The 57098-nt window shown below is 69.9% G+C and carries 49 protein-coding genes and 2 pseudogenes (2 of these 51 running past the window's edge); 37 read left to right on the top strand and 14 right to left on the bottom strand.

The annotated features are described in order from the left end of the window. From eccCa to AC5Y6X_RS20625, 9 genes are all read left to right on the top strand, one after another. Positions 1-2865, top strand: the 3' portion of a protein-coding gene (gene eccCa, locus AC5Y6X_RS20585; RefSeq protein ID WP_499988738.1) for a type VII secretion protein EccCa. The gene continues 822 nt to the left of window position 1, outside the view; only the last 2865 of its 3687 coding nucleotides appear in the window; its start codon lies beyond the left edge, outside the window; it ends in the stop codon at positions 2863-2865. Further along, positions 2862-4115 (top strand): type VII secretion-associated protein, encoded by a 1254-nt coding sequence (locus AC5Y6X_RS20590; RefSeq protein WP_499988739.1) that lies wholly within the window; start codon positions 2862-2864, stop codon positions 4113-4115. Before eccCa ends, AC5Y6X_RS20590 begins: the two co-directional genes overlap by 4 nt. A 41-nt stretch (positions 4116-4156) precedes the next feature. Further along, positions 4157-4474, top strand: a complete 318-nt coding sequence (locus tag AC5Y6X_RS20595; RefSeq protein WP_499988740.1) for a WXG100 family type VII secretion target — start codon at positions 4157-4159, stop codon at positions 4472-4474. Positions 4475-4481: 7 nt separating this feature from the next. After that, positions 4482-4784 (top strand): WXG100 family type VII secretion target, encoded by a 303-nt coding sequence (locus AC5Y6X_RS20600; protein WP_324680007.1) that lies wholly within the window; start codon positions 4482-4484, stop codon positions 4782-4784. A 221-nt stretch (positions 4785-5005) separates the two neighbouring features. Continuing rightward, positions 5006-5449 (top strand): 50S ribosomal protein L13, encoded by a 444-nt coding sequence (gene rplM / locus AC5Y6X_RS20605; RefSeq protein ID WP_324680009.1) that lies wholly within the window; start codon positions 5006-5008, stop codon positions 5447-5449. Next, positions 5446-5934 (top strand): 30S ribosomal protein S9, encoded by a 489-nt coding sequence (rpsI, locus tag AC5Y6X_RS20610; protein WP_499988741.1) that lies wholly within the window; start codon positions 5446-5448, stop codon positions 5932-5934. The genes rplM and rpsI overlap by 4 nt, the downstream gene beginning before the upstream one ends. Positions 5935-6082: 148 nt before the next feature. Continuing rightward, entirely contained in the window at positions 6083-7420 is a 1338-nt protein-coding gene (gene glmM / locus AC5Y6X_RS20615; RefSeq protein ID WP_499988743.1) for a phosphoglucosamine mutase, read from the top strand. Positions 7421-7466: 46 nt separating this feature from the next. Then, positions 7467-7772: a DUF7162 family protein gene (locus AC5Y6X_RS20620; protein WP_324680015.1), complete on the top strand. Its 306-nt coding sequence runs from the start codon at positions 7467-7469 to the stop codon at positions 7770-7772. 2 nt (positions 7773-7774) lie between these two features. Beyond that, positions 7775-9184, top strand: a complete 1410-nt coding sequence (locus AC5Y6X_RS20625) for a hypothetical protein (RefSeq protein WP_499988745.1) — start codon at positions 7775-7777, stop codon at positions 9182-9184. Positions 9185-9187: 3 nt separating this feature from the next. Here the strand turns inward: AC5Y6X_RS20625 and AC5Y6X_RS20630 are convergent, their stop codons facing one another. Continuing rightward, positions 9188-10231 carry an LLM class F420-dependent oxidoreductase gene (locus AC5Y6X_RS20630; RefSeq protein WP_499988747.1) on the bottom strand — a complete coding sequence of 348 codons (1044 nt, stop codon included), beginning with the start codon at positions 10229-10231 and terminating at the stop codon, positions 9188-9190. 42 nt (positions 10232-10273) lie between these two features. Continuing rightward, positions 10274-11113, bottom strand: a complete 840-nt coding sequence (locus AC5Y6X_RS20635; RefSeq protein ID WP_499988748.1) for a dienelactone hydrolase family protein — start codon at positions 11111-11113, stop codon at positions 10274-10276. Between the two features lie 140 nt (positions 11114-11253). On the opposite strand from AC5Y6X_RS20635, the gene AC5Y6X_RS20640 reads away from it, so the two are divergent. Beyond that, positions 11254-11838, top strand: a complete 585-nt coding sequence (locus AC5Y6X_RS20640; protein WP_499988750.1) for a type IV toxin-antitoxin system AbiEi family antitoxin domain-containing protein — start codon at positions 11254-11256, stop codon at positions 11836-11838. After that, positions 11835-12713, top strand: a pseudogene (locus tag AC5Y6X_RS20645) (nucleotidyl transferase AbiEii/AbiGii toxin family protein); the annotation flags it as partial. The gene AC5Y6X_RS20640 and the pseudogene AC5Y6X_RS20645, both read left to right, overlap by 4 nt. A 33-nt stretch (positions 12714-12746) precedes the next feature. Here AC5Y6X_RS20645 and AC5Y6X_RS20650 read toward each other — a convergent pair. Next, positions 12747-13040: an Rv1535 family protein gene (locus AC5Y6X_RS20650; RefSeq protein WP_499988751.1), complete on the bottom strand. Its 294-nt coding sequence runs from the start codon at positions 13038-13040 to the stop codon at positions 12747-12749. 268 nt (positions 13041-13308) lie between these two features. On the opposite strand from AC5Y6X_RS20650, the gene glmS reads away from it, so the two are divergent. The 13 genes from glmS (at position 13309) to groL (ending at position 27356) form a co-directional block, all read left to right on the top strand. Beyond that, positions 13309-15183, top strand: coding sequence for a glutamine--fructose-6-phosphate transaminase (isomerizing) (gene glmS / locus AC5Y6X_RS20655; RefSeq protein ID WP_499988752.1), 1875 nt, complete (start codon positions 13309-13311; stop codon positions 15181-15183). Positions 15184-15317: 134 nt separating this feature from the next. Further along, the gene (locus tag AC5Y6X_RS20660) at positions 15318-16163 is read left to right on the top strand and encodes a DUF4436 domain-containing protein (protein WP_499988753.1); all 846 of its coding nucleotides are present in this window, start codon (positions 15318-15320) and stop codon (positions 16161-16163) included. A gap of 24 nt (positions 16164-16187) precedes the next feature. After that, complete coding sequence (locus AC5Y6X_RS20665) at positions 16188-16895, top strand: rhomboid-like protein (protein ID WP_499988755.1); 708 nt, start codon at positions 16188-16190, stop codon at positions 16893-16895. Positions 16896-17368: 473 nt separating this feature from the next. After that, positions 17369-18790 carry an NAD(P)H-hydrate dehydratase gene (locus AC5Y6X_RS20670; RefSeq protein WP_499988757.1) on the top strand — a complete coding sequence of 474 codons (1422 nt, stop codon included), beginning with the start codon at positions 17369-17371 and terminating at the stop codon, positions 18788-18790. A gap of 34 nt (positions 18791-18824) precedes the next feature. Continuing rightward, entirely contained in the window at positions 18825-20207 is a 1383-nt protein-coding gene (gene gad / locus AC5Y6X_RS20675) for a glutamate decarboxylase (protein ID WP_499988759.1), read from the top strand. Positions 20208-20277: 70 nt separating this feature from the next. Further along, positions 20278-21444 carry an alanine racemase gene (gene alr, locus AC5Y6X_RS20680; RefSeq protein ID WP_499988760.1) on the top strand — a complete coding sequence of 389 codons (1167 nt, stop codon included), beginning with the start codon at positions 20278-20280 and terminating at the stop codon, positions 21442-21444. Between the two features lie 52 nt (positions 21445-21496). After that, positions 21497-22561: an alpha/beta fold hydrolase gene (locus tag AC5Y6X_RS20685; protein WP_499988895.1), complete on the top strand. Its 1065-nt coding sequence runs from the start codon at positions 21497-21499 to the stop codon at positions 22559-22561. Continuing rightward, complete coding sequence (gene tsaE, locus AC5Y6X_RS20690; protein ID WP_499988762.1) at positions 22554-23015, top strand: tRNA (adenosine(37)-N6)-threonylcarbamoyltransferase complex ATPase subunit type 1 TsaE; 462 nt, start codon at positions 22554-22556, stop codon at positions 23013-23015. Before AC5Y6X_RS20685 ends, tsaE begins: the two co-directional genes overlap by 8 nt. After that, complete coding sequence (gene tsaB, locus AC5Y6X_RS20695; protein ID WP_499988763.1) at positions 23012-23632, top strand: tRNA (adenosine(37)-N6)-threonylcarbamoyltransferase complex dimerization subunit type 1 TsaB; 621 nt, start codon at positions 23012-23014, stop codon at positions 23630-23632. Before tsaE ends, tsaB begins: the two co-directional genes overlap by 4 nt. Beyond that, the gene (gene rimI / locus AC5Y6X_RS20700; protein ID WP_499988764.1) at positions 23629-24096 is read left to right on the top strand and encodes a ribosomal protein S18-alanine N-acetyltransferase; all 468 of its coding nucleotides are present in this window, start codon (positions 23629-23631) and stop codon (positions 24094-24096) included. The genes tsaB and rimI overlap by 4 nt, the downstream gene beginning before the upstream one ends. Further along, entirely contained in the window at positions 24093-25118 is a 1026-nt protein-coding gene (gene tsaD, locus AC5Y6X_RS20705) for a tRNA (adenosine(37)-N6)-threonylcarbamoyltransferase complex transferase subunit TsaD (protein WP_499988765.1), read from the top strand. Before rimI ends, tsaD begins: the two co-directional genes overlap by 4 nt. Before the next feature lie 241 nt (positions 25119-25359). After that, positions 25360-25662 carry a co-chaperone GroES gene (gene groES, locus AC5Y6X_RS20710; RefSeq protein ID WP_007167930.1) on the top strand — a complete coding sequence of 101 codons (303 nt, stop codon included), beginning with the start codon at positions 25360-25362 and terminating at the stop codon, positions 25660-25662. Positions 25663-25742: 80 nt separating this feature from the next. Beyond that, entirely contained in the window at positions 25743-27356 is a 1614-nt protein-coding gene (groL, locus tag AC5Y6X_RS20715) for a chaperonin GroEL (protein WP_499988767.1), read from the top strand. Positions 27357-27429: 73 nt separating this feature from the next. Here groL and AC5Y6X_RS20720 read toward each other — a convergent pair whose 3' ends face one another. The 3 genes from AC5Y6X_RS20720 to sodC all read right to left on the bottom strand — a co-directional run bounded on the left by AC5Y6X_RS20720 (position 27430) and on the right by sodC (position 29337). After that, positions 27430-27831, bottom strand: a complete 402-nt coding sequence (locus AC5Y6X_RS20720; protein WP_499988768.1) for a styrene oxide isomerase — start codon at positions 27829-27831, stop codon at positions 27430-27432. A gap of 47 nt (positions 27832-27878) precedes the next feature. Continuing rightward, on the bottom strand, positions 27879-28187 hold the full coding sequence (locus tag AC5Y6X_RS20725) for a helix-turn-helix domain-containing protein (protein WP_499988897.1): 309 nt from the start codon (positions 28185-28187) through the stop codon (positions 27879-27881). 310 nt (positions 28188-28497) lie between these two features. Then, positions 28498-29337 carry a superoxide dismutase[Cu-Zn] gene (sodC, locus tag AC5Y6X_RS20730; RefSeq protein WP_499988898.1) on the bottom strand — a complete coding sequence of 280 codons (840 nt, stop codon included), beginning with the start codon at positions 29335-29337 and terminating at the stop codon, positions 28498-28500. A 141-nt stretch (positions 29338-29478) separates the two neighbouring features. Between sodC and AC5Y6X_RS20735 the strand changes: the two genes are divergently transcribed. Together AC5Y6X_RS20735 and AC5Y6X_RS20740 are read left to right on the top strand one after the other, a co-directional pair. Next, positions 29479-30540 (top strand): protein kinase family protein, encoded by a 1062-nt coding sequence (locus AC5Y6X_RS20735; RefSeq protein WP_499988769.1) that lies wholly within the window; start codon positions 29479-29481, stop codon positions 30538-30540. A 2-nt stretch (positions 30541-30542) separates the two neighbouring features. Next, positions 30543-37874, top strand: coding sequence for an AAA family ATPase (locus AC5Y6X_RS20740; RefSeq protein WP_499988771.1), 7332 nt, complete (start codon positions 30543-30545; stop codon positions 37872-37874). Between the two features lie 102 nt (positions 37875-37976). On the opposite strand, the gene AC5Y6X_RS20745 is transcribed toward AC5Y6X_RS20740, so the two are convergent. After that, positions 37977-38273: a WhiB family transcriptional regulator gene (locus AC5Y6X_RS20745; protein ID WP_324680059.1), complete on the bottom strand. Its 297-nt coding sequence runs from the start codon at positions 38271-38273 to the stop codon at positions 37977-37979. A 342-nt stretch (positions 38274-38615) separates the two neighbouring features. On the opposite strand from AC5Y6X_RS20745, the gene AC5Y6X_RS20750 reads away from it, so the two are divergent. The 3 genes from AC5Y6X_RS20750 (at position 38616) to AC5Y6X_RS20760 (ending at position 40888) form a co-directional block, all read left to right on the top strand. Then, positions 38616-39422, top strand: coding sequence for a hypothetical protein (locus AC5Y6X_RS20750; RefSeq protein ID WP_499988773.1), 807 nt, complete (start codon positions 38616-38618; stop codon positions 39420-39422). 91 nt (positions 39423-39513) lie between these two features. Further along, positions 39514-40089 (top strand): sigma-70 family RNA polymerase sigma factor, encoded by a 576-nt coding sequence (locus AC5Y6X_RS20755; RefSeq protein ID WP_324680063.1) that lies wholly within the window; start codon positions 39514-39516, stop codon positions 40087-40089. Beyond that, positions 40082-40888 (top strand): anti-sigma-D factor RsdA, encoded by an 807-nt coding sequence (locus AC5Y6X_RS20760; RefSeq protein WP_499988774.1) that lies wholly within the window; start codon positions 40082-40084, stop codon positions 40886-40888. The genes AC5Y6X_RS20755 and AC5Y6X_RS20760 overlap by 8 nt, the downstream gene beginning before the upstream one ends. A 14-nt stretch (positions 40889-40902) precedes the next feature. Here AC5Y6X_RS20760 and AC5Y6X_RS20765 read toward each other — a convergent pair whose 3' ends face one another. Beyond that, positions 40903-41316 (bottom strand): DUF5319 domain-containing protein, encoded by a 414-nt coding sequence (locus tag AC5Y6X_RS20765; protein WP_324680068.1) that lies wholly within the window; start codon positions 41314-41316, stop codon positions 40903-40905. A 127-nt stretch (positions 41317-41443) separates the two neighbouring features. Between AC5Y6X_RS20765 and guaB the strand changes: the two genes are divergently transcribed. The 3 genes from guaB to AC5Y6X_RS20780 all read left to right on the top strand — a co-directional run bounded on the left by guaB (position 41444) and on the right by AC5Y6X_RS20780 (position 46170). After that, a complete protein-coding gene (gene guaB, locus AC5Y6X_RS20770) occupies positions 41444-43042 on the top strand; it encodes an IMP dehydrogenase (protein WP_499988776.1) in 1599 nt (532 codons plus the stop codon). Positions 43043-43056: 14 nt separating this feature from the next. Then, positions 43057-44184, top strand: a complete 1128-nt coding sequence (locus tag AC5Y6X_RS20775; protein ID WP_499988900.1) for a GuaB3 family IMP dehydrogenase-related protein — start codon at positions 43057-43059, stop codon at positions 44182-44184. Positions 44185-44424: 240 nt separating this feature from the next. Then, a complete protein-coding gene (locus AC5Y6X_RS20780) occupies positions 44425-46170 on the top strand; it encodes a GMC oxidoreductase (RefSeq protein WP_499988778.1) in 1746 nt (581 codons plus the stop codon). A gap of 4 nt (positions 46171-46174) precedes the next feature. On the opposite strand, the gene AC5Y6X_RS20785 is transcribed toward AC5Y6X_RS20780, so the two are convergent. Beyond that, the gene (locus AC5Y6X_RS20785) at positions 46175-47077 is read right to left on the bottom strand and encodes a TauD/TfdA dioxygenase family protein (protein ID WP_499988780.1); all 903 of its coding nucleotides are present in this window, start codon (positions 47075-47077) and stop codon (positions 46175-46177) included. A 61-nt stretch (positions 47078-47138) separates the two neighbouring features. Between AC5Y6X_RS20785 and AC5Y6X_RS20790 the strand changes: the two genes are divergently transcribed. Continuing rightward, positions 47139-47705, top strand: a complete 567-nt coding sequence (locus AC5Y6X_RS20790; RefSeq protein ID WP_499988782.1) for a TetR/AcrR family transcriptional regulator — start codon at positions 47139-47141, stop codon at positions 47703-47705. A 5-nt stretch (positions 47706-47710) separates the two neighbouring features. Here the strand turns inward: AC5Y6X_RS20790 and AC5Y6X_RS20795 are convergent, their stop codons facing one another. From AC5Y6X_RS20795 to AC5Y6X_RS20810, 4 genes and pseudogenes are all read right to left on the bottom strand, one after another. Further along, positions 47711-50086 (bottom strand): glycoside hydrolase family 65 protein, encoded by a 2376-nt coding sequence (locus AC5Y6X_RS20795; protein WP_499988783.1) that lies wholly within the window; start codon positions 50084-50086, stop codon positions 47711-47713. Continuing rightward, positions 50083-50836 (bottom strand): annotated as a pseudogene (locus AC5Y6X_RS20800) (beta-phosphoglucomutase family hydrolase). The gene AC5Y6X_RS20795 and the pseudogene AC5Y6X_RS20800 overlap by 4 nt, the downstream one beginning before the upstream one ends. Before the next feature lie 103 nt (positions 50837-50939). After that, entirely contained in the window at positions 50940-51503 is a 564-nt protein-coding gene (locus tag AC5Y6X_RS20805) for a peroxiredoxin-like family protein (protein WP_499988784.1), read from the bottom strand. A 49-nt stretch (positions 51504-51552) separates the two neighbouring features. Then, the gene (locus tag AC5Y6X_RS20810; RefSeq protein WP_499988786.1) at positions 51553-52659 is read right to left on the bottom strand and encodes a cytochrome P450; all 1107 of its coding nucleotides are present in this window, start codon (positions 52657-52659) and stop codon (positions 51553-51555) included. A 90-nt stretch (positions 52660-52749) separates the two neighbouring features. On the opposite strand from AC5Y6X_RS20810, the gene AC5Y6X_RS20815 reads away from it, so the two are divergent. Beyond that, positions 52750-53325: a TetR/AcrR family transcriptional regulator gene (locus AC5Y6X_RS20815; RefSeq protein WP_324680093.1), complete on the top strand. Its 576-nt coding sequence runs from the start codon at positions 52750-52752 to the stop codon at positions 53323-53325. Positions 53326-53370: 45 nt separating this feature from the next. Further along, positions 53371-54939: a glutamine-hydrolyzing GMP synthase gene (guaA, locus tag AC5Y6X_RS20820; protein ID WP_499988788.1), complete on the top strand. Its 1569-nt coding sequence runs from the start codon at positions 53371-53373 to the stop codon at positions 54937-54939. Positions 54940-55030: 91 nt separating this feature from the next. Here guaA and AC5Y6X_RS20825 read toward each other — a convergent pair whose 3' ends face one another. Next, positions 55031-55729 carry a hypothetical protein gene (locus AC5Y6X_RS20825; RefSeq protein WP_499988790.1) on the bottom strand — a complete coding sequence of 233 codons (699 nt, stop codon included), beginning with the start codon at positions 55727-55729 and terminating at the stop codon, positions 55031-55033. On the opposite strand from AC5Y6X_RS20825, the gene imuA' reads away from it, so the two are divergent. After that, on the top strand, positions 55728-56396 hold the full coding sequence (gene imuA', locus AC5Y6X_RS20830) for a DnaE2-dependent mutagenesis accessory factor ImuA' (RefSeq protein WP_499988791.1): 669 nt from the start codon (positions 55728-55730) through the stop codon (positions 56394-56396). The two genes, AC5Y6X_RS20825 and imuA', sit on opposite strands and share 2 nt — an antisense overlap. Then, positions 56397-57098 carry the beginning of a DNA polymerase Y family protein gene (locus AC5Y6X_RS20835; protein ID WP_499988793.1) on the top strand. 864 nt of this gene lie beyond the right edge of the window, so the window shows 702 of its 1566 coding nt (coding positions 1-702); it begins with the start codon at positions 56397-56399; its stop codon lies beyond the right edge, outside the window.

The raw sequence follows: 57098 nt of genomic DNA on the forward strand, positions 1-57098 counted from the left end.
GGCGCCACCGATGCGCTGGGGTCCGCGCGCATGGTGTGTGAAAGCTCGGCCGAGGCGCGGCGCGCGCTGGCCGGCATGGAAACGGCGCGTGTGGTGGTGATCGGCGACGTCGACGATGGCGCCGCGGCCGGTGCGATCCCCGGCGCGACCGTCGTCGAGGTCGGGGACGTCGGTGACGGCGCGCCGTTGGTGGTCAGGCAGGGCGACGAAACCCAAACGGTGCAGCACCCCGACCGAATGGAGACCATCGACGCGCTGACCTGTGCGCGGCGGCTTGCCGCGTACAGGGCCGGCGCGGCGGCGTCTCACCCCGACGACGGTTCGGGCTGGCCGGCCCTGATGGGGCTTCGCGAGCTCTCCCGCTTCGACCCGGTCACGCTGTGGCGCGGCCAGGAGCACCGACTTCGCGTTCCGATCGGAACCACCGTCGACGGCACGCCGCTCGAGCTCGACATCAGAGAGCCCGCCGAAAACGGCATGGGACCGCACGGTCTCTGCGTGGGCGCCACCGGTTCGGGCAAGTCGGAGCTGCTGCGCACCGTCGCGTTGGGCATGATGGCTTGGAACTCGCCCGAACTGCTCAACCTGTTGCTCGTCGACTTCAAGGGCGGCGCAACGTTTCTCAACTTCGCGGGCGCACCGCACGTGGCCGCCGTCATCACCAACCTGTCGGACGAGGCACCGATGGTGGCCCGGATGCGAGACGCGCTGGCCGGTGAGATGAACCGGCGGCAACGGGTTCTGCGGGCGGCGGGCTGCGTCAGCGTCGCGGCATACCAGGACGCACGCCGCACCGACGCGCAATTGGCCGCGCTGCCGACACTGTTCATCGTCGTCGACGAGTTCTCCGAACTGCTGAGCCAGCACCCCGATTTCGCCGACATGTTCGTTGCGATCGGCCGGCTCGGCCGGTCCCTGGGCATGCACCTGTTGCTGGCCAGTCAGCGCCTCGACGAGGGCCGGCTGCGCGGCCTGGAAGCCCACCTGTCCTACCGCGTGTGCCTGAAGACGCTGTCCGCCAGCGAATCACGGATCGTTCTGGGAACGCTCGACGCGTACCAATTGCCGAACACTCCCGGCGCCGGGTTCCTGCGCTGCGGCGGCGGGGAGCCGATCCGCTTCCAGACCGCGTTCGTCTCGGGCCCGCTGCGGCCCGGTTCGGCGGGCGTGACCGCCGCGACGGCATCGCCGTCGGTGCGACCGTTCAGCACCCGCGCCGAGGGACCGATCACCCGTGGCGCCGAGACCGTTGGGCGGCCCACCCGAACCGTCCTGGGCGTGGTGCTGGAAGGGCTCTCCGGGCACGGGCCGCCCGCGCATCAAGTCTGGCTGCCCCCGCTCGGTGCGCCACCACGATTGGACGACCTGTTGCGCGACGTCGGGCCCCGGGGCGGTGACCTGACCGTACCCATCGGCGTGGTCGACCGCCCGTTTGAGCAGTCCCGGACGCCGCTGATCGTCGACTTGTCCGGAGCCGCGGGCAATGTCGCGATCGTCGGGGCGCCCCGATCGGGAAAGTCGACGGCGCTGCGCACCCTGATCACCGCGCTGGCGGCCACCCACGGTCCGCGCCGGGTGCAGTTCTACTGCCTGGATTTCGGCGGCGGAACCCTGGCGTCGGTACGGACGTTGCCGCACGTGGGCGTCGTCGCCGGCAGGGCCGAGCCGCGGCTGGCCGCGCGCATCGTCGCCGAGATGGAATCGATCGTCCGCTCCCGGGAGTTGCAGCGAACCGACGCGGCGGCCGGCTCGGACCCGTTCGGCGACGTCTTCCTCGTCGTCGACGGCTGGGCGGCCCTGCGCCATGAGTTCGAGGCGCTCGAGGAGGCGATCACTTCCCTGGCGACGCAGGGGCTTTCGTTCGGGGTGCACGTCGTGCTGTCGGCGTCGCGCTGGGCGGAGATCAGGCCGTCGCTGAAAGATCAGATCGGGACCCGCATCGAGTTGCGGCTGGGCGACCCCGCCGACTCCGAAATCGACCGCCGGCGGGCGCAGCAGGTGCCGCACGGCAAGCCCGGCCGCGGCCTTTCCCGCGAGGGCCTACACATGGCGATCGCGCTGCCCATCGATGAGCTGCAGCCTCAAGACGGCGAGCCGGCCGCGCCGCCGATCCGGCTACTGCCCGCGCACGTGGACCGGGACGCTCTCGTGCGTCACGGCGGCGCGGAATCCGCAGCAGGAATCCTGCTCGGGCTCGAGGAGCGCCGGCTGCGGCCGATCACAGTCGACTTCGGGCAGCAGTCGCATCTGCTGATCCTGGGAGACAACGAGTGCGGAAAGACCGCGACGTTGCGCACCCTGTGCCGCGAGATCGTTCGCACGAAGACCGCCGCGGAAGCGCGACTGCTGATCGTCGACTTTCGGCGCTCCCTGCTCGGCGTCGTCGAATCGGAACACCTTGGCGGCTACGCGATGTCGCCGGCCGCCCTGGGTGCGCTGCTGCCCGGTCTCCTCGATCTGCTGCACCGGCGGATGCCCCCACCGGACGCGAGCCAGGCACAGCTGCGTGCCAGGTCCTGGTGGTCCGGGCCGGAGATCTTCGTCGTGGTCGACGACTACGATCTGGTCGCCGCATCGGCAGGCAACCCGCTGGCCGCCATCGTCGAATACCTGCCGCACGCAAGGGATCTCGGGCTGCACCTCGTCGTGGCGCGCCGCGCCGGCGGCGCGGCGCGGGCCCTGTTCGAGCCGCTGCTGGCCGGCCTGCGTGAGCTGGGTTGCCTGGGACTGGTGATGAGCGCGCGTCCCGACGAGGGCGCGCTGTTGGGCTGCCGCCCGGCGCGGTTGCCGCCGGGCCGTGCTGTCCTGGTCAGCCGCGCCGGTGACGAGCAGGTTGTGCAGGTGGCGTGGAGCCCGCCGCCGTGAGCGGTCATTGCGCGATCATCGAGGCGGGTCCGGGCACGGTCCGCCGATTATGTTGCGGCACAAGCGTGGTCGCCGATGCCGAGATGGCCGAGGCGGCGCTGGAGTCGATAGACGATCCGGTGGCGATGGTGGACGGGCGGCCGGTCGCCGCCGACTCGCTGTGGCGGGCCGTGCTGCGGTCGGTGGACTGCCGGGAGCGGGCTCCGAAGGGGGCCATGGTCGTTGTGCACCCGTCGTGGTGGTCGTCGCCGCGTGTCGGTGTCGTGACCACCGCCGCGAGGAGCCTGGCCGAGGAGGTGCCGGCACGCCCGCGGTCGTGGCTGCTGCGGCGGGGTTCGAAGGGTGAACCGGAAGCGACGGTGGTGGTGGAGATCGCGGAGCGATTGGTCGCGATCGCCGGTGCCGACGTGGTCGCCGTGCCCCGCCGGTCGGAACACCGCGCCGTCGCCGAGCGGGTGGCGAGTGTCGTCGACGGGATCATGTGCGACGCGACGGGGACCGTGCTGGTCGACGCCCCGGCGACGGTGGCGGGTGCGCCGGCGCTCGCGAGGGTGATCGCCGCCGCGATGCGCGGGCGCGGCCGGCGGGTGGTGGAGGTCGGTGATGCGGCGTTGCCGCGGCTGGCCGGGCTGGCTCAGTCGTCCCTGGGCGCCCGGGACGAACCTTCCCCGCCGCGGTCGGCCGCGGCCGTCGGTGGCAATCGCCCGCACGCCTGGATGCTGCGGGGGCTGGTGGCCGCCGGCGTGGTCCTGGCCGCGGCGGTTCCGGCGGTGGCGGCCATGGGTCGGCACGGTGTGACGCGGGCGGACGCGGTGGCGACGACGTTCCTGGTGGAAGGCCGGGTCGCGGTCGAGGTGCCCGCCAACTGGCCCACGCAGCGCGTGGTTGCCGGCCCCGGTTCGGCGCGGGTGCAGGTCACGTCGCCGTCGGATCCGGAGGTGGCGTTGCACGTCACGCAGTCGCCCGTTCCCGAGGAGACGCTGAGCGACACCGCGGAGCGGCTGAAACGCGCGATCGACGCCGAGCCCGCCGGCGTCTTCGTCGACTTCAACCCGTCCGGTAACAGCGCGGGCCGGCCCGCGGTGACCTACCGCGAGGTGCGCGCCGGCCACCAGGTGCGGTGGAGCGTGGTGCTGGACGGGACGGTCCGGATCAGCATCGGATGCCAGAGCCGGCCCGGCGGAGAGGACGCCGTCACCGCCGCGTGCGAGCGCGCGGTGCGGTCTGCCCACGCGATCGGCGGAACCTAAATCGATGGAACCCGATCGGCGTCGCCGGGGTCGAACTTGGTATGGGAACAGCGAACACGCTGAGCGCCGACTTCGACCTGATGCGCTCGGTCGCGGGCACCACGGACGCTCGCAACGAAGAGATCCGGGCAATGCTGCATGCATTCATCGGCCGCATGAGCAGTGTCCCGCAGTCGGTGTGGGGCGGGCTCGCGGCCGCGCGGTTCAAGGATGTGGTGGACCGCTGGAACGCCGAGTCGATGCGGCTGTACCACGTCCTGCACGCGATCGCCGAAACGATCCGGCACAACGAGGCCATGCTGGCCGAGGCGGGTCAGAACCATGCGGACCGCATCGCCGCCGCCGGCGGAGAGCTGTGATCGGGGGATGCCTGTGGACCCTGTGCTGTCGTACAGCTTTGGCGAAATCGAATACTCCGTCCGCCAGGAGATTCACACCACGTCGGCGCGTTTCAACGCCGCGCTCGATGAGCTGAGGTCCCAAATCGCTCCGCTGCAGCAGTTGTGGACCCGCGAAGCCGCGGCCGCCTATCAGGCCGAGCAGCTCAAGTGGCACCAGGCGGCGACCGCGCTCAACGAGATATTGGTCGACCTGGGCAACGCGGTACGCGACGGCGCGGACGAGGTGGCGAGCGCCGACCGCCGGGCCGCGGGGGTCTGGGCAAGGTAGCCCAACGCATAAGGCTCTGTGCGGTCCCGACGGGGGAGAGCCGTTGGGACCGCACAGTCATTTTGACCTGCTGGGATGCGGGTCGGTAAGCTGCTCGGTTGGCGTGCGGTACGCCGGGGCCTCGGGTCAACGTCGGTCGCCGAGATCAAGCCCCACCGCGAACGCCTGACCGATACCCGGGTCACACCGGGATCCACCTCGAGAAGAAGAAGGTAAGCGCTGTGCCCACATACGCGCCCAAGGCGGGTGACACCACGAGGTCGTGGTACGTCATCGACGCCACGGACGTGGTGCTTGGCCGCCTTGCCGTCGCGGCGGCCAACCTGCTGCGCGGCAAGCACAAGCCGACGTTCGCCCCCAACGTCGACGGCGGTGACTTCGTCATCGTCATCAACGCCGACAAGGTCGCCTTCAGCGGCGACAAACTGCAGAAGAAGCTGGCCTTCAGCCACTCGGGGTATCCCGGCGGCCTGCACAAGCGCACGATCGGCGAGCTGATGGAAAAGCACCCGACCCGCGTGGTGGAAAAGGCGATCGTCGGCATGCTGCCCAAGAACAAGCTCAGCCGTCAGATCCAGCGCAAGCTTCGCGTCTACGCGGGCCCGGAGCACCCCCACACCGCGCAGCAGCCGGTTCCATACGAGATCAAGCAGGTGTCCCAGTGACCGAAACAACCGAGGCCGTAGAGACCCCGGCGACCCCCGAAACCCCGGAAACCCCGGCCGAGGCGCCGGCGGCCCGGCCCGCCGAGGCCTTCGTGTTCGACCGGCCCATCCAGACCGTCGGCCGCCGCAAGGAGGCCGTGGTGCGGGTGCGCCTGGTGCCCGGCACCGGCAAGTTCGACCTCAACGGCCGCAGCCTGGAGGATTATTTCCCCAACAAGGTGCACCAGCAGCTCATCAAGGCCCCGCTGGTGACCGTCGACCGGGTGGAGAGCTTCGACATCTTCGCCCACCTCCACGGCGGTGGCCCGTCGGGCCAGGCCGGTGCGCTGCGCCTGGGTATCGCCCGGGCGTTGATCCTGGCCTCGCCGGAGGACCGGCCGGCCTTGAAGAAGGCCGGGTTCCTCACCCGCGATCCGCGCGCCACCGAGCGCAAGAAGTACGGCCTGAAGAAGGCGCGCAAGGCGCCGCAGTACAGCAAGCGCTGATCCGATCACTTTCCGGCCGCAACCGGGCATCTTGTGCGCAGTCGTGCGGCGTGTCTGCGCACGAACCCGCCCGGTTTCGGTCAGAAAAGAACGGGCACGTTAGGTGCACAGTAGGTACACGGCCGTCAACTGTGAGAGGTTTGTCCGCATGGGTCGACTATTCGGCACCGACGGTGTTCGCGGGGTCGCCAATCGCGAGTTGACCGCCGAGCTGGCGCTGGCGCTGGGGTCGGCGGCGGCGCGGCGCCTGGCCAGTTCCGGGGGACCGGGCCGACGGGTCGCCGTGATCGGTCGCGACCCGCGGGCCAGCGGCGAAATGCTGGAGGCGGCCGTGATCGCCGGTCTGACCAGTGAGGGTGTCGACGCGCTGCGGGTCGGGGTGCTGCCGACTCCGGCGGTGGCCTACCTGACCGGCGCCTACGACGCCGACTTCGGGGTGATGATCTCGGCGTCGCACAACCCGATGCCCGACAACGGCATCAAGATCTTCGGCCCGGGCGGCCACAAGCTGGACGACGACACCGAGGATCAGATCGAGGAGCTGGTCGCGGCCGGGCCGGGGTTGCGCCAGGTCGGCGCCGGGATCGGGCGCGTCGTCGACGCGCAGGACGCGGCCGACCGCTACCTGCGCCACGTGGGCAAGGTCAACACCCTGCCGCTCGACGGCCTGACCGTGGTCGTCGACTGCGCCCACGGCGCGGCGTCGGCGGCCGCCCCGCGCGCCTACCGCGCCGCCGGCGCCCGCGTCATCCCGATCAACGCCGACCCCAACGGGCTCAACATCAACGACGGCTGCGGCTCGACGCACCTGGATTCGCTGCGGGCAGCGGTCATCGCCCACCGGGCCGACCTGGGCCTGGCGCACGACGGCGACGCCGACCGCTGCTTGGCCATCGACGCCAACGGCGAACTCGTCGACGGCGACGCGATCATGGTCGTGCTCGCGCTGGCGATGCAGGAGGCCGGCGAACTGGCCGCCAACACCTTGGTGACCACGGTGATGAGCAACCTCGGCCTGCACCTCGCCATGCGCTCGGCCGGCATCACCGTGCGCACCACCGCCGTCGGCGACCGCTACGTCCTGGAGGAGTTGCGGGCCGGCGAATACAGCCTCGGCGGCGAGCAATCCGGTCACATCGTGATGCCCGCGCTGGGTTCCACCGGCGACGGCATCGTCACCGGCCTGCGGTTGATGACGCGCATGGTGCAGACCGGTTCGACGCTGGCCGACCTCGCTTCCCGGATGCGGACGTTGCCGCAGGTGCTGATCAACGTCCAGGTCGCGGACAAGGCCACCGCCGCCGCGGCGCCCGCGGTGCAGGCCGCGGTCGAGCAGGCCACGGCCGAACTCGGCGACACCGGACGAATCCTGTTGCGCCCCTCGGGAACTGAACCGATGATCCGGGTGATGGTGGAAGCGCCCGAGGCGGCCGTCGCCCAGCGCGTCGCCGCCCGCGTCGCCGAAGCGGTGAGCGCCCAGCGCTGATCCGAAACCCTGGAACCCCGGCGGGGGATCCGGCGTCGGATTAGGCATGAGATTCGATAGTCGTATTGGGGTCGACGTCGCCGCGGTGCACAGGGTCGCCGACCAATTGCGCGGGGCGGCCGAGCTCGTCGATGCCGCGCTGAATGACCACCTGGCCGGGCCGGCTTTCAGCGGCGCCACCGCGGGGCGGGCGCACACCGCGCGCGGCGACGCGCTGCGCGCCCAGCTGGACCAACTGGTTGCGCAGTTGTCGCAGTGGTCGCGGGCGTCCGTCGCGATCGCGGTTGCGCTGCGGTCCGGCGCCGAACGCTATGCCGACGCCGAAATGTATGCCGCCGCGCGGATCGCCTGACCGTGGGCGACCGGTTGGACGTCGCCGAGCGCCTCGCCGAGGGCCGGCCCGCCGTCGAGCACACGCAAACGTACGTGCGCGCCTGCCAGGCGCTGGGCTACGAGCAGTCCGACCTGACGTCGCAGCCGTCGCAGGTCCGCGACTGGTACGACAGCGAGGACGGCCTCGACCTGCACGCGCTCGACCGCGATTGCGGGCAGCTGCGAGCGGCGGGCGCCGCGCTGATGGAAGGCCTGCGCACACAGCGCGCCCAGCTCGGCGAGCTGTCGGCGGCGTGGATGGGTCCGGGAGCGGACGCCGCGCTCGCGTTCTTGCAACGTCACTGCGACGAGGCGGGCGTGCTTGCCACCGAGGTGCGCGCGGCGGCCCAGCGATGCGAGTCGCTGCGCGACAACCTGTGGTTCCTGCTCGACTCCAAGGTCGCGACGGCCATCGCCATCGACGATCGCACGCAGGCGCAGCGGCCGGCGTGGCTGGCCGCTTCGGCCGCGGTCAGCACGGGGGCGGGGGGTAGCTCTACGGCGGCCGAGGTTGTCGAGGAACAGGTAAAGCCCTACGTGAACAACGACATTCGCAACGACTGGGTGACTGCGATGCGCTCGTCGCTGACCGGCTTCGCCACGTCCTACGACATGGTTATCGACAGGATGGCCGCGGCGCCGGTGGTGTACTTCGAGTTGCCCGGCGATCTCGGCCCGGGCTGGCCACCGGCCGAGCCCGTACCGCCGGTCACCCCGGCCACGCCCCCGCCGGTCACTCCCGCGGCCGTTGCGCCCGCGGCCGTTGCGCCCGCGGCCGTTGCGCCCGCGGCCGTCGCGCCCGCAGCCGTTGCGCCGCCCGCCTTCGGACCCCCCGTGGATCCCGCGCCGGCCGCTGCCGCGCCGGCCGCGGCCCCGGATTTGGGGACGGCGCTCGGTGATGCTTCCGGCATGCCGACCGGGGCGGGGGATCTCGGTGGGGGATCGAGTGGTCTTGGCGGGCTGGGCGGGCTCGGCGGGCTCGCCAACCGAATCGTCGATGCGATGGGCGGGCTGCTGGGTTCCGCGGGTGACCTGGCAGGCGAGGACCCATTCGACGCCGACACGCTCGACGAGGATCCCCTCGATCCGGACGACGAGCACGACGAGGAACACGACCAAGCCGACGCCGACGACAAGCACGACGAACCCGAGGAGGCCGAAGAGGCCGACATGGTGGTAGAGGCCGACAAGGTACCCGCGCCGGCCGCGGCGCCGGTGGGTGCGCCTGCGCCGACCGACGTGCCGCCGCCGGCCGACGCGCCCGCCCTCGCCGACGCGCCCGCGCCGGTTGACGCGCCGCCGGCCGCGCCCGCACCGGCAGCCGGACCGCCGACCGACGGATCTACACCATGCGAGATCGCCGCGGATCAGCTCCCGCAGGCGGGGCAGTGAGGGTCAGGAGGGCCGCAGCTGGAGCACTTCCTCGACGTAGCGCACGGATTCTTTCGGACTGGTGGCCATCGGGCTCACCAGCAGCGTCGTGACGCCCGACTCGGCGAAGGCGGCCAGACGCTCGGCGATGTAGCCGCGCGGGCCGACGAGCGACATCCCGCGGACCAATTCGTCGGGAACCAGGTCGGTCGCCTCACGCTTGCGGCCGGACAGGTACAGCTCCTGGATCTTGTCCGCGACCTTTCCGAACCCGTAGCGCGTCGCCAGGTTGTGGTAGAAGTTGCGGCCCTTGGCGCCCATCCCTCCGATGTAGAGGGCCAGCTGCGGCTTGGCCCAGGCCAGCCGCTCGTCGACGTCGTCGCCAATGGCCACCGACGCATGCACCATGATGTCCAGCGGCCCCAAGGCCGGATCCCGTTTGGCGGCACCGGCCGCCAGCGCCTCGCCCCACACCGAGCCGGCCTTCTCCGGAAGGTAGAACACCGGCTGCCAGCCCTCGGCGATCTCGGCGGTGAGCTCGACGTTCTTCGGCCCCAGCGCCGCGATGGTTATCGGAATGCGTTCGCGCACAGGGTGATTGATGAGCTGCAGGGGCTTGCCCAGCCCCGTTCCGCGATCCGCGGGCAACGGCAGCTGATAGTACTTGCCGTCGTATTGCACCCGTTCGCGGCGCCACACCTTGCGGCAGATCTCCACGATCTCACGGGTGCGGCCTATCGGCGCGTCGAACGCGACGCCGTGAAAGCCCTCCATCACCTGCGGTCCGGACGTGCCGATCCCGAGGCGGAAGCGGCCGTCGGAGACGAAGTCCAGGCCGGCGGCGGTCATCGCCAGCAGCGAGGGCGTCCGGATGTAGATGGGAAACACCCCGGAGGCCAATTCGACGGTGCTGGTCTTGGCGGCCAGGTATCCGAGCTGGCTGACGGCGTCGAAGGAGTACGCCTCGGCCACCACCGCGATGTCGATGCCGGCCCTCTCGAGTTCGACGACGCGGTCGACGGCCTCGTGAAAGCCGCCCGAATAATCCAGAGCGATCCCGATTCGCATCAACGACAGATATCACGACGACGGCCGCGGTCGTCCAGGGGCTCACTTCAGCAGCGCGACGATCTTTTCCTCGGGCGTGACCGGCGGGGCCTCCGGATCGACCGGGACCGTCTTGGGCAGGTGCGCGTCCGGATCGGCGAAGGCGCGATAGGTCTTGTCGCCGCCGAGCGTCGCGAGCAGGTACCCGGTCAGCAGCGCCCGCACCGATCGCTGCGTGCCGCGGTGCGGTCCGGGCAGCCCGACCGCTTTGGTCAGCCGCCGGCCCTCGATCAGGCCGCCCGGTTTGGCCTTGCTGACGATGCGCAGCGTGGCGGTGTTCCACGCGCGGGAAAGCGCCAAGGCGTTGGAGTTCAACGTCTTGGGGTCCTCCGGGGCGGCCAGGATCAGACCGGGGACCCGAAGCGTCGCCGCCGGCTGCTCGGCCGGGGGACTGGTGACGGTCGGGAACAGCGCCGCGACGGCGGCGGGTTTGGCCGGCATGCCGGCCGCGGCAAACACCGCCGCCGAGCCTCCGAAACCGTGGCCCACCACGCCGAGCTTGGCGGGGTGCACGCTGATCTTGCCGGGCCCGAGGCGCACGCCGGCCACGATGTCGAGGGCGGTGCCCAGGTCGAAGGCCAGGTTGAGCACCGAGGGCGCCAGGCCCCGTTCGGTGTCGGGTGCGCCGGCCACGATGCCCCACGACGCCAGATGCTCGAGCAGACCCGAATAGCGGGCCGCACCGGCGAGCCAGTCGTGTCCGAAAGCGACGCCGGGAAGATTGAATCCGGCCTCCGGCGTGTACACCACCCCCGGCAAGCCGGCGAAGGCCAGGTCACCGCGCAACACCCGATGTGGGCCGGGCCGACTGAGAGCGCTGACGAGCTTGCGGATGCGGGCCACGCGTCGACGTTAGCCGTGAGTGAGCGGAAGGGTCCAGTTCGCCCAGCCGAGTTGTTCGGTCACGGTCGCACGGTGGATATTCGCAGAGGTCGCGCTGTCCGGTCTGTGCGTAACCGTATCAATCTGATACGGTTGAGCACATGGCGGTCTGGGACCGAGTGGTCGAGCGCGCAGCTGAACAACACGGCTACGTGACGACCCGTGATGCCCGGGAAATTGGCATCGACCCCACCCAGCTACGTCTTCTCGCTGCCCGAGGCCGCCTTGAGCGCGTCGGGAGAGGTGTCTATCGCGTACCGGTGCTACCGCGTGACCAGCACGATGAGCTTGCCGCCGCCGTCGCGTGGTCCCTAGGCCGCGGCGTCGTCTCGCACGAGTCAGCCCTGGTGCTCCACGAGCTAGCGGACGTCAACCCACCCCGTATCCATCTGACGGTGCCGCGCGACAACCACCCGCGCGCCGCAGGCGGTGACCTGTATCGCGTTCACCGCCGCGAACTACCGGATAGCGACATCTCTTCCGCCGATGGCATTCCGGTGACCACAGTGGCCCGGACAATTCGTGATTGTTTGGCGGCGGGGACCGATCCGTACCAGCTGCGCCTGGCGATCGATCGCGCAGAACGTGATGGCCGACTTCGACGCGCAAGGGCGGGGGAGCTACGCGCAGCGCTCGATGACACTCACAATCGACGGCGGGCGCCGTCAACCCAGACATCGGTATGACGAAGCCCTACGCGACGCCGCCGAGCAACCTGCGCTCGCTGCAGGATCGCCTCGTCCGCGTCGCCGAGCAACAGGGCGTTCTGTTCGGCCGGTTGCAGCGGCACGTCGCCGTACTGGTCGTTACCCAATTCGCAACCGGCTTGGCCGACGAGAACGGCGCCCCATTGCTGTTAGTCAAAGGCGGGTCGTCGTTGGAGCTGCGTCGCGGGATCCTTGGCTCGCGCACGTCCAAGGACCTCGACACGGTCGCACGTCGGGACATCGATTCTGTCCATGAACAGCTCGCCGATACGGGTGAAGTGGGATGGCAGGGGTTCACGGCGATTTTCACGCCGCCACAAGAAATCGAGGTGCCGGGCCTCCCTGTTAAGCCGCGTCGATTCGTGGCGAAGTTGAGCTATCGCGGCAGACCGTTCGCGTCGGTCCCGATCGAGGTCTCGACCGTCGAAGCGGGCAACGCTGACCAGTTCGACCTGCTCACTTCGGACGCGTTGGGTCTCGTCGCCTTGTCGGCTGACGTCACGGTGCCGTGCATGACACTTCCCTGGCAGATCGCACAGAAGCTCCACGCTGTCACAGCTATGCTCGTCAAACCCAAGAGCAACGACCGGGCTCATGACCTGATCGACTTACAGCTGCTCGAAGCACTTCTGCCCGAAACGGACCTCGTGGTGACACGAAATGCGTGCGTGGCTGTGTTCGCCGCACGGGCCCAGCATCCTTGGCCGCCTATGGTCGCCCCATTGCCGCATTGGCCCGCCATCTACTCGGGTGCGCTGGAGGGACTCGTCCACCTTGAGTTGGCGGAGACGGTCGAGGCGGCTATCGAGCGAGTTCAGCGATTCGTTGACCGGATCGATGGGGCTGAAAATCGCTTACGACGCGTGGAGGCCGAGGCCACGGCACCCTCACAGCGGAGAAGTGCACGGCGCTGCTTGGGTCGTCACCTCGATCAGCCCGAGCCGCCACAGCGCCGCGTACACCTGGCGCAGCGGGATGCTCAGCAAACCGGCGGCCGCACCCACCACTGGATCGCCCCCACCGATCGGCGGCCGGGCGGGCCGCCGCGCGTCGTATTGGACAGCAGTCACGATTCCCTCCTGGAAGGCGGCGCGCGGAAGGCAGGATAAAGGGCCGTCCTTTTCCCGTCGCGTCTCGAATTGAGGTCGTTGATGTCGGCTGAAGGGCTGCGGCAAAACCATTGTGCGGCGGCGTTATTCGCTGGTGGACTTTCCTTTCCGGTGGCCGATGTCCCGAAGTTTAGGTGCGCGCCACGCGCGAGCGATGAAGCGGCAGGAAACGTCGGAATTACATAAAGTGACGAATTCACGCCGTTCAGGTCCGGGACCGACGGCGTTTCGTCGACGGCCGCGCCCCGCGCCCCGGCGCTCGGCGCACGTCTACGCAGGTCAGCAGCCCGTCGTCCCGTCCTGCTGGGACCGCCCCGGCGGCTCCACTACCCTGTGCAGGATGTGCGGAATCGTCGGCTACGTGGGGCAGCGCCCTGCCCTCGACGTCGTCATGGACGCACTGCGCCGCATGGAGTATCGCGGCTACGACTCCTCGGGAATCGCGCTGCTCGACGGCAAGGGCAAACTCACCGTGCGCCGCCGGGCCGGCCGGCTGGCCAACCTCGACGAGGCGCTGGCCGAGACGCCCCCGGAGTCGCTGGCCGGCACCACCGGGCTGGGCCACACGCGCTGGGCGACCCACGGCCGGCCCACCGACCGCAACGCGCACCCGCACCGCGACGCCGCCGGCAAGATCGCCGTCGTCCACAACGGCATCATCGAGAACTACGCCACCCTGCGCCACGAGCTGGAGGCCGCCGGCGTGGAGTTCTCCAGCGACACCGACACCGAGGTCGCGGTGCACCTGGTTTCGCAGGCCTACCGCCACGGCGACACGGCCGGTGATTTCGTGGCTTCCGTGCTGGCGGTGCTGCGCCGGTTGGAGGGCCACTTCACCCTGGTCTTCGCCAACGCCGACGAGCCCGGCACCATCGTCGCCGCCCGCCGGTCGACACCGCTGGTGATCGGGGTGGGGGACGGTGAGATGTTCGTCGGATCCGACGTGGCCGCCTTCATCACCCACACCCGCAACGCCGTCGAACTCGGCCAGGACCAGGCCGTCGTCCTCACCGCCGACGGCTACCGCATCACCGACTTCCACGGCAACGAAGACCTGGAGCCCGGGGCGTACCGCGAGTTCTACATCGACTGGGACCTGTCCGCCGCCGAAAAGGGCGGCTACGAGTTCTTCATGCTCAAGGAGATCGCCGAGCAGCCCAGCGCGGTCGCCGACACCCTGCTCGGCCATTTCGTCGACGGCCGGATCGTGCTCGACGAGCAGCGACTGTCCGATCAGGAACTGCGCGAGATCGACAAGGTGTTCGTCGTCGCCTGCGGCACCGCGTACCACTCCGGGCTGCTGGCGAAGTACGCGATCGAGCACTGGACGCGGCTGCCGGTGGAGGTGGAGCTCGCCAGCGAATTCCGTTACCGGGACCCGGTTTTGGACCGCAGCACGCTGGTGGTGGCCATCTCGCAGTCCGGCGAGACCGCCGACACCCTGGAAGCCGTCCGGCACGCCAAGGATCAGAAGGCCAAGGTGCTGGCGATCTGCAACACCAACGGGTCGCAGATCCCCCGCGAATGCGACGCGGTGCTCTACACCCGCGCCGGCCCGGAGATCGGCGTGGCGTCGACCAAGACGTTCCTGGCGCAGATCGCCGCCAACTATCTCGTCGGCCTGGCGCTGGCGCAGGCCCGCGGCACCAAGTATCCCGACGAGGTCGAGCGGGAGTACCGGGAGCTGGAGGCGATGCCCGACCTGGTGGCGCGGGTGCTCGCGACGGCCGAACCGGTGGCCGCCCTGGGCTACCGGTTCGCCCAGTGCCCGACCGTGCTCTTCCTGGGTCGCCACGTCGGCTACCCGGTGGCGCTGGAAGGTGCGCTGAAGCTCAAGGAGCTGGCCTATATGCACGCCGAGGGGTTCGCGGCCGGCGAGCTCAAGCACGGCCCGATCGCGTTGATCGAGGACGACCTGCCCGTCATCGTGGTCATGCCCTCGCCCAAGGGGTCGGCGACGCTGCACGCCAAGCTGCTGTCCAACATCCGGGAGATCCAGTCTCGCGGCGCGGTGACGATCGTGATCGCCGAGGAGGGTGACGACACCGTGCGGCCCTACGCCGACCACCTGATCGAAATCCCTTCGGTGTCAACGCTGTTGCAGCCGTTGCTGTCGACCATCCCGCTGCAGGTGTTCGCCGCGGCGGTGGCCCAGGCCCGCGGTTACGACGTGGACAAGCCGCGAAACCTGGCCAAGTCCGTCACTGTCGAATAGTCCGTTTCGGCCGTATCGCCCCGGGTCCTGTTCTCCCGGTTTTTACAATCGCTGGCCGGGCCGCAATTCGTGCAGATAGCTAGTTAGGGGAGGCATCCTTGTCGGCGGATCGCTTGCGTCCCAGGCCGTCGTCCATGACTTTCGCCGTCGTCGCCCTCATCGTGGCCGTCGTCGCCGCCTACGTCGCGTCGGTCGCCATGTACGCCAGCAGCGGCACGGCCAGCCACCGTCAGACTGGAACCCAGTCCGCGGGTGATCAGACCTCGGTGACGTTGAATGTCGAAGACATCCAGTCGAACTACACGGTGCTGAACGCCAATCTGATCTTCTCGCCCGGGTCCGACCTGTTGGATCCGCAAACCCACCACCTCAAGGAAGACCTGGGCCTTCGAGTCCGGTCCGTGGCCACGCCCACCCGCCGGACGTGGCTGAAGGGCATGCTTCCCGGCATGTTTCCGGTGCCGCTGACCCTGGCCGGCGAGATCAACGATTGGCCGTTCGATCGCTACAGCTCCGGGCCGATCGAGATCGAGGTCATGCGCGGCGACTCCGAGAACGCGGTCCAGCGTGTGCCGATAACCTTCGTCAACCGCCTTTCGGGTTGGGAGATCGACACCACCGACGCCAACGGTCAGGGCCCGTATCGAGTCAGCGTGCGGCGCTCACTCAGCGCCGGGGCGTTCGGCGTCGTCATCCTCGGCGTCCTCATCGCCATCGCCGGCCTGGGCCTGTTCGTCGCGGTCCAGACCGTCCGCGACCGGCGAAAGTTTCAGCCGCCGATGACGACGTGGTACGCGGCGATGCTGTTCGCGGTGGTGCCGCTGAGAAACGCGCTTCCCGGCTCGCCGCCGTTCGGCGGCTGGGTCGACATCACGATCGTGCTGTGGGTGCTGGTGGTGCTGGTGATCTCGATGCTGCTGTACATCGCGTGCTGGTGGCGGCATCTGCGGCCCGAAGCCGAGAAGGCGGCAGTGCCTTAGGCCCGGGCATGTAAAGGTTGAGCCGTGGCCAATGCATCGGCGGGGACACAACTGCGCAGGATGGCGCTCGCGGTCTGGCATTTCGTCATCCGCGCCCCCCTGACCTACAGCTGGCTGTTGGTGTTGCTGATCACGACGATCGTGCAGAACGAACTTCCCGGGCGCGAAGTGCACCACGTGTTGCTGCACCGATCCACCAACATTCACGAGCTGGGCACCGACCCGCTGGGCGTGCTGTTCTCCAGCCTGCTGTGGATCGACGGCAAGAACCTGGAGCCGTACCTGTTGCTGTTCACGCTGTTCCTCGCGCCCGCCGAACACTGGCTGGGCCAACTGCGCTGGCTCACGGTGGGATTGAGCTCCCACATCCTGGCCACCTACGTCAGCGAAGGCATCCTCTACTACGCGATCCAGGAACACGAGGCGTCGGAAAGGCTGGTGCACGCGCGCGACATCGGCGTCAGCTATTTCCTGGTCGGCGTGATGGCCGTGCTGACCTACCACATCGCGCGGCCCTGGCGCTGGGGCTATCTCGGCGTGCTGTTCGTCATCTTCGGCTTCCCGCTGCTCACGATGAACCACCACGAGCTGAACTTCACCGCGATCGGCCACTTCGCCTCGATCCTGATCGGGCTCTGCTTCTATCCGATGGCGCGCGAGCGCAGGCGCCCCCAGCTGAATCCGGCGAAAATCAGACCCGCCTTCCGGCGACTCCGCTCCGGCGAATCCTAGGTGCGCTTGGTAACGAAAGCCCTTAGGTGCCAGGCATATCCATGGGGCGGGCAGGCCCTCCGACCACGCCGCCGGATCGTGACGATCCTTCGTCACAAAAAGTGCCACACTGTATGTGGAGTCAGGAAAAGGGAAGAGCCGATGAAGCGGGCGATAGTGGGCGTATCGGCGGCATGCGCACTAGCACTGGCCCCCCTCTGCACTCCATCGGCACAAGCACACGAGCCCTGTGTCGGCATCACCGATCCCGCTGCCTACCAGGCGTGCATGGCCGAATACCAGCGCATGCAGGACCTCTACAAACGCGAAATCGCCCAGTGCGAGGCCAGCCCTAATCACGGACAGGTCGGCCAAGTTTGTGGATAACCCGCTGGGCACCTCGGGGCCGCGAGCCTGAGCCGTTGGTGACCGGCCCACCACCCATCGACGAGTGCCGCGTGTAGTTCGCGCTCGGGCATGGAAAGCTGGCTTCGATGCGGCATTACTACTCCGTTGACGCGATCCGCGCCGCCGAGGCACCGCTGCTGGCCAGCCTGCCCGACGGCGCCCTGATGAGACGCGCGGCCTTCGGCCTGGCCACCGAGATCATCGGCGAGCTGACCACCCGAACCGGCGGGGTCGTCGGCCGCCGCGTCTGCGCGGTCGTCGGGTCGGGCGACAACGGCGGCGACGCGCTGTGGGCGGCGACCTTCGTGCGTCGTCGTGGCGCGGCCGCCGACGCGGTGCTGCTCAACCCGGAGCGCACCCACCGAAAGGGGCTGGCGGCGTTCCGCAAGGCCGGCGGCCGCATCGTGGAAAGCGTCTCGGCCGCAACCGATCTCGTTATCGACGGGGTGGTGGGCATCTCCGGTTCGGGTCCGCTGCGACCGGCCGCGGCCGGGGTGTTCGCCGCGGTCGATGACGCCGAGATCCCGGTCGTCGCCGTCGACAGCCCCAGCGGGATCGACGTGGCGACCGGGGCAATCACCGGTCCTGCCGTGCACGCGGCGCTGACCGTCACCTTCGGCGGGCTCAAACCCGTGCACGCGCTGGCGGATTGCGGGCGGGTCAGGCTGGTCGACATCGGGCTCGACCTGCCGGACACCGACGTGCTGGGCTTCGAGGCCGCCGACGTGGTCGCGCGCTGGCCGGTGCCCGGCCCCCACGACGACAAGTACACCCAGGGCGTGACTGGGGTGATGGCCGGCTCGTCGACCTACCCGGGCGCCGCCGTGCTGTGCACCGGGGCGGCCGTGGCGGCGACCTCCGGCATGGTCCGCTATGCCGGCAGCGCGCACCGGGAGGTGCTCGCGCAGTGGCCCGAGGTGATCGCGTCGCCCACCCCGGCCGCGGCCGGACGGGTGCAGGCCTGGGTGGTCGGGCCCGGACTGGGCACCGACGACGCCGGGGCCGCCGCGTTGTGGTTCGCGCTGGAGACCGACCTGCCGGTGATCGTCGACGCCGACGGGCTGACCATCCTGTCCGCCCGCCCCGACCTGGTGGCCAACCGGGCCGGGCCGACCGTGCTGACCCCGCACGCGGGCGAATTCGCCCGGCTGGCGGGCAATCCGCCCGGGGACGACCGGGTGGGCGCCACCCGCAAGCTGGCCGACACGCTGGGCGCCACCGTCCTGCTCAAGGGCAACGTCACGATCGTCGCCGACCCCGGCGGCCCGGTCTACCTGAACCCGGCCGGGCAGTCGTGGGCGGCCACCGCCGGCTCCGGCGACGTGCTGTCCGGGATGATCGGCGCGCTGCTGGCCTCCGGGCTGCCGGCGGTCGAGGCGGCCGCGGCGGCGGCCTTCGTGCACGCGCGCGCGGCGGCGCTGTCGGCCGCCGACCCGGGGCCGGGCGAGGCGCCGACGTCGTCGTCACGGATCGTCCCGCACATCCGGACCGCGCTGGCCACCCTGTAGTCCCAGACCTGTAGTCCCAGAAAGGATTCGCCCAGTGCCACAACATCCGTCCGTGCCCGCGCACGCGATCGCCCCCGCCTACACCGGCCGCCTGTTCACCGCGCCGGTGCCGGCCCTGCGGATGCCGGATGAATCGATGGATCCCGACGCCGCTTACCGGTTCATCCACGACGAGCTGATGCTCGACGGCAGCTCCCGGCTGAACCTGGCCACCTTCGTCACCACCTGGATGGACCCCGAGGCCGGGAAGCTGATGGCCGAGACGTTCGACAAGAACATGATCGACAAGGACGAGTACCCGGCGACCGCGGCCATCGAGCAGCGCTGCGTGTGCATGGTGGCCGACCTGTTCCACGCCGACGACCTGCGCGACGACGACCCCTACAGCGCGTGCGGGGTGTCCACCATCGGCTCCAGCGAGGCGGTGATGCTGGGCGGGCTGGCCATGAAGTGGCGGTGGCGGCAGAAGGTCGGCTCCGATTGGCAGAAGCGCACGCCCAACCTGGTGATGGGTTCCAACGTCCAGGTTGTCTGGGAGAAGTTCTGCCGCTACTTCGACGTCGAGCCCCGCTACCTGCCGATGGAGGAGGGCCGCTATGTCATCACCCCGGAACAGGTCGTCGACGCCGTCGACGAGAACACCATCGGCGTGGTGGCGATCCTGGGCACCACCTACACCGGCGAGCTGGAGCCGGTCGCCGAGATCTGCGGCGCCCTGGACAAGCTGGCGGCCGGCGGCGGTGTGGACGTGCCGGTGCACGTCGACGCCGCCAGCGGCGGGTTCGTCGTGCCCTTCCTGCACCCGGAGCTCAAGTGGGACTTTCGGCTGCCCCGGGTGGTGTCGATCAACGTCAGCGGCCACAAGTACGGGCTGACGTATCCCGGCGTCGGGTTCGTCGTCTGGCGCAGCAAGGAATACCTGCCCGACGAGCTGGTTTTCCGGGTCAACTACCTGGGCGGCGACATGCCGACGTTCACGCTGAACTTCTCCCGCCCCGGCAACCAGGTGGTGGGGCAGTACTACAACTTCCTGCGGCTGGGCCGGGAGGGCTACACCAAGGTCATGCAGGCCCTGTCCGAGACGGCGCGCTGGCTGGGCGAGCAGCTGCGGGTCAGCGACCACTGCGAGCTGGTCTCGGACGGGTCGGCGATCCCGGTGGTCGCCTTCCGGTTGGCCAAGGATCGCGGCTACACGGAGTTCGACGTCTCCCACGAGCTGCGGACCTTCGGCTGGCAGGTGCCCGCCTACACCATGCCGGACAACGCCACCGACGTCTCGGTGCTGCGCATCGTGGTGCGCGAGGGACTCTCCGCCGACCTGGCCCGGGCCCTGCACGACGACGCCGTCACGGCGCTGACCACGCTGGACAAGCTCAAGCCGGGCGGGCATTACGAGGCCCAGCACTTCGCGCACTGAGCCCTGGGCGCCGGCGGCGCGTGTGGGCGCTGGGGGAGGGCACGCCCGTGCTTCTGGGAGAATGACGGCCGTGGCCGTTACGCCGATATCCCTGACGCCCGGCGTCCTCGCCGAGGCCGTGGTGGACCTGGGCGCCGTCGAGCACAACGTGCGGGTGCTGCGCGAGCACGCCGGCAACGCGCAGCTGATGGCCGTCGTCAAGGCCGACGGCTACGGCCACGGGGCCACCCGGGTCGCCCGCGCCGCGCTGGCCGCCGGGGCGACCGAACTCGGCGTCGCCACCGTCGACGAGGCGCTGGCGCTGCGCGCCGACGGGATCACCGCGCCCGTGCTGGCCTGGCTGCATCCGCCCGGGCTCGACTTCGGGCCCGCGCTGCTGGCCGACGTCGAGATCGCCGTGTCCTCGGCGCGCCAGCTCGACGAGCTGCTCGACGCGGTGCGCCGGACCGGCCGCACGGCGACGGTGACCGTCAAGGTGGACACCGGCCTGAACCGCAACGGCGTCGCCCCCGCGCAATACCCGGCGTTGCTGGCCGCGCTGCGCCAGGCCGTCGCGCAGGACGCCGTCCGGCCGCGCGGGCTGATGTCGCACATGGTTTACGCCGACCAACCCGACAATCCCATCAACGACGTTCAGGCCCAACGCTTTTCCGAGATGCTGGCGCAGGCGCGCGAGGCGGGGCTGCGATTCGAGGTTGCGCACCTGGCGAATTCGTCGTCCACCCTGTCGCGCCCCGACCTGGCCTTCGACATGGTGCGGCCCGGTATCGCGGTCTACGGCCTGAGCCCCGTGCCGCAGCTCGGCGACATGGGGTTGATACCGGCCATGACGGTGAAATGCGCTGTCGCGCTGGTGAAGTCGATCCGGGCCGGCGAGGGCGTGTCGTACGGGCACACCTGGATCGCCGACCGCGACACCACCCTGGCGCTGATGCCGATCGGCTACGCCGACGGTGTCTTCCGGTCGCTGGGCGGACGGCTGGACGTGCTGATCAACGGCAGGCGGCGGCCCGGCGTCGGGCGGATCTGCATGGATCAGTTCCTCGTCGACCTCGGTCCCGGGCCGACCGACGTCGCCGAGGGCGACGAGGCCATCCTGTTCGGCCCCGGCAGCAGCGGCGAACCCACCGCCCAGGACTGGGCCGACCTGCTCGGCACCATCCACTACGAGGTGGTAACCAGCCCCCGGGGCCGCATCACCAGGACCTATCGCGAGGCCGGAACCGTTGAGCGATGAGAAAACCCGCAGGCGCCGCCGGGAGCGGGCGTGGCTTGCGGGAGGCACGGGGCTGACGGCGGTCGCCGGCATCGTCGGGGCCTCGGCCCGCCGCTCGATGATCCAGCGCGCCGCGGCTGTCGAAGACCCTTACGCCGACGAGGATTTCGAGAGGATAGACAGCGACCGCAGCTACGTGGTGACCACGCCCGACGGGGTGCCGCTGGCGGTGCGCGAGGTCGGCCCCGTCGACGCGCCGGTGACCATGGTCTTCGTCCACGGCTTCTGTCTGCGCATGGGCGCCTTCTACTTTCAGCGGACCCGGCTCGCCGAGAAGTGGGGACACAGGGTGCGCATGGTGTTCTACGACCAGCGCGGGCACGGCCGCTCCGGCGAAGCCGACCCCGAGACGTACACGCTGACCCAGCTGGGCCAGGACCTGGAATGCGTGCTGACGGAGGCCGCGCCGCGCGGGGCGATCGTGTTGGTCGGGCATTCGATGGGCGGGATGACGGTGTTGTCGCACGCCCGGCAGTACCCCGAGCAGTACGGGCGGATGATCGTCGGTGCGGCGCTGATTTCCTCCGCCGCCGAAGGGGTTACCCGCTCGCCGCTGGGTGAGATCCTGAAAAACCCTGCGGTGGAAGCGCTTCGGTTCACCGCCCGGTCCGCCCCCAAGCTGACGCACCGCGGCCGCAACGTGTCGCGCTCGCTGATCGCGCCGGTCCTACGGGCCGCGTCCTACAGCGACCTGCACGTCAGCCGAACCCTGGACGCCTTCTCCCAGCGCATGATGAACGGCACCCCCATCGCCACCCTGGTGGGTTTCCTGCGCGCGCTGGAGGTGCACGACGAGACTGCCGGGCTGTGGACGCTGCTGCGCGTCCCGACGCTGATCGCCTGCGGCGACCACGACCTGATCACCCCGGACGAGTACTCGAGGAAGATGGCGGCCTCGCTGCCGCGATCCGAACTGGTCATCGTCACCGGGGCCAGTCACCTGGCGCTGCTGGACAAGCCCGAGGCGATCAACGACGGGCTGATCCGGCTGGTCCACCGTGCCACGCCGAGCAGGATCGTCCTGCGCTACCGGCGCCTGCGGGAAAGGCTGCGGGAAAGGTTGCGGCGCCGTGCGTGAGCAGGGCACGGCCACCTGCGAGCGCGTCGAGGACACCGTGGCTCTGGGCTCGCGGTTGGGCGCGCAGCTGTGCGCCGGCGACGTGGTGGTGCTGTCGGGTCCGCTCGGCGCCGGAAAGACGGTGCTGGCCAAGGGGATTGCTGCGGCGATGGATGTCGACGGCCCGGTCATATCGCCGACGTACGTGCTGGCGCGGGTGCACCCGCCGCGGCGGGCCGGCGCGCCGGCGATGATCCACGTCGACTTCTACCGGCTGCTGGACCGTCAGGGCGCGGATCTGCTCGGCGAGCTCGACTCGCTGGACCTCGACACCGATCTCGACGACGCCGTCGTCGTGGTGGAGTGGGGCGAGGGTCTGGCCGAACGCCTCTCCGAGCGGCACCTCGACGTCCGGCTGGAGCGGGTCGGCCAGTCCGACGCGCGGATCGCGACCTGGGAGTGGAACCGCTCATGAATCTGGTTCTCGCCCTGGACACTTCGACCCCGGCCGTGACGGCCGGCCTCGTGCGGTTGCCCGATCAGGTGCTGGCCGAGCGGGTCACCCTCGACGCCCGCGCGCACGCCGAGCGGCTCACCCCCAACGTGCTGGCCGCCCTGGACGACGCCGGGCTGAGGATGGCCGACCTCGACGCCGTCGTGGTGGGCTGCGGGCCCGGCCCGTTCACCGGCCTGCGTGCCGGGATGGCGACCGCCGCCGCGTACGGGCACGCGCTGGGCATCCCGGTGCGCGGGGTGTGCAGCCTGGACGCCATCGGGGTGCGCACCGGCGGCGACGTCCTGGTGGTCACCGACGCCCGCCGCCGCGAGGTCTACTGGGCCCGCTACCGCGACGGATTCCGCATGGCGGGACCGGGAGTCAACGCCCCCGCCGACGTCGACCCCGGCCCCGCCACCGCGGTCGCCGGCTCGCCCGAACACGCAGCGCTGTTCGGCCTGCCGCTGATCGAGCCCGCCCACCCGACGGCGGCCGGCCTGGTGGCCGCGATTCCCGACTGGTCGGAGCCCCCGCTCCCGCTGGTGGCCCTGTACCTGCGCCGCCCCGACGCGAAGCCATTGGCGGCCGGGCGATGACCGCCCGCAGCGAGCCCGTGACCATCGGCGCGTTGACACCGGCCGACGCCGAGCGCTGCGCCGAACTGGAGGCGCGGCTGTTCGAGGGCGACGACCCGTGGCCGGCGGTGGCGTTCAACCGCGAACTGGCCGGCCCGCACAACCACTACGTGGCCGCGCGCGTCGCCGGCGAGCTGGTCGGCTACGCGGGCATCTCCAGGTTGGGCCGCAAACCGCCGTTCGAATACGAGGTGCACACCATCGGGGTGAACCCGGCGTTTCAGGGGCGGGGCATCGGCCGTCGGCTGCTCGACGAGTTGCTGAGTTTCGCCGACGGCGGCGCGGTCTACCTGGAGGTGCGCACCGACAACGAGGCGGCCATCGCGCTGTACCGCAGCGTCGGTTTCGCCCGCGTCGGCCTGCGCCGCCGCTACTACCGGGTCAGCGGCGCCGATGCGTACACGATGCGGAGGGAGCCCCAGTGACGACCATCCTGGCCATCGAAACCTCTTGCGACGAAACGGGAGTCGGCATCGCCCGGCTGGACGCCGACGGGACCGTGACGCTGTTGGCCGACGAGGTGGCGTCCAGCGTCGACGAGCACGTCCGGTTCGGCGGCGTGGTGCCCGAGATCGCCTCCCGGGCGCACCTGGAGGCGCTCGGTCCGGCCATGCGGCGCGCGCTGGGGGCGGCCGGCGTGAACCGGCCCGACGTCGTCGCCGCCACCATCGGGCCCGGCCTGGCCGGCGCGCTGCTGGTGGGAGTGGCCGCGGCCAAGGCATATTCGGCCGCGTGGGGCGTCCCGTTCTACGCCGTCAACCACCTGGGCGGGCACCTCGCCGCCGACGTGTACGAACACGGGCCGCTGCCGGAGTGCGTGGCGCTGCTGGTGTCCGGCGGGCACACGCATCTGCTGCACGTGCGTTCGCTCGGCGAGCCGATCGTCGAGCTGGGCAGCACCGTCGACGACGCGGCCGGCGAGGCCTACGACAAGGTGGCGCGGCTGCTGGGCCTGGGCTATCCCGGCGGCAAGGTGCTCGACGACCTGGCGCGCACCGGCGACCGCGAGGCCATCGCGTTCCCGCGGGGCATGACCGGCCCGGCCGACGACCCGTACGCGTTCAGCTTCTCCGGGCTCAAGACCGCCGTCGCGCGATACGTGGAAAGCCATCCCGACGCCGCGACCGCCGACATCGCCGCCGGGTTCCAGGAGGCCGTCGCCGACGTGCTGACCATGAAGGCGGTGCGGGCGGCGACCGGGCTCGGCGTCTCGACCCTGCTGATCGCGGGGGGCGTGGCCGCGAACTCGCGGCTGCGTGAGCTGGCCACGCAGCGCTGCGCGGCGGCGGGCCTGACGCTCCGGATCCCCAGGCCGCGGCTGTGCACCGACAACGGGGCGATGATCGCCGCGTTCGCCGCGCACCTGGTGGCCGCCGGCGCGTCACCCTCGCCGCTGGACGTGGCCAGCGACCCGGGGCTGCCGGTGGTAAAGGGGCAGGTGAGCTGACCGCGGGCCGTCGACACGCGGGAAGCAGCGGGCCGCCCTTGAGTGCTAGCACTCTCATGTATAGAGTGCTAGGTGGCAACCCGGCCAAGCCCCCGTGTCGGCACCCGCGACGACGGCGCGAGGGTACGGACGGATGCCGAATCACCTGACAATTCGGACGGTTCGGGGCAAGCCCCGGACCGACCGCCAACTCCGGTCCGGGCAGTCCCGGACCCGACCCAAATAGTGGAGGGCTCCAATCGTGGCGAAGGTGAACATCAAGCCACTCGAGGACAAGATTCTCGTGCAGGCCAACGAGGCCGAGACCACGACCGCGTCCGGTCTGGTCATTCCCGACACCGCCAAGGAGAAGCCGCAGGAAGGCACCGTCGTCGCCGTCGGCCCCGGCCGCTGGGACGAGGACGGCGAGAAGCGGATCCCGCTGGACGTGTCGGAGGGTGACACCGTCATCTACAGCAAGTACGGCGGCACCGAGATCAAGTACAACGGCGAGGAATACCTCATCCTGTCGGCACGCGACGTGCTGGCCGTCGTATCCAAGTAAAGAACCCGTGTACCGCCCCGGCGATCCCCGTCTGAATTGCGGGTGATTTCCGGGGCGGCATGCGTCGAAGGGGAGCCTTGATGAGCAAGCTGATTGAGTACGACGAAGTCGCGCGCCGCGCCATGGAAGCCGGCGTGGACAAGCTCGCCGACGCGGTTCGCGTGACGCTGGGCCCGCGTGGCCGGCATGTGGTGCTGGCCAAGGCATTTGGCGGCCCGGCGATCACCAACGACGGCGTCACGGTCGCGCGCGAGATCGACCTGGAAGACCCGTTCGAGAATTTGGGCGCCCAGCTGGTGAAGTCGGTGGCCACCAAGACCAACGACGTCGCCGGCGACGGCACCACCACCGCCACCGTGCTCGCGCAGGCGTTGGTCAAGGGCGGCCTGCGGATGGTCGCCGCCGGCGCCAACCCGATCGCGCTGGGCGCCGGAATCGGCAAGGCCGCCGACGCGGTGTCCGAGGCGTTGCTGGCCGCCGCCACCCCGGTGGCCGGCAAGGACGGCATCGCACAGGTGGCGACGGTCTCCTCGCGCGACGCGCAGATCGGCGAGCTGGTCGGGGAGGCGATGACGAAGGTGGGCCACGACGGCGTGGTCAGCGTCGAGGAGTCCTCGACGCTGAGCACCGAGCTGGAGTTCACCGAGGGCGTCGGCTTCGACAAGGGCTTCCTGTCGGCGTACTTCGTCACCGACTTCGACTCCCAGGAGGCGGTGCTCGAGGACGCGCTGATCCTGCTGCACCAGGAGAAGATCAGCTCGCTGCCCGACCTGCTGCCCATGCTCGAGAAGGTCGCCGAGGCCGGCAAGCCGCTGCTGATCATCGCCGAGGACGTCGAGGGGGAGGCGCTGGCCACGCTGGTCGTCAACTCCATCCGCAAGACGCTCAAGGCGGTCGCGGTCAAGGCGCCGTTCTTCGGCGACCGCCGCAAGGCCTTCCTCGAGGACCTGGCAGTGGTCACCGGCGGCCAGGTGATCAATCCCGACGCCGGCCTGCTGCTGCGCGAGGTGGGCGCCGAGGTGCTGGGCACCGCCCGCCGCATCGTGGTCAGCAAGGACGACACGATCATCGTCGAGGGCGGCGGCTCGGCCGACGCGGTGGCCAACCGCATCAAGCAGCTGCGCGCCGAGATCGAGAAGAGCGACTCGGACTGGGATCGCGAGAAGCTGCAGGAGCGGCTGGCCAAGCTGGCCGGTGGGGTGGCCGTCATCAAGGTCGGGGCCGCCACCGAGACCGCGCTCAAGGAGCGCAAGGAAAGCGTCGAGGATGCCGTCGCGGCCGCCAAGGCCGCCGTCGAAGAGGGCATCGTCGCCGGCGGCGGGTCGGCGCTGATCCAGGCCGGCAAGAAGCTGAAGGAGCTGCGCGCGTCGCTGAGCGGCGACGAGGCGATCGGCGTCGACGTGTTCTCCGACGCGCTGTCCGCACCGCTGTACTGGATCGCCACCAACGCGGGGCTGGACGGCGCCGTCGCGGTCAACAAGGTCAGCGAGCTGCCCGCCGGGCAGGGACTGAACGCGGAGACGCTGAGCTACGGCGACCTGCTCGCCGACGGCGTGATCGATCCCGTCAAGGTCACCCGCTCGGCGGTGCTCAACGCGGGGTCGGTGGCCCGGATGGTGCTCACCACCGAGACGGCCGTCGTCGACAAGCCCGCCGAGGAGGACGACGAGCACGGCCACCATCACCATCACTAGGTGAACAACGAGGAGCGCCCCCGGGGTCAATTACCCGGGGGCGCTTCATCTTTCACGTGTCACAAGGTCATCGTCAGAGCCCGACTATGACGATGACCACGCCGGCGACGATCGCCAGTGCGAGGGACACCAGCAGGAAGTTGACGAACCCTTCCTTGGCCGCCGAGGCCTCGTGGTTGCCGCCAGCGATGGGCGCGAGCTTGCGCCCGGCGCCCCATGCCGCCGCGAGCAGCGTCGCCATCCAGTTCGCGTAGGCGGCGTAGACGATAAGTGCGACCGCGGCAACTCCCCACGCGTGGGGCAAGTGGATGTGTGGCCAGAGGAGGCCGAGCAGTACGAGGAACATGCCGTTGAGCACCGCCTCGAGGTGGCTCGACAGCGCCATGCGCGGGTTCTTCAGTGCGGGCACGGCGAACCCGGTGAGCAGGCCAAGCAGAAATAGGACCAAGCCGAGGGTGAACAGCACTGTCTGCATGTCAGAACAGTACGGCGTCCGGCCGCGCGCGCCTTGGATTCAAGCAGCTACAGACTGAGGAGTACTCGTGACCCGTCGGGACGCTTCACGGCGACCTCCAGTTCACCGCCTGTCGCTTCGACGTACTTGCGGAGAGTGTCCACCCGACTGGTGCCCAGCTCGCCATGCTCCATCTGGGAGACACGGTTCTGGCCGACGCCAATAGCCGCAGCGAGGGTCGTCTGCGTGTAGCCCGCCGCCTCGCGCAGTTCACGGAGACGGTACTGGGCAACTTCGCGGTCCATCTCAGCCTTGATCGCGTCGATACGGGTACGGTTGCCCGGACGACGACGGCGCATGTCATCGAGATTGGTCATCGTTTCTTCTTCCTCCAACTGCTCCAGCGCCGCTATCAAGTTGTCGTATTGCTCGTCGTCGAGGGTGTCCATCCAGGCTTCGATGAGAGTCAGATCAACCTCCCATTTCCGCACATACCACAGCATATCAGCTAAAAATGATATCAGCTAGAGCTGATGATCGGCTGGCCGGCGCCGAAGGCCAGCCGCTATCGCGCGCACCCGTCGACCTCTGCGTAGCGGGTGTCCGGTCGAGCGTGCTTCACGCTCGCAAACTATTGATCGCCGCTGTACGCGATGAATCGGCCTGCGGCGCTTCGCCTTTGGCTTGTCAGCGGCTGGGGGGAAGGCTAGGCGGGGTCGTCACGGTCGTGGTCGGCGCGGACGTGACGGCCGGGGTGCTGGTGACCGTGACGGTGCTCGTGCTGATGCTCGTGCTCGGCGGCGGCACGGCCGTCGTGGTGGTCACCGTGCTGGTGACGGTCGATGTCTCCGTCGTCGACGACGTCGTCGTCGCGCTCGCCGGGGCAAGCACCCCGCAGGCCACCCGCTTGCCCGAGTCACCGGTGCTCAGCGTCTGTTCGTCCGGGCCCGGCGCGCCGTTCTTCTGGGTGTAGCGCGCGGTGGGGATATTGCCGAAGTTGTCCGGATCCTGGTGAATGATCAGCGCGGTGCCCGAGGTGTTGCGCAGGTCCGCGGCGGTGAACGCGTTCGTCGTCGTGACGAGTTTCGCCGAGCCGTCGGGCCGCACCTCCAGGGAGGTCAGGTCGCCGCTGGCCGGATAGCCGGTGTGGCCGGGCGCCTGGAAGTGACCGCCGGCGGAGTTGAAGTCGCCGGCCGCGCCGCCCGTCGGCGCGACCGAATTGGGCTCGCATCTGCCCACCGAGTGGATGTGCAGCCCGTGGAAGCCGGGCGTGAGGATGTGGTTGGGGCCGGCCTCGACGGTCACGGTCGCGTAGCCGTTGGTGAAATCGAACGTCGCGTTGGCGACCGGAGCCCCGTCGGCGCTCTTCAGCTGCGTCGTCAGGCTCTCCGCGCCCGGCACCGGGCTGGTCAGCGGCGAGGTGTTGGGCTGGCTACCGCGCTGGTTTGCGTTGGTGCACGCACCCAACGGTGCCGTGGCGGCGGCCAGCACCGCGACCGCGGCGGCTACTTCCCTTTTAGTGGGCATTTTCATGCGCGGGGCCTACCCCGATTAGTCGATGTCAAAACGGGTGCCACCGCCGCGGCTCCGCAAAATTATTCACGCGCCGAATAAGACGCCATTTCCGCAGGATTTCGTAAGATTGCGTAATTCCCAGGGAGGCGGGCGATGGCGAGGTTCCCGGTCGATCCCGTGTCCGTGACGGGCGCATGGCTCGGCGACGTGCTGGGCGCCGACGTGCGGGACTGCCGCCTCGAACAGATCGGCGTGGGCGTCGGGCTGCTCGGCCGCTTGTACCGTGCCAATCTCGACGGCGGGCCCCACGTGCCACGGTCGGTGGTCGTGAAGTTGCCGCTGGCCCACAGCGACGCCCGCTCGGCCGTCTGCGAGGACCTCGAGTTCTACCTGCGTGAGGTGCGCTTCTACCAGGAGATCGGCCTGGCCAACCCGCTGCGCCCGGCGCGCCCGTACTTCGCGGCCTTCGACGAGACCACCCACGACTTCGTGCTCGTGCTCGAGGACCTCGGCCGCCTCCGCAACGCCGACCAGATCGCGGGATGCACGACGGCGGACGCCGAGACCGTCATCGACGCCATCGCCGGCCACCATGCCCACTGGTGGGAGAGCCGCAGCTTCCCGGCGTTGCCCTGGTTGCGGCCGTTCAGCGCCTTCACGGCGGGTCTGGCCGCCAACTTCGAGGCCGCCTGGCCCCGCTTCCTCGAGGGCGTCGGCACCGACCTGTCGCCCGCGATGCGCGCCTTCGGCGAGCGGTTTCCCGCGCTGGTGCCGTGGTTCTGGCAGGAGCTCGCGCGGCCACCGCACACCTTCCTGCACGGCGACCTGCGGCTCGACCAGCTGTTCTTCGGGGTCGAGGCGGACGATCCACCGCTGACCGCGCTCGACTGGCAGGTCACGTCGAAAGGCCGGAGCGCCTATGACGTGGCGTATTTCGTCAGCCAGAGCCTCGCCACCGAAACGCGGCGGAGTTGCGAGAGCCGACTCGTCGAGCGGTACGCCGAGCGCCTGGCGCAGCACGGCATTGATTACCCCCGCAACGAACTATGGCGCGACTACCGGCTCACAACGGCGTGGTGCTTCGCCTACCCCGTGATCGCGGCGGGCCGAATCGATCTCGCCAACGACCGGCAGCTGCACCTGCTCCGCAGCATCACCGATCGCGCCGCCGTGGCGATCGAGGACCACGATGGCCTGTCCCTGAGGCCCGACTGACGATGGCCGAACAACGCCGCGCCTGCGCGTCGTGCGGCACGACGAACGAGGAGGACGCCCGCTTCTGCGAAGGGTGCGGCGGTCCACTCGGTCGGGCCTGCGGAACGTGCGGGGTGGAGGCCAGCGCCACCGCGCGGTTCTGCCGGGCATGCGGCGCGCCGCTCGACGATCATGCCCGGCCGGCGCCGGCCCCGGCGCGCAAGACCGTCACGGTGATGTTCGCCGACCTGGCGGGTTCGACGACCTTCGAGGAGCGGGTCGACGCCGAGACGGCGCGCGACGTCATCGGCGACTACCACGAACTGCTGCGCTCGGCCGCTGACCGCAATCGGGCGGGGGTCACGAAGTACATCGGCGACGGGTTCATGGCCGTCTGGGGCGTTCCGGAGATGGGGGCCGACGACGCCGGCCGCGCCGTCGACGCCGCCGTCGAGCTGCAGGAGCGCTTCGTCGACCTCGCCGCGGGCGTGTCGCAGGCGCACGGTGTCGAGCTCGCGCTGCGGGTCGCGGTCAACACCGGTGAGGTCGCGGTCGGCGCGGGCGACGCCGACCTCGTGGGTGATGCGCTGAACGTCGCGGCGCGGCTGGAGGCCGAATGCCCGCGCGGACACGTCGTCGTCGGCGAGGAGACGTGGCGCTCGACGCGCGGCCGGCACCGGTACGACTCCGTCGGCCAGGTGCAGGTGAAGGGCCGGGCCGCGCCCGTGGCGGTGTACCAGTGGGTCGGCCGCCAGTCGGAGGCCGCCGACTCCGCGGTCTTTGTCGGCAGGGCCGACGAGCTTCGGCGGCTGCAGGCCGCGCTCGACGCGACGGTCGCGGTACGGGGGGCGCGGCTGGTGACGGTCATCGGCGACCCCGGCGTCGGCAAGAGCCGGCTGGCGGCGCAGTTCGTCGAGTCCCAAGACGGCATCCGGGTCATCCAGGCCCGCTGCGACGCCGAGCAGACCGTCGCCCTGGCGCCGGTCGTCGAGGTGCTGCGGGCCCGCGACCTCGATGCGGATCTTCCCGTCGGCGTGCCCGAGCGGGACCGCGTGCTGGGCGACCTCAACGGCCTGGCGGCCGGGGTCCCGGGCTCGGTGGAGGAGACGTTCTGGGCGCTGCGCCGGTTCGTGGAGGTGCTGGCGTCCGACGAGCCGCTGGTCGTCGTCCTCGACGACGTGCAATGGGCCGACACCCTGCTCCTCGACCTCGTCGAGCACCTCACGGAGTGGGTGAAGGGGGTGCCGGTCCTCGTGGTGGCCCTGGCCCGGCCCGAGCTCCGCGAGATTCGGACCGACCTGGTCACCGTCAGCCGGTGGGTGTCCGACGTGGTCCACGTCGGCGGCCTCGACCCCGGCGCGACCGCCGAACTCGCCGCCGGCGTGCTGGGCGCGTCGCGGCTGCCGGAGGAGCTCGTCGGCCGCCTGCCGTCGTCGACCGGAGGCAATCCGCTGTTCGTGCGTGAGCTGGTCGGGATGCTGGTGCACGACGGCGTCCTCGTTGCGGAGCCGGCCGGCTGGCGACTGACGATCGATGCCGACGCCATCTCCATCCCGCCCACGATCCAGGCGCTGCTGGCGTCGCGGCTGGAGCGGCTCGACGCCGCGGACCGGCGGGTGCTCGAGATCGCGTCGGTGGTGGGTCTCGACTTCTCGCCGGCGGCCGTGTGCGCGCTGGAGGGGCGGGCGGCGACGATCAAGACGTCGCTCGAACGACTCCGTCGCCTCGAGCTCGCGCAGCCGACCGGGGCCTATGTCGGCGACGAACCGGTCTGGCGGTTCCACCACGTGCTGATTCGCGACGTCGCCTACCGCCGGCTGTTGAAGTCGGACCGGGCGCAGCTGCACGAGCGGCTCGCCGGGTGGGTGGAAGCGGGCGGCGCGAGCCTGGCGTTCGACGCCGACGAGATGATCGCCCGGCACCTGGACGCCGCTCACCGGTATCGGCTCGAGCTCGGCATGCGCGACGAGCGCACAGACGACCTCGCCCTGCGCTCGGCGCGGTGCTACCTGGCATCGTCGCGCCGTGCCCTCGACCGTGACCAACTCGTGTCGGCGGGCACCCAGGCGGCCCGCGGCGCGGCGCTCGCCGCGGCCGACGGGGCGCTGCATGCCGCGTTGCTGTCGGTCGGCTGCGAGGCCTTCCTTTCGGCGGGCGACGTCGCCGCCGGTGCGCCGCTCGTCGACGACCTCGACCGCATCGCCGACGAGGCGCTGGCGCCGTGGGCGACCTGCTACCGCTGCCAGTTCGTCGTCTACACCGACCCGGAGCGGCTGCTGGAGGTCGACGCAAGCCTGCAGGGGGCGATCGACGAGTTCGCCCGGCGCGGGGATTCGGCTGGGCTGGCGAAGGCGTACCGGGTGCGCGCGACCGCCCGGGCCCGGCTCGGCCGGATCGGCGACTGCGAGGCCGACCTCTTCGATGCGCTGGTCGCGGCGCGCCGGGGTGGGGACCATCGGCAGATCACCGCGGCGCTGAGCGCGGCGCCCAGCGCGGCGCTGTGGGGACCCAGCCCGGTGCCGAAGGCCGGCGGGCGGTGTCTCGACGTGGTCCGGATGCAGCGCATGACCACGGCGGCGCCATCGCTCGAGGCGACCTCGCTGCGCTGCCTGGCGGTGCTCGAGTTGCTCCGCGGGCGACCCGACAAGGCGCGTTCGATGCTGGCCGACGCCCGCCGCGTCGTCGCCGAGCTCGGGCTTCGGCACGGGCTGATGGAGACCGAGCTGTTCGCCGGGATCATCGAGTTGATGGTGGGCGACGCGGCGGCGGCCGAGCCCCACTTCCGCACGGCCCTGGAGGGGCTGGACGCGTTGGGCGTCGGCGTCGACGCGGGGCAGGCCGCCGCCCTGCTGGCGCGGTCGGTGCTCGCCCAGGGACGCGTCGAGGAAGCCGACCGGTATGCCACCGAAAGCGAGCGCCTGGCGGGGCACAACCTGAAGACGGCCATCGCGTGGCGCGCGGCGCGGGCCGAGATCCTGGCCGCGCAGGGCCGGCACGACGACGCCGTCGCCATGGCCCGGGATGCGGTCGCCGTCGCCGCCGCCACCGACCTCGTCCTCGACCACGCCGACGCCTGCCTCGCGCTCGCCCGGGTGCTCGCCGCGGCCGGTGACGCCCGGGGCGCGGCGGACGCGCGGCGCGACGCCGACGCACTGTACGCGGCGAAGGAGGCGACGGGGGCGATCGCCCCGGCGGTCGAACTCGCCGCGCCCCAGCCGATCCCAGCGAATTCCCGTCTGGCCGTTGCGAACCGGGCGAGCGCGATCACCGAGCGCGCATGGCTGGCGATACGCGACGGAGATACCGACGCCGCGGCGGCCGTCTTCTCGGAGGGGTATGTCTACGACGATCGGCGGCGGCTGGCGGGCGATCCCATCTCGGAAAGGGGTGGCGTGCGGGGCGCGCTGCAGCGCATTCGCGGCCAGTACCCGCACGTTGAATGGCGCACGCTGGCCGTCCGGGGCGAGCGCCTGCAACTGATTTGGAGTCGCTGGTCGGACGACGCCGGGAACGAGGCGACGTATCTTCACGTGTTCGAGGTCGGCGACGACGGGCGGATCTGCTACGACGGCCGCTTCGACGAGGACGACTTCGAGGGCGCCTACCGCGAGCTCGAAAACCGTTACTACGCAGGCGAAGGCGCGGCGTTCGCCGAGGCGGGCGCCGTCACGACAAATTTCATGACCGCGCTGAACCAGGGCGACTTCGACCGGGTGTTCGGTGAGCTCACTTCCCCAGACATGCGCCTGGAGAGCCGGTCACCACACTCCGTCTTCTCGGATATTTCGATGGCGGAATGGCGCGCCACCCTCGAGGAGCTGAACTCGATGGTCGCCTCGGCAAGGATATGGTACGCGGCAACGTGCTGGCTATCGCCGACCTGCGCGGTGACGCACATGCAGCGCGACGCCGTCGGGTTGGACGGCGAGCACTACGCGTGGACGATGATCTATGCATACGAGTTCCGCGGCGGTCGCCTCAGCTGGGCGTGCCGGTTCGACCCGGACGATGAGCAGCAGGCGTTCGCCTACGCCGAGGAGCGGATCCGAGCGACTCCCAGCCGGCTCGCCGTCAGCAACCGCGCCAGCCAGGTGGTCCACGGCCTCGTCGACGCGGTACGGGCACGGAACGCCACCGCCGCCGTCGCTTCCTACGCCGAACGGTTTTCATTTGATGATCGGCGCCGACTCAGCGGCGAACCGATCGACGACCGTGCAACGCTGCTCGCGGCCATCGAACAAATCGTCGCTCATTACTCGCAATTCGAGGTCCGCACCCTGGCCGTGCGCGGCGAACGCCTGCAGCTGTCCCGGGCCCGCTGGTCCGACGAGGCCGGGAACGAAACGACCCCCCTGCACCTGGTCGAGATCGACGATTCCGGGCGGATCACATACGACGCCCGCTTCGACGACGACGACTTCGAGGGCGCCTACCGCGAACTCGAACGCCGTTACTACGCGGGTGAGGGCGCGGCCTTCGCCGAGGCGGGCGCCGTGTCGACGGAGGCGATGATCGCGTTCAACCGAGGCGACTTCGACCGATTCTTCGGCGAGTTCCTTAGCCCTGACATGCGTTTCGAGAACCGGTCACGGTCGGCCTTCCCGGACCGCTCCGGAAGCGATTTTCGCGCCAGCGTTCGGGTATTGACGGCCATGGTCGCCTCGGTTCGGATGTGGATCTCGGCGGTGTGCTCGTTGTCGCCGGAGTGGAGTGTTGGTCGCTTCGAGCGGGAGGCCGTCGGTCCGGATGGCGAGCGGTATGCATGGAATGGACTCCTGGTAACCGAGATCCGCGACGGCCGGATCGCGTCGATGTGTGAGTTCGAAGCCGACGACGAGGAGGCGGCGTTCGCCTTTGCCGAGGAACGGATGCGGGCGACCCCCAGCCGGCTCGCCGTCAGCAACCGGGCCAGCCGGGCACACAACGCTGTGTTCAACTCGCTGCGGGCACAGGACGCCCGCGCCGCCGTCGAGTTCTACTCGGAGCAATCCATTCACGATGATCGGCGCCGACTCAGCGGTGTCCCGGTTGATGATCCGGCGGCGCTACTCGCCAGCGCTGAACGAGCCCTATTGCAATACAAGCAATTTGAGGATCGCACGCTGGCCGTGCGCGGTGAACGCCTGCAGCTCTCTTGGAGCCGCTGGTCCGACGACGCCGGCAACGAAACAACCTATCTGCACGTAATAGAACTCGGGAGCGACGGGCTGATCTCCTATGACGGACGTTTCGACGACGACGACTTCGAGGGCGCCTATCGCGAGCTCGAGCGCCGCTATTACGCCGGCGAAGGCGCGGCGTTCGCCGAGGCGGGCGCCGTCGCAACAGATTTCACGATCGCATTCAACCAGGGTGACTTCGACAGGGCGTACGGCGCGCTCAGTGTACCCGGGATGAGCCTGGAGAACCGGTCGCAGCACTCGGTCTTCTCGGATCGTTCGGCCGCGGAAGTTCGCGCCAGCGTCGAAGAGCTGAATTCGATGGTCGCCTCGGCCAGGACGTGGTTCCCGGCAGTGTGCTGGCTTTCGCCGACGTGTGGGGTAACTCGAGCGCAGCGCGAGGCCGTCGGGTCGGACGGTGAACGCTACGTGTGGACGCGAATCTTCGCCTATGAAATCCGCGACGGCCGCTTCCAGTGGACATGTCAGTTCGACGCGGACGACGAGGAGGCGGCGTTCGCTTACGCCGAGGAGCGGATGGGGGAGATCCCCAGCCGACTCGCGGTCAGCAACCGCGCCAGCCGGGCAACAGACGGGGTTGTCGACGCGATGCGGGCACGAAATCCCCAGGCTGCCGTCGAGTTCTACGCGGACCGGTTCACCAACGACGATCGGCGCCGACTGAGCGGCGACCCGATCAACGACCGCGCGGCGCTGCTCGCGGCCGCCGAACGAATCCTCGCTCAGTACACGCGATTCGAGAAGCGCACGCTGGCCGTGCGCGGTGAACGCCTGCAGCTCTCTTGGAGCCGCTGGTCCGACGACGCCGGCAACGAAACAACCCACCTGCACGTGGCGGAGGTCGACGATGACGGGCGGATCACCTATGACGGACGCTTCGACGGCGACGACTTCGAGGGCGCCTATCGCGAGCTCGAGCGCCGCTATTACGCCGGCGAAGGCGCGGCGTTCGCCGAGTCGGGCGCCACGCTGACCGGTGTGATGGTCGCCGTGAACCACCGCGACTTCGAGCGGTTGTTCGGTGAACTGAGCGTCCCGGAACTGCGCGTCGAGAACCGGTCACGGTCACCCTTCCTCGATCGTTCGGCCAGCGACCTTCGCGCCAGCATCGAGGGCATGGCCGCGATGGTCGCCTCCGTGCGGACGTGGCTCTCGGCGGTGTGCTGGGTGTCACCGGCCTGGTGTGTCAGCCGCCTCGACCGCGAGGCCGTCGGGCCGGAGGGCGAGCAGTACACGTGGACGGGGATCGTCGCGGTCGAGATCCGCGGCGGCCGAATGACGTTGATCTGCCAATTCGAACTCGACGACGAGGAGGCGGCGTTCGCCCTTGTCGAGGAGCGAATGCAAGCGACCCCCAGCCGGCTCGCCGTCAGCAACCGCGCCACCCGGGCAACGGACGGGGTTTTCGACGCGATGCGGTCACGAAACCCCCGCGCTGCCATCGAGTTCTACGCGGACGGGTTCAGCAACGACGATCGGCGCCGACTCAGCGGCGATCCGATAGACGACCGCACCACGCTGCTCGCGGCGGTCGAACGAGTCCTCGCTCAGTACACGCGATTCGAGGTGCGCACCCTGGCCGTGCGCGGGGAGCGCCTGCAGTTGGCCTGGAGCCGCTGGTTCGACGAGGCGGGGAATGAAGCGACTCATCTGCACGTGATGGAGGTCGGCGACGACGGGCGAATCATGTATGACGGGCGCTACGACGGCGACGACTTCGACGCCGCCTACCGCGAACTCGAGCGCCGCTATTACGCCGGCGAGGGGGCGGCGCACGCGGGGCCGGGCGCCACGGTGGCCGCCTCGATCGACGCCGTGAACAACCGCGACTTCGACCGGTTGTTCGGTGAGCTCAGCCTCCCGGAACTGCGCGTAGAGGCCCGGTCACTGGCGCCATTCGCGGATCGCTCGGCCAGTGAACTTCGCGCCAGCTTCGAGGAGCTCAATTCGATGACCGCCGCGGTGCGGACGTGGCTCTCGGCGGTGTGCTGGGTGTCGCCGGGTTGGAGTGTCGCCCGCCTCGACCGGGAAGCCGCCGGCGCAGAAGGCGAGAAGTACGCGTGGACGCGGATTCTCGTCATCGAGGTCCGCGAGGGCCGACTCGCGTTGCTGTGTGAGTTCGAACTCAACGACGAGGACGCGGCGTTCGCGTTCGCCGAGCGGCGCGCGTTGTAGCGCCGCTCTCATTACCCACTGTTGACTCTGCGCTCAGGTAGAAGTTTTGCGAGTGGGGCACGCCCTCACGGCAGAGTCAACCGCCTTGCAGCGCCCGGCCAACTAAGCCGAGCGTCGGCGGCCGATGTCGCCCTTCAGCAGCAGGTCGCGCTCGGATTCCGACAGGCCGCCCCAAACGCCGTACGGCTCACCGACTTCCAGCGCGTGGGAGCGGCACTCCTGAATCACCGGGCACTGCCGGCACATCTCCTTGGCGCGCTGTTCGCGTTGCATGCGGGCGCGCCCGCGCTCGCCGTCGGGGTGGAAGAACATCGATGAATCGACGCCGCGGCACAGGCCTTGCAGTTGCCAGTTCCAGATGTCGGCGTTGGGACCGGGTAGCTGCTCCGGTTGTGGCATGGCTTGTTCCCTCAGTGATTGTGCGACTAATTACTGCGGCGTCACCGATGACTACCCGTCATTGCTAGAACTTAGGGGCGGCGGTGAATTTCCGTCAATAGGCGCTTAGCCCGACAAAATACCTGAGCGTTGCGGCAAAATTAACTCCGCGTTCATGTGCAACGCATTTACCGAACAAGGGCAGTGCTACCAGCTTGTTGGCGCCCCTTGGGATTTCGCTGCTCAGGGCACCGGGATAGGGAACCCGGAATTTGTACATGCCGATCGTGATTAACATTTCAGTAACACTGCGACCATGAACTGTTTACTAGTATCACCGTGATTGATACTCGTCACACTTTGATGGTTGACCGGACGCTGGCGGCCGCGGCGTTCGGAAACCGGCCGCAAAGCTGGCCGCTGCCGGCCGCGACCACACCCGAGCAATTGTGGCTGCGCGCCGTCGCCGCCGGAGGGCAGGGCCGCTACGGCAGCGCCTACCGCGACCTGGCGGCGCTGCGTCGCACCGGATCGGGTGGCCGGCTGGTGTCGTTGGCGCACAGCGCGCAGGGATCGTTTCTGCGCCAACTCGGCTGGCACGCGCGGGCGCGGGGCTGGGACGGTCGCGCCCTGGCGCTGGCCGGCGCCGATCCCGAGGCGAGGGCCGACGCGCTCATCGGGCTGGCGGCCGACGCGCTGGGCGTCGGGCGTCTCGCCGCCGCGGCGACGTTGTTGACGCGTGCGGACCCGGTGCTGGCGTCCGCGACGGTGCCGGACCGGCTCGCGGTGCGCCGGGGGTGGGTGGGCGCCGAGTTGGCGATGGCTTCCGGCGACGGGGACACCGCCGTCCGCCGCGCCGAGGAGGCCGTCGCGCTCGCGGAGGCGATGGCCTCCAGTCCGGCCGGCGCGTCGGCGCGGCACCGGGTGAAAAGCGACGTGGTGCTGGCCGCGGCCCTGTGTAGCGCGGGCCGCACCGAGCGCGCTCGGACGGTCGCGGAGGCGGCGCTGGACGCCACGCAGCGACTGGGGCTGATACCCCTTCGGTGGGCGCTGGCATGCTTGCTGATTGATCTCGGAAGCGTCACTTTTCCGGCACAAAATCTGAGCGAAATTCGCGATATCTGCGCAGGCCAAGTGCGGCGCGCCGGTGGGGCGTGGCGTTCCGCTTGAAACGACCTTCGGGCCGTTAAAGTCATTGCGTGAGTTAGCCCGTCCACGCCCGTGCTGTGCTCGGTTCGTAACGTTGGAGATACCGCCGTCGATGACAATTCAAGCGGAACGTCTCGACGCTGTGGTGGCCGAGGCCGTAGCGGGAGACTCGAAGGCATTACGGGAGGTGCTGGAGACCATCCGTCCGATCGTCGTGCGATATTGCCGCGCTCGGGTCGGCACGATCGAGCGGGGTGGCCTGTCAGCCGACGACGTGGCGCAGGAGGTTTGCTTGGCCACTATTACGGCGCTGCCGCGCTACCGGGACCGGGGTCGCCCGTTCCTGGCCTTCCTGTACGGCATCGCGGCGCACAAGGTGGCCGACGCCCACCGGGCCGCCGGCCGCGATCTCACCTACCCGTCCGAGTCGCTTCCCGAGCGATGGTCGGCCGACGCGGGCCCGGAACAGCGGGCCATCGAAGCCGATTCGGTCAGTCGCATGAACGAACTCCTCGAGATCCTGCCCGCCAAGCAGCGCGAGATCCTGATCCTGCGCGTGGTCGTCGGCCTGTCCGCCGAAGAGACCGCCGCGGCCGTCGGCAGCACCACGGGGGCGGTGCGGGTGGCCCAGCACCGCGCCCTGTCACGCCTGAAATCCGAGATCGTCGCGGCGGGTGACTATGCCTGAGTTCATGGTTCCCGACCAGCCCGCCCTGGACGAGCTGGCGCGCACCGATCTGCTGCTCGACGCGCTCGCCGAGCGGGCGCCGGTCGACATCGACGATCCCGACGAGGACGCGCTGGCCGCCCTGCTGGAGCAGTGGCGCGACGATCTGCGGTGGCCGCCGGCCAGCGCACTGGTGTCGCCGGAGGAGGCCATCGAGGCGCTGCGCACCGGGCTGGCCGAAAGCCGGCGCAGCCACCGCGGCCTGGCGGCGATCGGATCCGTGGCCGCGTCGCTGCTTCTCCTCAGCGGCTTCGGCGCCCTGGTCGTCGAGGCCCGCCCCGGCGACGCGCTGTACGGCCTGCACGCGATGTTCTTCGACCAGCCGCGGGTCAACGACGAGAAGATCGAGCTGTCCGCCAAGGCCGAGCTGGCGAAGGTTCAGCAGATGATCAACCAGGGCCAATGGGACCAGGCGCAGAATCAGCTGGCCGAGGTCAGCAGCGCCGTGCAGTCGATGAACGACGGGGCCAGCCGGCACGACCTGATGGACGAGGTCAACCTGCTGAACACCAGGGTCGAGTCGCGAAACCCGAACGCGACGCTGCCGCCCCAGTCGGCGGGTTCCCCGGCGCCGCAAACCAAGGCGCCGAAGGCGCCGGCCGCGTCTACCACGCTGACGGTGTCGCCGGCGCCGACCACCACGCCGCATTCGAGCCCGTCGTCGAGTCCGTCGTCGTCGACCACGACGACGCCGTCGTCGGGTCACCACCATCACCACGGCGACACGACGACACCGCCGTCACCGCCGCCGGGCGGCTAGAAAAATCGGAGAGTTCAGTGACGACGGTAGAAACCGTCGGCGTCTGACGTCGCTTCGTTGAGCGACGCGTCGGCATACCCCCGGCAGTAGTCCCATGTGACGTAGGCGTCCGGCTCGGGGTCGTAGGCCGGCTCGTGCGGGCGAACGGTGCCGTCGATGAGCAGCTGCAGCAAATTCGCGCGCAACATGTCCCAGTCGTGGTAGTGGTCCTGCTGGCACTCGTCACAACACACGACGAGCCCGCGAATTCCCTTGTGCGCCAACAGGGCTTCGTAAACGGCCAGGTCCGCAAGGTCGGCCTCGACCGCCATTCGCTCTTGGGCGTCCAGGGGCTGTCCCGGCTCGACGGCGTCCAACGCCGCCGACGGATCGCAGGGGTCGTCGGCAAACGGATCGGGTGGCAAACCCGGAGGGAGGTGGTCGCGCACGCCTCTAGCCTACGCAGGCGGCCCGTCATAACGCCAGCAGGCGGCACGCCCGGGCAACCGATCTCGACGGTCCCCCAAGCCGATAGGATGGGTTTCTCACTCCGCGCGCGTATGGAGGGCCTCACCGATGTCCCGTGGCATGTCCCACCTAGAAGACAGCTCCGAGCTGGTCGCCAGTCCGTACGTGCGCGACGCCCCCCTCGGGGGCCTGGCCGACGACCGGGTGCCGACCGGGGGCGACGACCCGCACAAGGTCGCGATGCTGGGGCTGACCTTCGACGACGTGCTGCTGCTGCCGGCGGCGTCGGACGTGGTGCCCGCGACCGCCGACACGTCCAGCCAGCTGACCAGGAAGATCAGGCTCAAGGTGCCGCTGGTCAGCTCGGCGATGGACACCGTGACCGAGTCCCGGATGGCCATCGCGATGGCCCGCGCCGGCGGCATGGGAGTGCTGCACCGCAACCTGCCGGTCGCCGAACAGGCCGGCCAGGTCGAGATGGTCAAGCGGTCCGAGGCCGGCATGGTCACCGACCCGGTCACCTGCCGCCCCGACAACACGCTGGCCCAGGTCGACGCGATGTGCGCCAAGTTCCGCATCTCCGGGTTGCCGGTGGTCGACGACTCCGGCGCGCTCGTCGGCATCATCACCAACCGCGACATGCGCTTCGAGGTGGACCAGACCAAGAAGGTCGCCGAGGTGATGACCAAGGCCCCGCTGATCACCGCCCAGGAGGGGGTCAGCGCCGACGCGGCGCTGGGCCTGTTGCGCCGCAACAAGATCGAGAAGCTGCCCGTCGTGGACGGCCACGGCCGGCTGACCGGGCTGATCACCGTGAAGGACTTCGTCAAGACCGAGCAACACCCGCTGGCCACCAAGGACAGCGACGGCCGGCTGCTGGTCGGCGCGGCCGTCGGCGTCGGCGGCGACGCCTGGGTGCGCGCGATGATGCTCGTCGACGCCGGGGTGGACGTGCTGATCGTGGACACCGCGCACGCGCACAACCGGCTGGTGCTGGACATGGTCGGCAAGCTCAAGGCCGAGGTCGGCGAGAAGGTCGAGGTGATCGGCGGCAACGTCGCCACCCGGGCGGCCGCCGCGGCCCTGGTCGACGCCGGCGCCGACGCGGTGAAGGTCGGCGTGGGGCCGGGCTCGATCTGCACCACCCGGGTGGTGGCCGGCGTCGGCGCGCCACAAATCACGGCGATCCTGGAGGCCGTCGCGGTGTGCGGGCCGGCCGGCGTGCCGGTGATCGCCGACGGCGGGCTGCAGTACTCCGGCGACATCGCCAAGGCGCTGGCCGCCGGGGCGTCGACGGCGATGCTGGGCTCGCTCTTGGCCGGCACCGCCGAGGCGCCCGGCGAGCTGATCTTCGTCAACGGCAAGCAGTTCAAGAGCTATCGGGGCATGGGGTCGCTGGGCGCCATGCAGGGCCGGGGCGGGGCGAAGTCGTACTCCAAGGACCGCTACTTCGCCGACGACGCGCTTAGCGAGGACAAGCTGGTGCCCGAGGGCATCGAGGGCAGGGTGCCGTTCCGCGGCCCGCTGTCGTCGGTGATCCACCAGCTGACCGGCGGGCTGCGGGCCGCGATGGGCTACACCGGCTCGCCCACCATCGAGGCGCTGCAGCAGGCGCAGTTCGTCCGCATCACCGCGGCCGGACTCAAAGAGAGCCACCCGCACGACGTCGCGATGACCGTCGAGGCGCCCAACTACTACGCGCGGTGAACAGCGAACTGGCCATGGTCGAGATCGGGATGGGCCGCGCCGCCCGTCGCACCTATGAACTCAGCGAAGTCAGCATCGTGCCGTCGCGGCGCACCCGCTCGTCGCAGGACGTGTCGACGGCGTGGCAGCTGGACGCCTACCGCTTCGAGATCCCCGTGATCGCGCACCCCACCGACGCCCTGGTGTCGCCGGAGTTCGCGATCGAGCTGGGGCGGCTCGGCGGCCTGGGCGTGCTCAACGGCGAGGGGCTGATCGGCCGGCACGCCGACGTCGACGCCAAGATCGCCCAGCTCGTCGAGGCCGCCGAAAAGGAGCCCGAACCCTCGGCGTCGATCCGGCTGCTGCAGGAGCTGCACGCGGCGCCCCTCAACCCGGACCTGCTGGGCGCCGCGGTGGCCCGCATCCGCGACGCGGGGGTGATCACCGCGGTGCGGGTCAGCCCGCAGAACGCGCAGGCGCTGACGCCGGTGCTGGTGGCGGCCGGGATCGACCTGCTGGTCATCCAGGGCACCATCGTCTCGGCGGAACGCGTGGCCAGCGACGGCGAGCCGCTCAACCTGAAGACCTTCATCGCCGAGCTCGACGTGCCGGTGGTCGCCGGCGGCGTGCTCGACCACCGCACCGCGCTGCACCTGATGCGCACCGGCGCCGCGGGCGTCATCGTCGGCTACGGCTCCACCCGCGGGGTGACCACCAGCGACGAGGTGCTGGGCATCAGCGTGCCGATGGCCACCGCGATCGCCGACGCCGCCGCCGCGCGGCGCGAATACCTCGACGAGACCGGCGGCCGCTACGTGCATGTGCTGGCCGACGGCGACATCCACACCTCCGGCGAGCTGGCCAAGGCCATCGCCTGCGGGGCCGACGCGGTGGTGCTCGGCACGCCGCTGGCCGAGGCCGCCGAGGCGCTTGGCGGCGGGTGGTTCTGGCCGGCCGCCGCGGCGCACCCGTCGCTGCCGCGGGGGGCGCTGCTGCAGATCGCGGTCGGGGAGCGGCCGCCGCTGCGGCAGGTCCTGGGCGGGCCGTCCGACGACCCGTTCGGCTCGTTGAATCTGGTCGGTGGCCTGCGCCGGTCGATGGCCAAGGCCGGCTACTGCGACCTCAAGGAGTTCCAGAAGGTCGGCCTCACCGTCGGCTGCTGATGGGCTTTGATCGCCTCCTGGGCTTTGAGTGTGAAGCGTGGGCTTTGAAAGTGAAGCGTGGGCGGGAAACTGGCTCGAATCTCGCCCTGCGTTCACACCGAAAGCCGTGAGTTCACGCTCAAAGCGGTGAGTTCACGCTCAACGCCCGATGCGCACACGCAACGCCCAACGCCCGAGGCGCACGCCCAACGCCCGAGGCCTCGCTGGTTTATTACCGGACGGTAAGGCCATACTGGTCGGATGCAGCCGGATTACGACGTCCTGATCATCGGATCGGGTTTTGGGGGCAGCGTCAGCGCGCTGCGGCTGACCGAAAAGGGCTACCGCGTAGGCGTATTGGAGGCCGGCCGGCGCTTCTCCGACGAGGAGTTCGCCAAGACGTCCTGGGATCTGCGCAAGTTCCTCTGGGCGCCGAGGCTGGGGTGCTACGGCATCCAGCGCATCCACCCGCTGCGCAACGTCATGATCCTGGCCGGCGCGGGAGTGGGCGGCGGCTCACTCAACTACGCCAACACGCTCTACGTCCCGCCCGAGCCGTTCTTCGCCGACCGGCAGTGGTCGCACATCACCGACTGGCGCGCCGAGCTGATGCCGCACTACGAGCAGGCACAGCGGATGCTGGGCGTCGTTCTCAACCCGACCTTCACCGACGCCGACCGCATCGTCAAGGCCGTCGCCGACGAGATGGGCTGCGGCGACACCTGGGTGCCCACCCCGGTGGGGGTGTTCTTCGGGCCCGACGGCACCAAGACGCCCGGCAAGACGGTGCCCGACCCGTACTTCGGCGGCGCCGGTCCGGCGCGCACCGGCTGCCTGGAATGCGGCTGCTGCATGACGGGGTGTCGCTACGGCGCCAAGAACACGCTGCTGAAGAACTACCTCGGTCTCGCGGAATCGGCTGGCGCGCAAGTGATTCCGATGACGACGGTGAAGGGCTTCGAGCAGCGGCCCGACAGGCTGTGGGAGGTGCGCACCGTTCGCACCGGAAGCTGGCTGCGCCGCGACCGGCGCACCTACACCGCCAACTACCTGATCCTGGCCGCGGGCACCTGGGGGACGCAGCACCTGCTGTTCAAGATGCGCGACAGGGGCCGGCTGCCCCGCCTGTCGGACCGGCTGGGCGTGTTGACCCGGACCAACTCCGAGTCGATCGTCGGCGCCGGGCGGCTGGAGGTGTCGCCGGATCTGGACCTGACCCACGGCGTGGCGATCACGTCGTCGATCCACCCGACGCCGGACACCCACATCGAGCCGGTGCGCTACGGCAAGGGCTCGAACGCGATGGGGCTGCTGCAGACGTTGATGACCGACGGTCACGGGCCGGAGGGCACCGACGTGCCGCGCTGGAAGCAGCTGTTGGACCAGGCCCGCGAGGATCCGCGCTCCACGCTGCGGCTGCTCAATCCCCGGCAGTGGAGCGAGCGCACGATGATCGCGCTGGTGATGCAGCACCTGGACAACTCGATCACCACCTTCACCAGACGCGGGAAACTGGGCATCCGCTGGTACACCAGCAAGCAGGGGCACGGCGAGCCCAACCCGTCGTGGATTCCGGTCGGCAACGAGGTCACCCGGCGCATCGCCGCCAAGATCGACGGCGTCGCCGGCGGCACCTGGGGCGAGCTGTTCAACATCCCGCTGACCGCGCACTTCCTCGGCGGCGCGGTGATCGGCGACAGCCCCGAGCACGGGGTCATCGACCCGTATCACCGGGTCTACGGCTACCCGACGCTGCTGGTGGTGGACGGCGCCGCGATATCGGCGAACCTGGGCGTCAACCCGTCGCTGTCCATCACCGCCCAGGCGGAGCGGGCCGCCTCGCTGTGGCCCAACAAGGGCGAGGAGGACGAGCGTCCGCCGCAGGGCGAGGCCTACCGCCGGCTGAACCCGATTCCGCCCGCGCACCCGGTAGTACCCCTCGACGCCCCGGGTGCGCTGCGCTGGTCGCCGGCCGATCCGGTCCGCTCGTCCGGTCAGGCCGGCTGAGCCCTCAGCTCGCGATCACCTGCAGCGGTGCGCCGCTGACCACCCGGCTGCGTTCGCCGTGCACGTTGACCGGCACATCGCCCGTCAACGTGACCCGGTGCATGAGCCGCGGCTGGTTGTCGTAGTCGTCGATGGCCCGGTGCTGGGTCGCCCGGTTGTCCCAGATGGCAACGTCGCCCGGCGCCCAATTCCAGCGAATGGTGTTCTCGGGCATGGTGATTCGCCGTTGCAGCAATTCCAGCAGCGCGCTCGACTCGTGGCCGTCCAGCCCGACGAAGCTGCGCACGAAGTCGCCCGCCAGCAGGGTGCGCTCACCGGTCTCGGGGTGCACCCGGACCACGGGATGCTCGGTGCGGAAGTCCGGCTTCTCGAACGCCTGCCGGAACGCCCGCTGCGCGTCGGTCATCGACATGGCCGCCTCGGTGGTCACGTAGTCGTAGCGGTTGGTGTGCAGCGCCCACAGGTTCTCGGCCAGGCACCGCAGCGGTTCGGGCAGGTGCTCGTAGGCCGCCGCGGTCGAGGCCCACAGCGTCGATCCGCCGTAGCTGGGCAGCGTGATGGCGCGCAGGATCGAGGCCGCCGGGTAGTTGGCGGCGAACGTCATGTCGGTGTGCCAGCGGTTGGCCTTGCCGTACTCGGAGTTGATGGGCGTGACGATGGGCGCGTCGTCGGCGGAGAGCACCGCGGCGGCCGGGTGGCCGACCGGGGTGCCCAGCAGGCGGGCGAACGCGAGCTGCCGCTGGTCGTCGAGGTGGTGCTGGTGGCGGAAGAAGATCACCTTGTGGGTCAACAGCGCCTGGTGGATCGCGTCGACGGAGGCCGGGTCCAGGTCGCCGTCGAGGCGCACCCCGTCGACCCGGGCGCCGATGCGGCTGCCCAGCTTGGTCACTGTCACTGGCTGCGTCACTTTGTCGTCCTTCGGAGTAATCCTACCGTAGTCAACTGACTACATGCGCTACTGTAGTCATATGACTACACGTTCCGCAAGGGGCGGCGCGAGGACACCGACCGGGCGTGAAGAGGTGGTCGCGGCGATCCTGGAAGCGGCCACCGAGCTGTTCGCCGAGCGGGGCCCGGAGGCGACCTCGATCCGCGACATCGCCGCCCGGTCACGGGTCAACCATGGGCTGGTGTTCCGTCACTTCGGCAGCAAGGAAAACCTCGTCGCCGCCGTGCTCGACCGGCTGGGCGAAAACCTGAGCGAGCGCCTGCGGTCGGGCGAGACCCTCGACGTCCTGGATGATGTTCTCGACCGGCAGATGCGGGTCATGGCGCGCACGCTGCTCGACGGGTACCCGGCGGCCCAGCTGCAGAAGCGCTTTCCCAACATCGCGGCCCTGCTCGACTGGGTGCGGCCACTGCACGACGACGACACGGGCGCGCGGCTGGCCGTCGCCAATGCCCTTGCGCTGCAATTCGGTTGGCGGTTGTTCGCGCCAATCCTGCGCTCGGCGACCGGCCTGGACGACATGCCCGAGCCCGAACTACGCGCCGCGGTGCGCGCCGAGGTGGCCCGGATCGTCCAGCCGCACTGAGGAATTCAGCGCTCGGTCAGCTGCTGAAGCATGCTGCGCCGGTGCACGGGCTCGCGGCCCGGTGGCTGGGGTGGCGGCGGCAACAGCGGCTTGCGCCGGCGCACCGCGATGGTCGTCGGCTTCTCCGTGGACAGCAGGAGTTCTTCGCCGGCGTGCCGGATGGTCAGGTCGCCGCCGGGCCCGTCACGCAGGGTGTAGGTGACGTCGGCGTGGTTGGCGTCGACCGTCACCCGGAAGTCGCGCCACCGCAACCGGAACCGCAGCCGCGTAATGCCGTCGGGCAGTTGGGGATCCAGGGCCAGGATGCCCTCGTCGTCGCGCAGCCCGCCGAAGCCGCCGACCAGCGCCGTCCAGGCGCCGGCCAGGGACGCCATGTGCAGCCCGTCGCGGGTGTTGCTGTGCAGGTCGCGCAGGTCGATCAGCGCGGCCTCGTACGCGTAGTCGTGGGCCAGCTCCAGATGCCCGACCTCGGCGCACATCACCGCCTGGGTGCAGGCCGACAGCGACGAGTCGCGCACCATCCGGCGCTCGTAGTAGTCGACGTTGCGGGCCTTCTGCTCGGGCGTGAACGCGTGGCTCTGCCACTGCATCGCCAGCACCAGGTCGGCCTGCTTGATCACCTGCGCCGGGTAGAGCCGCACATACGCCTCGTGCAGGAGCAGGGGATAGGTGGTGTTGGCCTCGAAGTCCCACTCCGCGAAGGTGGTGAAGCCCTCGCACTGCTGATGGACCCCCAACTCCTCGTCGTAGGGGATGTGGACCGCGGCGGCCGCGTCGCGCCAGGCGGCGGTCTCCTCGGTGGTGACGCCCAGCGCGCCGGCCGCCTCCGGATGGCGGTTGCAGGCGTCGGCGGCGATGACGAGATTGTGCGCGGCCATCAGGTTGGTGAACACGTTGTCGCGGACGACGGCCGTGTACTCGTCGGGGCCGGTGACCCCGTCGAGGTGCCAGACGCCGTGGCGATCGTGGTGCCCGAGCGACATCCACAGTCGGGACGTCTCGACCAGGACCTTGAGGCCGCACTCGACCTCCAGCGATTGGTCGCCGGTGACCACGCGGTACCGCTCGAAGGCCAACGCGATGTCGGCGTTGATGTGCCAGGCCGCGGTGCCGGCCGGCCAGTACGCCGAACACTCCTGGCCGCGGATGGTGCGCCAGGGGAAGCTGACGCCGTCGAGGCCGAGTTCGGCCGCGCGGTCGCGGGCCAGGTCCATCGTCGAGGCCCGCCAGCGCAGGGCGTCGGCGACGGCGTGCGGCGCGGTGTAGGTGAGCACCGGCAGCACGTAACCCTCGGTGTCCCAGAAGGCGTGGCCGTCGTAGCCGGTTCCGGTGAGCCCCTTGCTGGCGATCGCGCGGCCCTCGGCGCGGGCGCTGGCCTGCAACAGGTGGAACATGCCGAAGCGCACCGCCTGCTGCGATTCCGGGTCGCCCTCGACCTCGACGTCGGCGCTCTCCCAGAAGCTGTCCAGGTATTTCCGCTGCGAGTCCAGCAGGCCCTGCCACCCCGTGTAGCGGGCGCTGTGCAGCGCGGCGGCGGCCTGATCGCGCAGCGCCGGGCGCGACCGCAGGCTCGACCAGCCATACGCCAGGTACTTGACGATGCGCAGCTTCTGTCCCGGGCGCAGCCCGCAGATCACGGTGGTGCGCGCCAGGTCCTCGCGCGCGTCGGTGTTCACCTCGACCCGTCCGGGAACGTCGATCTCGTGATCCATCGCGGCGGCCATCATCAGCGCGCTGGCGCGGGTCCGGTGCATGAGAAGTGCGCCGTACTCGGTGTTTTCGTGGTCGACGGCCTCCAGCGGCCGGTCCAGGATGGCCGCCACCCGCGGGTCGGCCGACGTCGTGGGCTGGTCCTCGTTGGTGACGAGCTCGGACTGCACGGTCACGCGGACGAATTCGTCGACGGCCTCGACGACGTATTCGATGGCCGCGACGCTGCGCTGGGCCAGCGACACCAGCCGGGTGGACACGATTTTCACCTGCTTGCCCGCGGGCGAATTCCAGTGTGCGCGGCGGGTCAGCGTCCCGGCGCGCAGGTCGAGGGTCCGCTCGTGGGAGAGCAGTTGGCCGTACCGGACGTCGAAGGGCTCGTCGCCGACCAGCAGGCGAAAGATCTTGCCGTTGGTGACGTCGACGACGGTCTGGCCGGCCTCGGGATACCCGTAGCCGGCCTCGGCGTAGGGCAGCGGCCGGATCTCGTAGAAGGAGTTCAGGTAGGTGCCCGGCAGGCCGTGCGGCTCGCCCTCGTCGAGGTTGCCGCGCAACCCGATGTGCCCGTTGGACAGGGCGAACAGGGATTCCGACTGGGCGATCAGGTTCAGGTCGAGCCGGGTTTCGCGGACCTGCCACGGTTCGACGGGGAAGGCTTCCTGGGTGATCATGACTGCAGCAATTCGGCCAGGTCGGTGACCACCACGTCGGCGCCGTTTTGTCGTAAGGCCTCCGCCTGGCCGACTCGGTCCACGCCCACCACGAAGCCGAAGTTACCGGCCCGGCCGGCCTGCACGCCGGATAACGCGTCCTCGAATACCGCGGCCGCGTCGGCGGGGACGCCGAGTAGCTGTGCCCCGCGCAGGAACGAGTCGGGCGCCGGCTTGCCGGGGAGATGCTCTTCGCGCAGCGTGATGCCGTCCACCCGCTGCTGAACGAACCGGTCCAGACCGGTGACCTTGAGCACCTCTGGGGTGTTGGCGCTGGCTGACACCACCGCGATGCCCAGGCCCGCCGCCGAGGCCGCCTCCAGATAGCGTCGCGATCCGTCGAACACCTTGACGCCGTCGTCGTGCAGGACCTTCTGGAACATCTCGTTCTTGCGGTTGCCCAGGCCGTACACCGTGTCGGCGCTGTCGGGATCGTCGGGGCTGCCCTCGGGCAGCTGGATGTTGCGGCTGCTCAGGAACGAGCGGACGCCGTCCTCACGCTTCTTGCCGTCCACGTACTGCCGGTAGTCGGTCGCCTCGTCGAAGGGCACGAACTTCTCCCCGGTGCTCTGGGCCCGTTGGGAAAGGTAGGCGTCGAACATCGCCTTCCAGGCCTTGGTGTGCACGCTCGCGGTGTCGGTGAGCACACCGTCGAGGTCGAACAGGCAGGCGCGCACCTTGTCGGGCAGACCCAGCACAGCGGATCCTCACTCTCGGAGTTGTTGGCCCGGAGTTGTTGGCCGCTAATACTCCACCATGCTTGCCCGCGAGTCGCCAGAGATCGGGCGTGTGTCCTTGCCGTCGGCGCGGTGCGTCAGGTGTTCTCGCCGCGGGCGTGCGCGAGCACCTCGTCTACCGACCACTGATCGTTGGCGTGCGTGCCGCGCTTGCACGCCAATATCCGGCCGTCCGAGCCGATCAGAAAGTCGCCGGGCAAACCCAGGTGGCCACCGGTCGGATGCGGATTGACCACGGGTTGGTGGGCCCGGATGCGGCCAATCTGCTGACGGATGATCCGTGTCAGCACCGGCGCCAGTGCGCGGGGGTCGAGCACGGACCGTGGCGAGGAGCCGACACCGAATTCGGCATACAGCCTCTTGTCGGGGTCACCGATCACCGCGAACGGCAGCTCGCCGACGTAACGACGCAATTCGTCGTCGGTGGAGTGGAAGACCACCACCTCGCGGATGCCGGCGCGCGCGATCTCGTCGTGTCGACGCACGATCGACTGCAGGTGAACGTTGCAGATGGGGCAGCCGGCGAAACGCCGAAGCTGCAGATGCACGAGCCGACCGGGATCGGGAATTGGCACCGCCTCGCCGGAAACGCTTGCCAGTTCACGCGCAGCGACGACGCCGCCCTTGCTCATGTCAGCCATCACAGACAATGTACGACCGATTCGCGACGGCGTTAGGCCCGCGTTCGCCTCACCACGACACCGGTAGCGCGACGAGGCCGCCGGCCAGCGCATCGCGTCGGGTGGGCAGCGTCGCGGGATCGACCGTCAGGTGCATGGACGGGAATCGTGGAATGAGTTGAGCGAAAACGGTTTTCAGCTCGATGCGCGCCAAGGGTGCACCGATGCAATAACGCGCGCCGTATCCGAACGCGAGGTGGGAGGCCGCCTGACGGGTGACGTCGACCCGGTCCGGGTCGGCGAACACCGCGGGGTCGTGGTTGGCCGATCCGAGGTCCAGCAGCAGCAGGTCTCCGGCGTGGATGGTGACACCGTCGACGTCGAAATCGGTGCGCGCATACCGGGGAATGCCGCCCACGCCGGTCGCGATCGCGGCCGCGCGCAACAGCTCCTCCACGGCGTTGGGGATCAGCCCGGGGTCATCCAGCAGGGCCCGCCACTGATCGCGGTTCGCCAGCAACAGCGATGTCCCGAGCCCGATCTGGACGACCGTGGTCTCGTGCCCGGCGAACAACATGAACATCGGCAACATGGCCGCCTCCTCGTCCGAGACGCCCTCCGCCGCGCACAGCCGCGACATCACGTCGTCGCCGGGATGGGCGCGCTTGCGCTCGACCAGCCTGCGGCCGTACTCGAACAGCTCGGCCAGCCCGCGCTCGGAGCGGGCGTGATCGCGCACGTTGCCGGCGTCCTCGGCCCACGCGCGGAACTGGTCGCGATCGGAATAGGGAACGCCGAGCAGCTCGCAGATCACCAGGATCGGCAGCGGCAGCGCCAATGCCGCGTGCAGGTCGGCCGGCGGGCCCTGCTCGGCCAGTTCGTCCAGCAGTCCGCGGGTGAGGGCCTCCACCCTGGGTGCCAGCGCCCGCAGATGCCTGGGCGAGAAATGGGGCTGCAGCAGCTTCCGCATCCGGTTGTGGTCGGCCACTTCGGTGTCGAAGTCGCCCAGCGGGCCGCCGAACAAGGCCGATTCCCCGGTGCGCGCCGCCGTGTCGGGTTCGGGATGGGACCGGCCGAGGCGATCGTCGTCGAGCAGCCGTCGCACATGGGCGTAGTCGGTGACCAGCCAGGCGTCGTCGCCCACCGCCGTGCGCACCCGACGAACCGTCCCTGTCATCACGCCCGCCTCCAAGTAGAGGAGTGCTTGTATAAGAGAAGATATACAAAGTTACTTATACACTGGCTCCGGGGCAAGAGGAGGTTCCGGATGACGGTGGTCCGATCCGAGACGACTCGGCGGCTGCCGCGGGCCCAGCGTCGTGAACAGATCCTCGACGCCGCCACTCGCGCGTTCGCACGGGGCGGTTTCGCGAGCACGGGGCTCGATGCCATCGCCGCGGAAGCCGGTATCACCCCGGTGATTTTGTACCGGCACTTCGCTTCGAAGGCCGACCTCTATCGGGAGGTCATCCAGAGCGGTCACACCCGGCTCCGCGAAGCCGTCGGCGGATACGACTTCGGCGACGCCAGCATCCCCGCGCTCATCCGCGCGGCCGCGGCCGACCCCGACGCCTTCCGACTGCTCTACCGCCACGCCACCCGCGAACCCGAGTTTCGTGACGTGATCGACACCCTCAGCGAGAGCTCGACGGCGATCACCCGCCGCCACCTCGCCGGCATCGCCGACGATCGATGGCGGAACTGGGCGGCGCAATTGCTTCCCAACATGACGGTGGACGCGGTCATCGCGTGGCTCGACGCCGGCCAACCCGACCCCGACCAAGCCGCCGTCCGAATCCGCGGCATCGTCGACGCCGTGATCCAGGCAGCCGCCGCGCACTGAAACGGGGTCACTCTTACGGCCGACGCCAGCCACTAAGCTTGCGGCGTGGCGAAACCTGTTGACGCCGGGCCCGCCGACCGCCCCGTGCTTGTCGTGGACTTCGGCGCGCAGTACGCCCAGCTGATCGCCCGCCGGGTTCGGGAGGCGCGGGTGTTCTCGGAGGTGATCCCGCACACCGCGTCGGTCGAGGAGATCAAGGCCCGTAACCCGGTGGCGCTGGTGCTCTCCGGCGGGCCGGCCAGCGTCTACACCGAGGGCGCCCCGCAACTCGACCCGGCGCTGTTCGACCTCGGGCTGCCGGTGTTCGGCATCTGCTACGGCTTTCAGGCCATGGCGCAGGCGCTGGGCGGGACCGTCGCCCACACCGGCACCAGCGAGTACGGCCGCACCGAGCTGAAAGTGCTTGGCGGCGAACTGCATTCGGACCTGCCCAGCATCCAGCCGGTGTGGATGAGCCACGGCGACGCCGTCACAGCAGCGCCGGACGGATTCGACGTGGTGGCCAGCAGCCCGGGGGCGGCGGTGGCCGCCTTCGAGAACCGCGACCGGCGCCTGGCCGGGGTTCAGTATCACCCGGAGGTGATGCACACCCCGCACGGGCAGCAGGTGCTCAGCCGGTTCCTGCACGACTTCGCCGGGCTCGGCGCCGACTGGACGCCCGCCAACATCGCCGGCGCGCTGGTGGAGCAGGTTCGTGCCCAGGTCGGCGACGGCCACGCGATTTGCGGGCTGTCCGGCGGGGTGGATTCGGCGGTGGCCGCCGCGCTGGTGCAGCGCGCCATCGGGGATCGATTGACTTGTGTCTTCGTCGATCACGGGCTGTTGCGCGCCGGCGAGCGCGCGCAGGTGCAGCGCGATTTCGTGGCCGCCACCGGCGCCAACCTGGTGACCGTCGACGCCGCGCAGACCTTCCTCGAGGCGCTGTCGGGTGTGCACAATCCCGAGGGCAAGCGCAAGATCATCGGCCGGCAGTTCATCCGGGCCTTCGAGGGCGCGGTCCGGGATATGTTGGGGGACAAGCAGGTCGAATTCCTGGTGCAGGGCACGCTGTATCCGGATGTGGTGGAGTCCGGCGGGGGCAGCGGCACCGCCAACATCAAGAGCCACCACAACGTCGGCGGCCTGCCCGGCGACCTGAAGTTCAAACTCGTCGAGCCGCTGCGGCTGCTGTTCAAGGACGAGGTGCGCGCGGTTGGGCGGGAGTTGGGCCTGCCGGAGGAAATCGTTGCGCGCCAACCGTTTCCGGGTCCCGGCCTGGGAATCCGGATCGTCGGCGAGGTCACCGCTGGGCGTTTGGAAACCCTGCGGCGCGCCGACGAGATCGCGCGCGAGGAACTCACCGCCGCCGGTTTGGACAACCAGATCTGGCAGTGCCCGGTGGTGCTGCTGGCCGACATCCGCTCGGTCGGCGTTCAGGGCGACAACCGCACCTACGGACACCCGATCGTGTTGCGCCCGGTGTCGAGTGAGGACGCCATGACCGCCGACTGGACGCGGGTGCCCTACGAGGTGCTGGAGCGCATCTCGACCCGGATCACCAACGAGGTGGCCGAGGTCAACCGCGTGGTGCTGGACATCACCAGCAAGCCGCCCGGCACCATCGAGTGGGAATAGCCTTACGGTCTATGCCGCGAGACTGTAACTGCCGACGCGTCTTCTCGAGAAATGCGTCGCGGAATACAGTTTCGCGGAGTGGCCTTCGCGGTCACTCCACGAATTCTCGCCTGCCGTAGGCGATCGTGGCCGCGTCCCAGTTCCCGCCGGATTCGACGACGAGCCGGCGGGCAACATCGAGATCGCCCGTGCCCGCGACCAGTATCAGGGTGCGGTCGGTGGTGACGGAGCCCCCGCGCAGTCGTTGGTGCGCGGCCGAATCGGCGGTGAACGCGTCGGCGAAGCGCGCGATGTCGACGTCGGGCACGGTGATGGTGATCGCGTCGGCCGCCGGCTGCGGCAGGTAGTCGAAGGTCAACACCGTTCTCTGGTTGAACTGGCGGCACAGCGCCTGGGCGGCGGCGTGCGACGAACCGTCGGCACCGCACAGATGAAATTCGCGCGAGCGCTCATGGCTGGTCTGCTGCAGCTCGTCTGACCAGAACACCCCGTCGAGCGGGGTCGATCCGGTCACGGTCGCGCCGCTGAGCGCGATCGTCAGGTCGGCGTGCGCCTCGAACAGGGGAGCGGTGGTGTCGGTGGCGAACAACTCGGCCGGATGACACGGATCGGCGCCGGCTCGAGCCGGGATTCCGGCGACGACGGCACTACCCAAAAGCACCACGAGCCACACCAGCACCGAGCGCATAAGGCAGCCTCTCACGTTGCTTGACGGTTGTCGGAGGGCGGGTGTTAACTCCAGGCAGATCGAACATACATTCGAAAATCCGGGTGGTAGGAGGCTGGTCATGACTGCGGCTTTTGCCTCCGGCCAACGCCAGGAAAATCGTGCTGACCAGCTCGAATCGCTGCGCCGGCGGATGGCCGAAATGTCGGGGCGAGTCGTCGCCCCCGCCGACGACCTGCTGCCCGAATCGGAATCCCGGCTGCCGCTCCCGCGGTGGCTCGCGGAGTCGCTGCCGGTCCCGTTGCCGCGGGGAACGGTGGCGGTGCTGTCGGGGGCCCGGTCGCTGTTGCTGGGCATGGTCGCCGCGGTGACGGCGGCCGGGGGCAACGTGGCCATCGTCGGCCAGCCGGACATCGGACTGCTGGCCGCCGCGGAGATGGGGGCGGACCTGAGCCGGCTCGCGGTGATACCGGATCCCGGAACCGATCCGGTGGAGGTGGCCGCGGTGCTCGTCGACGGCATGGACCTGGTGGTGCTCGGCCTGGGCGGGCGCCGGGTGCCGCACACGCGGGCGCGCGCGGTGGTGGCGCGGGCCCGCACCAAGGGGTGCACCCTGCTGGTCACCGACGGCGACTGGCAGGGGGCGCCGACGCGGCTCGCGGCCCGGGTCTGCGGCTATGAGATCACCGCCTGCGGGCGGCCGGGATTCGGACGCATCAGCCGGGTGCGGCTGCAGGTCAGCGGGGTGTGCGCGGGCAGGCGGGTGATCGGCCGGGCGCGAGCGGGATGAATGCCGGTGGCTTCCCGGGTTTTGGCGATCTGGTGCATGGACTGGCCCGCGGTCGCGGCGGCCGCGGCCGCGGGCCAACCCGCGACGGCCCCGGTCGCCGTCACGCTGGCGAATCGGGTGATCGCCTGCTCGTCGGCCGCCCGGGCGGCGGGGGTGCGGCGGGGGCTGCGCCGCCGCGAGGCCGCCGCCCGGTGCCCGCAACTGCACGTCGCGACCGCCGACGCCGACCGCGATGCCCGCTTCTTCGAAGCGGTGATCGCGGCGGTGGACGATCTGGTGCCGCGCGCCGAGGTGCTGCGGCCCGGGCTCCTGGTGTTGCCGGTGCGCGGGGCGGCCCGCTACTTCGGGTCCGAGGAGCGGGCCGCCGAGCGGCTGATCGATGCGGTGGCCGCGGCCGGCGCCGAGTGTCAGGCCGGGATCGCCGACCGGTTGTCCACCGCGGTCTTCGCCGCCCGCGCGGGCCGGATCGTCGAGCCGGGGGGCGACGCGAAGTTCCTCTCGGTGCTGTCGATCCGGCAGCTGGCCACCGAGCCGAGCCTGTCGGGTCCCGGGCGGGAAGAGCTGACGGATCTGTTGTGGCGGATGGGGATTCGCACCATCGGGCAGTTCGCCGCGCTGTCTCGCACCGACGTGGCCTCCCGGTTCGGCGCCGACGGGGTGACCGCGCACCGGTTGGCGCGCGGCGAACCCGAACGGGGGCCG

The organism is Mycobacterium sp. NGS26 (assembly GCF_059813025.1).

Excerpts from the sequence above, each read along its gene's own strand:
- sodC (WP_499988898.1), bottom strand. The coding sequence starts at position 29,337 with ATGCCCACTAAAAGGGAAGTAGCCGCCGCGGTCGCGGTGCTGGCCGCC.
- glmM (WP_499988743.1), top strand. The coding sequence starts at position 6,083 with ATGGGTCGACTATTCGGCACCGACGGTGTTCGCGGGGTCGCCAATCGC.
- AC5Y6X_RS20600 (WP_324680007.1), top strand. The coding sequence starts at position 4,482 with ATGCCTGTGGACCCTGTGCTGTCGTACAGCTTTGGCGAAATCGAATAC.
- glmS (WP_499988752.1), top strand. The coding sequence starts at position 13,309 with ATGTGCGGAATCGTCGGCTACGTGGGGCAGCGCCCTGCCCTCGACGTC.
- tsaB (WP_499988763.1), top strand. The coding sequence starts at position 23,012 with ATGAATCTGGTTCTCGCCCTGGACACTTCGACCCCGGCCGTGACGGCC.
- AC5Y6X_RS20620 (WP_324680015.1), top strand. The coding sequence starts at position 7,467 with ATGAGATTCGATAGTCGTATTGGGGTCGACGTCGCCGCGGTGCACAGG.
- AC5Y6X_RS20750 (WP_499988773.1), top strand. The coding sequence starts at position 38,616 with ATGGTTGACCGGACGCTGGCGGCCGCGGCGTTCGGAAACCGGCCGCAA.
- AC5Y6X_RS20755 (WP_324680063.1), top strand. The coding sequence starts at position 39,514 with ATGACAATTCAAGCGGAACGTCTCGACGCTGTGGTGGCCGAGGCCGTA.
- AC5Y6X_RS20595 (WP_499988740.1), top strand. The coding sequence starts at position 4,157 with ATGGGAACAGCGAACACGCTGAGCGCCGACTTCGACCTGATGCGCTCG.
- AC5Y6X_RS20825 (WP_499988790.1), bottom strand. The coding sequence starts at position 55,729 with ATGACCAGCCTCCTACCACCCGGATTTTCGAATGTATGTTCGATCTGC.
- AC5Y6X_RS20810 (WP_499988786.1), bottom strand. The coding sequence starts at position 52,659 with ATGACAGGGACGGTTCGTCGGGTGCGCACGGCGGTGGGCGACGACGCC.
- AC5Y6X_RS20790 (WP_499988782.1), top strand. The coding sequence starts at position 47,139 with ATGACTACACGTTCCGCAAGGGGCGGCGCGAGGACACCGACCGGGCGT.
- AC5Y6X_RS20640 (WP_499988750.1), top strand. The coding sequence starts at position 11,254 with ATGGCGGTCTGGGACCGAGTGGTCGAGCGCGCAGCTGAACAACACGGC.
- AC5Y6X_RS20740 (WP_499988771.1), top strand. The coding sequence starts at position 30,543 with ATGGCCGAACAACGCCGCGCCTGCGCGTCGTGCGGCACGACGAACGAG.
- guaB (WP_499988776.1), top strand. The coding sequence starts at position 41,444 with ATGTCCCGTGGCATGTCCCACCTAGAAGACAGCTCCGAGCTGGTCGCC.
- AC5Y6X_RS20720 (WP_499988768.1), bottom strand. The coding sequence starts at position 27,831 with ATGCAGACAGTGCTGTTCACCCTCGGCTTGGTCCTATTTCTGCTTGGC.
- AC5Y6X_RS20745 (WP_324680059.1), bottom strand. The coding sequence starts at position 38,273 with ATGCCACAACCGGAGCAGCTACCCGGTCCCAACGCCGACATCTGGAAC.
- AC5Y6X_RS20780 (WP_499988778.1), top strand. The coding sequence starts at position 44,425 with ATGCAGCCGGATTACGACGTCCTGATCATCGGATCGGGTTTTGGGGGC.
- AC5Y6X_RS20815 (WP_324680093.1), top strand. The coding sequence starts at position 52,750 with ATGACGGTGGTCCGATCCGAGACGACTCGGCGGCTGCCGCGGGCCCAG.
- AC5Y6X_RS20630 (WP_499988747.1), bottom strand. The coding sequence starts at position 10,231 with ATGCGAATCGGGATCGCTCTGGATTATTCGGGCGGCTTTCACGAGGCC.
- AC5Y6X_RS20775 (WP_499988900.1), top strand. The coding sequence starts at position 43,057 with ATGGTCGAGATCGGGATGGGCCGCGCCGCCCGTCGCACCTATGAACTC.
- imuA' (WP_499988791.1), top strand. The coding sequence starts at position 55,728 with ATGACTGCGGCTTTTGCCTCCGGCCAACGCCAGGAAAATCGTGCTGAC.
- AC5Y6X_RS20660 (WP_499988753.1), top strand. The coding sequence starts at position 15,318 with ATGACTTTCGCCGTCGTCGCCCTCATCGTGGCCGTCGTCGCCGCCTAC.
- AC5Y6X_RS20805 (WP_499988784.1), bottom strand. The coding sequence starts at position 51,503 with ATGGCTGACATGAGCAAGGGCGGCGTCGTCGCTGCGCGTGAACTGGCA.
- AC5Y6X_RS20760 (WP_499988774.1), top strand. The coding sequence starts at position 40,082 with ATGCCTGAGTTCATGGTTCCCGACCAGCCCGCCCTGGACGAGCTGGCG.
- AC5Y6X_RS20670 (WP_499988757.1), top strand. The coding sequence starts at position 17,369 with ATGCGGCATTACTACTCCGTTGACGCGATCCGCGCCGCCGAGGCACCG.
- AC5Y6X_RS20725 (WP_499988897.1), bottom strand. The coding sequence starts at position 28,187 with ATGACCAATCTCGATGACATGCGCCGTCGTCGTCCGGGCAACCGTACC.
- AC5Y6X_RS20650 (WP_499988751.1), bottom strand. The coding sequence starts at position 13,040 with ATGGTTTTGCCGCAGCCCTTCAGCCGACATCAACGACCTCAATTCGAG.
- AC5Y6X_RS20795 (WP_499988783.1), bottom strand. The coding sequence starts at position 50,086 with ATGATCACCCAGGAAGCCTTCCCCGTCGAACCGTGGCAGGTCCGCGAA.
- groL (WP_499988767.1), top strand. The coding sequence starts at position 25,743 with ATGAGCAAGCTGATTGAGTACGACGAAGTCGCGCGCCGCGCCATGGAA.
- rimI (WP_499988764.1), top strand. The coding sequence starts at position 23,629 with ATGACCGCCCGCAGCGAGCCCGTGACCATCGGCGCGTTGACACCGGCC.
- AC5Y6X_RS20735 (WP_499988769.1), top strand. The coding sequence starts at position 29,479 with ATGGCGAGGTTCCCGGTCGATCCCGTGTCCGTGACGGGCGCATGGCTC.